This window comes from Haloferax sp. Atlit-10N (assembly GCF_003586325.1).
Taxonomy (GTDB): domain Archaea; phylum Halobacteriota; class Halobacteria; order Halobacteriales; family Haloferacaceae; genus Haloferax; species Haloferax prahovense.
The window spans coordinates 1-57,671 of sequence record NZ_PSYX01000010.1; the positions used below are offsets into that span (position 1 = coordinate 1).

A 57,671-nucleotide genomic window follows, 5' to 3' on the forward strand; every position below is an offset into this window, starting at 1 on the left:
GGTGGCCGAGTTCATCGAGGCCGGCCCGTTCATCGAGGCGTTCGTTGTGATCATCGCACTGCCGTTGGCACTCGCGTGGGCGACCGAACTCTGGGCAGATCGATCGGACCGTGGTGAAGCGTGGCAGGACACGATGGGCTGGTTGCCGGTACCGATGATGGGGGTGACGCTGTTCGTGGTTATTGCCTCACAGCTGCCACGCGTCCAGGATTCGATCGGGCAAATCGCGGCTGTCGTTCCGGTGTACGTAGCGTTCCTCGTCATCATGCCGCTGCTCGGTCGACTCGCTGCTGGACTGCTCGGAATGGACGTCGGCGAGAGTCGGGCGCTCGTGTTCACGTCTGTAACGCGAAATTCGCTGGTTATCCTTCCGCTGGCGCTGGCGTTGCCCTCGGGGTATGCACTCGCGCCGGCCGTCGTCGTGACGCAGACGCTCGTCGAACTGACCGGGATGGTCATCCTGACCCGAGTAGTTCCGGGATGGCTCTTGCCGGACGCCCCATCTCTGATTCCGTCGGGCACGTAACGGACAAACGAGGCGGGATGTACGCTATTGTGTTTCTCTCGTCGGTATCGATCGACGACGAACAATAGGTTCGTCGGTGGCAGTAAGGCTGTTCGAAGTCAACAAGAACTTCACGCAGGGCGAGCAGATTGTTCGACGCTGTCGATTGGTATGCGTGATTTCGCCGTCGCTGCCGCCATACTTGTCGGAGCGTTTTTCCGGTCCGCTGCGACACTCCCAGCAGTCATCTTAAAAATCGTGAGATGACGACGAGTGCTGGACTCGCGAAGTGGTTCAGCCGCCCTCGCCAGTGGTTAGATGGGGTCGTCCTGTGTCTCTGCCCATCCGAGGAGTGGATCGAGTCGCTCGCGGAGCTCCTCACCTTTCTCAGTGAGGTCGTACTCGACTCGGGGTGGGATCTCTGCATACTGTTCTCGGGCGAGGAAGCCCGCGTCGACGAGGTCGTCGAGACGATTCTACGGCTCGTACTACTGGAGCCACACTCACGGCTTGGAGAACGTAAAGTGCATCGTCAACGTCGACGGTGCAGGCTACTCGCGGGACCTCGAAATTTACACCCACGGATTCGACGCAATCGGTGAGGCGTTCGAAGAAGTCGAGGACGAGTACGAGATCCCAATCACAATTGTCGACGGGCTCCGCCCTCACAGCGACCACTGGCCGTTCGTCCAGCAGGGCGTTGCCGGTGTGCAAGGGCGGTCGTCAGCGACTGAGAGTTGTCGGGGGTGGGGCCATACCCACGGGGATACACTCGACAAACTCGACATCCGGGATCTTCGAGACCTTTCGATTCTGTGTGCAGCTGGCATCGGCAAACTTGCGGAGGCTGACCGCGACATCCCCCACGTCAACGACGAGGACATCAAACAGACATGCATCGACCAGCGGTTCGATGTCGGGATGAAAGCCACACAGATGTGGCCGTGAGGTGAAGAGCGAGACTGGCCGTGGAAGAACGAACTCTAATCGTGCGGGGATAGTGGTCAGACCTTCTATATAGTCGCAACGTGGGTCTCCCCACCGACTGAATCCAGAGAGTCACGCTGACCCGACCAATTCACTTCTCACCTCTACAACGTCAGTCGATACCCACTGAAGTCTGGTTCCTCGTCTCGTGGTCTTGTCACACCCATCCCCGCTGGCCAATACCCGATTACAGGGTGCGTTTAGAGGGGTGGTAATTCCGTTGTCTGACGTGAACTGTGAAAGGGGTTTAACAGACAACGGCACTGGGCTCACCTATGAGCGAGAAGACGGATCAGCAGCGACGAAGAGCGATGCAAGTACTCGGCAGCGCCGTCATCACCGGCCTCGCTGGCTGCAGTTCGACGGGAACCTCAAATTCGACGACACAGTCGACCGACACCTCGTCAGCGACGGCCACTTCGACGGAGACGCAGACGGACGCACAAACCGAAACCGCCACCGACGAACCGACGAGCGTCGGGCCGCCCGAGTCTGTCGAGTTCGCCCGGAACCCCGAAGAAGTACACCCGACACTGGTTGAGGAGACGTCAGTCCCCTCGGACGAAGTCCTAATTGGCTTCCGCCTCGAAGACTCGTCGCTTCCATTCACAACAGAGGTGTATCACGCACCCGACGATGCCGAGTTTCAGGCAACAAAGACCTACGACACACAAGAGCTCAGTGAGGTGGACCTCGTCCCTGAGCCAGCACAAGCGCTCGGGACCGTCGACACTGACCGTGAGGACATCCATTACGGGACGACGACCATCGGCGAACCACTCGCGGTGACCCTCGTCGCGCGCCACGATGGTGAGTCCTTTGACTGGAGCGCCTGGGATCGAAGCGGCCACCCCTATGATGGGCACAATGAGGAGAATCCTGCCCTTGAGGTCGATTGTTATTGCGGTGGCATGATCTACACGGCCCCCAGCGGTGGCACCTGGGCACGGGTAATTCAGGTGACGCCAACAGAACGTGTCGACCCCGGCACGTCAATCGTGGTTAACTGGACGTCGAGCCGAGCCTGAACTGCCGACGCGGGTTGTCTTGGTCTCCCCGGCACTGCCTAGTGACGCCAGCAGCTCCCGGTCTATTTCACCAAGTATTGACAGAGGATGTGTGCTGAACTGAGAGCGCGTGCGGTACAACGGGTTGTACTTGAGAAATCTAACGGCCTTACTCGCCGGCGCTCACCGGGCGACGACTACCGGAATGGGCGACTGGCGGTCTTCTCATCAACGTCGCGTCCGTCTACGTCCTTCAAGGCGGAGAGATGAGTCTGAACGAACGAGAGGCCTTCTATCATCTGCTGGGCGATGCCGGTGCGTCGGTGGCAGTTATCGTCTCGATGCTCGTCGTCAGATCCACCGACTTCTATCTCGTTGACCCTGCGACTGCCGTCGTCATCGCGGCCCTAATCGTCTGGTCGGCAGTCGTTCTGCTGCGGGAAAGCGGTGCGATCTTCTATCGAAGCCTTCGATGGTGTCGAGACCGTCAAGGACCTCTACGTCTGGGCGCTCTCCAGTCAGATTGCCGTCGCCTCCGTGTTCGTGACGGATTCGACGACCACACTCGGAGAGCAAGACGCTCTCGTGACGCGAATTCACGACCTGCTGGAGTCGGAGTTCGACATAACTCATGCGACAGTCGAAGTCATGAATCAGCCGCACGAACACACACTCTCCTGATCTACCTGTAGAAGGGAAAAGAGACGGAAATCCATCAGCTTCCCGCCAATTAAGAACCACCAATCTAGGCTATAGAGACTTCTCACGTTCTTACACATGGAGAAGACCAATAATGATACCACGCCGAACGTTCCTCCAAGTCGGTGCCGGAGGACTCGTCACAGGTTTCGTTGGCTGGACGACAACGGGAGACACCGCAGAACCGAGACGCACAGTATTTCAATCGCAGTCGAGAACGCCTGATCCAATTAGTGCGCCGACAGACCACGCGATTATCCGAATGACTGCTAGGAACGCGTTCGACCCGGAAATTGTGCACCTCACTACGGGTGGGAAGGTCACGTGGACGCTCGACAGCGGTGTCCACGACGTCGTCGCGTACCATCCCATACACGACACACCGCTTCGGATGCCCGTAGACGCCGAACCGTGGCGGAGTCCGGTCATGCACCACGACGGCGGGACATTCGAGCAGACATTCCCGGTAGAAGGGGTTTACGACTACTACTGCACGCCGCACGAAGCCGCCGGGATGGTAGGCCGTATTATTGTCGGCACGCCAACCGAGTCAGCACCCGCACTCTCCGGCCCGCAAGCGAGTCTGCCCCAACGCGCGAGAGAGCGCTGTGAGGAATTCAACCGACAAACTCGAGGCACATTCCATCTCGGCAGACGGTCCGACGGTGACCACTCCAGAGGCGAGGGCCACGATGATAGAGATCGAAATACAGAGAGAGACAATGGCCACCACGGCGGCAGTCGACGCGGTGGCAGCGAACACCACGGTCGGAGATAGTGACGCCTCGCAGGTGGAGGATCACCTGTAGAAGTAGAAGTGAAAAACGAACAGCAATCTATTCACCGAGACGAGAACAGGAATTGATCGATACTATCGTTTGATACGGGCGAGCTATATTCTCGCCAGTCCGAGTGCGTTCACCGTTATCTAGAGGCACACTCCAATAACGCCGGCGAGGACGACGACGGTGCCCGTCATCCCCGATCTCTCGTGTGGAATTCACACGTACTCGTAGGTTCCGGGGATCTCAAAGGTGTGTTCGTAAGTGTCTCCTGAAGCGATCAGTCCACCACTGATGTCGTTTCGCGCAGCCTGTTCCGACTCGAAGCCACCACTGGCGAAGTACGCCGCATCGGACGAAATCCGGCCGTCGTAAGCGGTCACTGTGTGTCCGACTTCGGTGTCGTTCGTCCATCTCACGGTGGTGCCAGCGCTGATCGTGGACCGCTTCGGATCGAATTCGAAGTCGTCGTTCATCGAGACGCGTTTCACACCGTCCGATCCACCGGTGGCCGAACAGCCCGCAGAAGCCGTCGCTGCGAGCGCAGCCCCACAGAGTCGAAGTACTTGACGTCGGTTCATAGAGGTTATGTGAGTAATGGCCGAGGGGATTTAGAGTGCGACGAAGAGGTCGGTGGCGTACATCACGACAAGGCCGACGAGGAACGTCACGAGGTTCAGTGCCGACGCTGCCCGTCCGTTGCGGTTCATCATTCCCCACAGCTCCCTGATGACCTGCAGAATTGCGCCGACGCCGATAGCCAGGAAGAACTCCCCGAGCGTCGGTGAGAACGCAAGGCTCCCGAGCCAGCCGCCGAGGATTACCGGTGCGCCGGCGAGGAAGCCAAGCGCGAGGAAGTGCAGGACGCTCAATTAGTCAACACCAGCACATCTCAGCCTAACCGCTGCTATCCGAACTATACACCCCACCGTTTCCGGAGAAACAAAGTCAGAATGCAGATGGCTCGCCATCAGGTTTGGTTCAAGCTCGAGACCGTCGTTGAGAAGGCACGAAGCACTCTCGCTCTCCAAGGTTGTACGCCGAGTACTTCATATCTCGAGAGACGAGACAATCACCTATGACACTCACAGAGACAGTCGGTTATCTCGCCGAAGAGTTAGATATTGAGCGCAGCGAACACGTCTGACAAGTCGGAAATACAGTCGCAATGCTGCGGGATTGAACAAAGTTGATTTCATCTTCCCAGTGGCCTGACCCAACTTCACAATTGCACACAATGACAGTTGACAAGACGAACATTCGAAGCCTGTGTACCGACGCTGTATTTGATCGGGGAGAGAACTATTTTGAGGAGGAGAGAATTCGGGACTGTACACGCGTCGGAGACTCGATAACTGCGACAGTACAAGGCTCGAGATTATACGACCTAACGCTCTCACTTTCCGAATCCAATTTCGACCCAAGTTGTAGCTGCCCGTACGACGGTCCTGGTGTATGCAAGCACGTCGTCGCAGTCTTACTCTCACTCACCGACGAGATGCCCCCCAACAGAGGAGAACAGATCGATGCCGTCCTCACAGATATCGACGAGGAGGACCTCCAGACCTTCGTTCGCGACGAGCTATCTCGTGACAGCGGAATGCTCGACCGATTTCTCGCTCGGTTTGGAGCTGGTCCGGGAAAGTCCCACACGGAGTATAAACAGGACGTCAATGACTTGTTCGAAGAACACACCGACCAGTACCCTGTTGTCGTGGAGGCGATCGACTTCAGTCAGTTCACGGGCGTTGGGGAACACTACCACGAGCGAGGTCGCTACCGACAGGCTGCGGCCGTTTATCGAGGCCTCGTTGCGGGCATTGACGACAATATTCATCTCGTTGACGCTGCATACGATTATTACGCACGAGTTTTTCGGGAGGGATTAGACGCCTACGTTGAGTGCGTTATCGCAGCCGACCCTGATTCACAGGAACGCGAGGAGTATGAAACATTCCTCAAAGAGCGAGCAGAGACAGGAGCGGCCCCGCATCAAGCACAATTCAAGCGAGCGCTGTCGTTGGTCCAACCAGCGGCAAGAGATGACGATGCCAATTAGCATGTGCAACGCTCAACACAGGGTAATTAAATTTCCCCGAAGAAATCGATACCAATGAGCGAGGATTCAGACTCGATTAGTTATTTGTCGGCGGAAGATATCCTTGCAATTCATGAACTGATCGTCGAGTCGAATGAAGATACTGAAGCTGGAGTCGCGTCGCCAGGAGACGTTGACTATACAGTCGCTTCGATTCAGGAGGGTCACTTTGGACGAGCACCGAAATCGATACACGAGAAAGCATTCCAGCTGCTTAGACTTCTCGCTGCAAATCATCCATTTGTCGACGGCAACAAACGGACAGCACTGATGTCTGTCCGTATATTCTATGCATTGAATGGCCTCGAATTCGACTACGATAGAACAATCAAAGAGATTCTGAAAGAACTCGCAACAGATGAAGCAACCGTCAAGAGCGACGCTGTACTCACCTACCTGCAGAACCACACAGAGCCACTCGCACCGGAATACGTTGCGACGATCAACCTCTGGTTATCGCGTATCGAAGAGAGTGAACAACTTCCGGGAGGGCTTGGACTTGGAAGTGTGGAGACCACAGATGACGAACCGAATGATTATCACGAGAGCACCCGTAGCGAGGAGTAAGAATGGCCGCAGAAAGTAACGACCCCACGATTCCAGATGAGATGTCGCCCGAAGAAGCACGGCGATATTTAATCCGCTTCCTCGGTCGGCAGGACCTCGACGAGCATGAGGAGATTTACGAAGAACTCGCGTACGAATAGCGCAGCTGTTCCTTCTCGGTACTATAATTGGTGTTCGTTGTTCCGCACAGAACCCGCACAGAAGGTGAACATCTGGCACCCCACTGTTTCCGGAGAAAACGTTCCGACTCTCAGCCGAGTAATCCAAGCGACTCAATCTCGTCGCTGACGACCTGAATCGCCTCACGCGCATAGTCGACTTTCTTCGCACCCGTAATGACGATCTTCCCCGACCCGAACATCAAGATGACCACTTTCGGCTCGTCGATCCGATAGACAAGACCGGGGAATTGCTCAGGCTCATATTCGACATTTTCCAAGCCCAGACCGATAGCGAGCGCGTTCAGGTTGAGATTCGTTCCAAGGTCTGCACTCGAGACGATGTTCTGTACCGTTGCCTCTTCGCGGTCATCAATCGGGATTCCAAGGCTTCCGAGTTCTTCGAATACTTGGTCTAATGCACGGTTGACCCCGTCGACGCTACTCGCACCAGTGCACACGATTTTGCCAGACCGGAAGATCAGATTCGCTGCTCTGGGGTCTTGGGTCCGATACACGAGTCCAGGGAAATTATCCGGGTTGAACTCCGCTCCGGCGACGTCGTTCGAGAGCGATTCCAAATCCAACTCCTGACCGACAGCGCTCGATGCAACCACGTTTTGAATCTCGAGAGAATCAAGGCGTGCTTCGTGGGACATTATACTTGTATTTTAAATACGGCTACTTAAGCGATTGTGCGAATCAAGAGTTTCTCCGAGGACAACCAAACGTGGGGGAATGAGCGAGCATACGGTGTCCGTTTCCCGAGTCGGTCTGTTGAAACCGACAGGAATTGACTGGAGTGCCGTGATACAGACAGTGGTTGTACGCAGCACGCCACTCCCGAGGGCGCACAAACCGAACACTGACCGTCTGGCTGTACGGAGCCACGCACACGGGTGAGGTTCGACACTATCCGGTGAGAACGAAACACTCGAAGTGAACTCCGTTATCGCAGTGGGCACACAAGAACTGTATAGCCTCTTTGGATAGTACGGTGTAGATGAAATCCAGACGACAGTTCCTCACAAATGCTGCCAGTCTTGGGGTCATCGGACTCGCAGGCTGTCTCGGTGGTGGTCTTGGTGATGGTTCTTGGAAGTCGCTCACCATCCGCAACGAGGACGAAGCAGAACACACAGTCGCGGTGAGAGCGTCAGGTGACTTCCAGCCACAGACAATCGAGAGAACCCTCGAAGCCGGTACCGATGTGACGGTTGATCGGTTTATCCCGCAACTCGACTACGACCACACCGCCACGATTACCGTCACAGTGGACGGCACGCAGGTCACCTCGGTCGAGCGACGTGTTGCGTTCGACATCGACGTGTTCACCGTCACTGTAACCGGCCCTGAAGCCGTCCGTGTTGAGCCGAAATCGGCGGCAATCACCGATACGACTAACACGCACCCACCAACGACCTCAACAACTACGACAACCGAGACGACGGACCAACTCACTGACCGGACAGCCGAGTCTCGGCTCTCACTCCATCCAGAAACCGAGTTTTCAAGCCGTATAACCGTCGGATTAGACGGTGAAGAGGTTTTCAACCAGACGTTCTCCGATTACGATGGAGACGATGGCCTCGACCTGACCAATCAATTCCAACCGACTCGCCAGACCGTCAATGTCGCAGTGAACGGAACGGTACAATGGGAGCGCCCTATCGGAACCACGGAGTCATTCGAACTCACTATCCTCGAAAACGGCACTGTCAACGTCCGCTCACACACTATTCGATAACGAACTACCACCACTCTCTAGAGTCCCAATCTACAGTGCTACATTCGGGCTCTGAGTTCAGCAAACAACAACCCTTGTTTGAGAACGTAGTTGCGCGAAGCAGACCAATCAAGAGATCTCCCATTCGTTAGCACGGCAGGAAGCAAACTCTCACTCTCCATTCTTGTCATCAGAAAGGATTTATCAGCCGAATCAATCAGAACAGACAATGCGACGAGTTGCCCTCCTCTTGTTAACTGTTTCTATGATTATACTCGGTGGCTGTGTCGGCAGCGGTGACGGCCTCACCGAGGAGCCGTCAGAAACAGTAACAACTGAAACGCCAGTTGACCAACCGGTTTCGGAGACCTCTGCTAACACCACCTCTCAGCTAACAACTACTCCGACTCCTTCGTACGTAGGCGGTGGGCAAGTGAAACTACGAGTGAAGGTAGTTGAAACAATTCCTGAAAACACGACCGTGAGGCAATACAACACGTCGTCGCCACCGCCGCAGACGATTAAGCAGGCCCTCGATTCTGCACTCGCTTCTGATGACGGGTTTGACGCCGTTTCGCTCTCAGAGTCACAGGAATCTGAGGTGAAGAAGGAACTCGATTCAATTTCTACCGATAGCGAATCTTCTGCTATCGGATACTATGTCCAGTATCAGAACGAGACGTTTCGGCTCATGCTCATCCAACTTGAGTAAGGGTTCTGCCGAACCGCAACACCCCGATATGGGTGCCAGCAGACCGGTTTCTCGAATCTTCGAATAGCCCGTGACCGACTCGCGCGCTCTATTCAGCACGACTGCAACAAACTATCAGCAACAGGAGGTTTCAACAGAGTTCCGAAGTGGTTAGTTCGGAGAGTACGGATCTGTGGCAGTATCGAGCCGATAGACATCGTCTATAGCATCGAAATCGTCGTCAAACGCGTAGAGATATCCCAAGCCTCTGGTCTGCATATACGCAACAATACACGCGTCGACGAACGAGAGTTGACGGTGGCGTCTGAAGAGTGCCTTTGCGGTCGCGAATGCATCGGAGTTCACAGACTCAATGTGGAATCGTGCGTTCTCCTCAAGTCGATCTAAGAAGTCTACTGCGGCGTCATGTCCGGCGTGTATCGTCAATCCATTGAGTGTCTCCGCTAGAACGTAATCAAGAACGACTGCCTCTGGAAGCGACGCATCATCGATGCCCTGGAGAATGGGTCGTGCCTCAGTGTGCATCCCGTCTCGACGGTACGCAGCAGCAAACAAGACGCTCGTATCGATTAGCGCTCGTGGCATCTACTCTGTCTCAACGCCCCACGCGTCATGGTCCGTGGTGGCGTCTGTTTCTTCTTCGCCACCATACCCATCGAAATCCGCAAACGTTCCACTCCGTTGTTGGACGACACGGACTCGGATACTTCCGTCTTCTTCGAGATGCCAGCGGAGTTGATCCCCATCGTCGATCCCCAGTTCTCGACGAATTCGAGCTGGGATATTCGCTTGGTTTCCAGACACCTTGCTTTCAGCGTCTACCGGTTCACTGCTCATGAATGACTACTAGCACTGCTTGTTGAAAATCCTAGTGTGTCGCCACACTATGTGACTGAAGACGGACCTGAGTACGGCAGACGACGCGATTTCAGGAAACCTCTGATCCAACGTCGTTCTTAACCAACAAACGTCGGCATATCTCAATGACGTTGGTTAATCACAGTTCTTTTCTCGGTATGCTCAATGAGTGTTTGACTCGTTCGACTAATCCGTTTGAGACGCTCACGAATCACGTCTGCTTCATCACGCTCCCAGGTGGCAAGGTAAAACGCCGAACCGTCCATGTCGAGACCGAACTTCCTCCCAACAACGTATGCTACCGCTTCTGCTTCGACCTCCCGCTTCGACCGTTCGGTGTCGTCGTCAACGCCGGCGTGGAGAAGTGCATGAGCGTACTCGTGGACTAACGTCGATACCATAGCTGCATCACTCTCTCGACGGAGGACCTCGACAATTGGGAAGCCACCGTCTGGTGATTCACGACACACACCCTTCGCATCACCGTAGCTCCATTCTCCAGTCGAGACGAGTTCAACCTCGACACCGACATCCTCAGCAGCGTCCAACACTGCCGGAAGAAGTTTGCCTGCGTTGCCCTCTGCACTAGTATCGAGACTCGGGAGGTCTTCACCTTCTGTCTGCGAGATGTCGAAGACTGGAGCTGGTCGGAAGCCAACCAAGCCCTTCGACCACTCTTTGGGTGGCGTCTCGTCGTAGCCACAGTTGGTGTTGGAGTGGTAGCTGGGAGAGTTTTCACATTCAGGACATTGCCTAGCGATGATTGGAACCCAAATCCAAATCGCACTCTCGCCTTCCTTGACGTGTCGATCGAATTCGTTCTGCCACGTCCGATACCCTGCAACTCTCGTTGCCTCAGGACACTGCCGTTTGATCAAGAGCGTGTTACGGTACGAATAGTCGTGGAACTGACGCTGGACGTCTAACCATGCTTGGAACTCATCGCTTGTCTGAGCGTCGTCGACGGCTTCTACGAGGTCGTCAACCCACACAGTAATCGTGCTGTGCATCTCGTCACGTCGGGTGTCAGAGTCGTCGAACGACACCGCTGCGTAGTCACTCGTCGCCATAGATTTTCTCGTGAGCACTCCAGTTTTGGAATCCCCCGCACCCCTCTGGGGGGTGAAAAAATTCACTCGGGACTCACCGAGTCAGTAGGTCCGTCATCTTCTTAACCAACAAGTACGGCGGTGGCTGCGTTCTGTTGGTTAAGAACGTAGAGCCTGTTCTGTCGGGCGTTTCTTCGTTTAGTAGTGAACGTCCGCCGGGACAATCCACATCTGCTCGTCGGACTCGAGGACACGATCAAGCTGGTCGCGATGGCGAATCGCACTGCCGCACTCATCGTACAAGAAGAGCGACGGCCCCCGGTACGCCCCGAGGTTGTAGCAAGCGTGTCGAATCAACTCCTGGTCACGCATGATTGCCTCAGTATCAAAGTCTTGAATCCCTTCCCGGACTCGCTCAAGATTCCGTTCGAACTCTTGTTTCGTCGCCTCCCAGCCACGTTCAAGCAACTCTTGACCACTGTCAGAATCGATTGGTTCCGCGGTGGGTAGTTCTCCCCAGCGTGCTTTCCCAGCGACGCTCGTCGAATCGTCGTCGAACGTCACGTAGTAGTCGAAAACGGCCCCGTATTCGGGCGAAGTTCCCACGAGTCGGTCGAAGGCACTTCGGCCCACTGCGAGTGCTTCGTCTGTCGTCGATGCCTCTACAAGCGCGTAGATTATCTGATGCATTCGTTGGTACCTCGCTGGCGCTCTGAGTCGCTCTCGAATCATCTCACGACTCAACTGCGCCGGCACCCATCACCGGCGCATACAAAACTAACAGATGGGACATGCCTATCGAGTAGACACGGTATGAGAAACGCTGAAACAAGTTCTCAATCCAATTCTTGGGTTGATTCACGGGTGTCGTTGGTACACTTCCTGAATCGAATTTGAATGAGCCCTGATTGTTGGAACAGAGACCTCCGCTGCTTGCGCAACTTCGACTTGCGTGAGTCGGAACGCTTCGTCTAGACACGCACGGTACAGGCACGCACCGGCAAATCCCGACGGCTTGAGGCCCGTCGTGACACCCAGAGACTCCGACGCCTCAGCCAAGTCCAGCGCCCTCTGTCGAACCGAGTCAGGGACAGCAAGTTTGGATGCGATTCGGGGTATGAAGTCACGGGGACGAACAGGCTGTGTTGGCAGTCCAAGTTCTGTATTCAACGTTTTGTACGCGTTCACGACCCTCTGGTTCTCCACACGCGCCAAATCAGCAACCTCCTGGAGTGTTCGCAGGAGTCCGTTACATCGACAAACACCGTAGATACTCGCTGCTGCAATCGACTCGACTGACCGCCCCCGAAGGAGGTCTTTGTTCTGGGCACTGCGGAAGAGTCGACACGCTTGGTCACGAATCGAATCGGAGAATCCGAGAGCGCCTGCAATCCGACGTACTTCGCCCAATCCCAGTGCAAGGTTTCGCTCTGCTTTCGACTGGAATCGTCCACGGGACTGTTCACGGCGCATTCGAGCAACCTGCTGCCGTTTCTTCCCGGAGAGTGTTCGTCCACCAGCGTCTCGCTTGTAACCGATTTCTGATGAGAGGCCACGGTCGTGCCGAGTCGGTGTGAGTGGGGCACCAGTTCTTCGTTGACTCTCCTCGTCTCTTGTAGTGCGTCGCCACTCTGGGCCGTGATCGATCTGATACTCGTCGATGACGAGTCCACACTCCTCGCAAAGAGTTTCGAGCGTGTTCGTTCTCACGTAGCCGCCGCAATCTGGGCAGGCGTTGTTCGTGTTAGCCGGTACATCTTCGTCGAAGCCGCTCTCGTAGATATCTCTCGTTGCCATTGGTCATCTGCAAGGCACTCATTGTGCGCCCCGCACCCCTCGGGGGCAAAAAAAGCTCTCTCGGAAAGTGCTCACAGAGATATAAACAGGAAGCCCCCGTTGAACCGTGGGAGGAACGTGACCGGAGCGTTGTATCGACTGCCGACAGAAGCCCCTTGTCAGGGAGGGAGATGGCGATCGTAGATATTTCGGCGGTGACCGACAGCCTCAACGATGAGTACGTCTTGGTCTCGGTTCCACGTGATGATCGCACGATAGTCGCCGGCCCGCAACTTGTAGTAGGGGTAACCGGTGAGTTTCTCAACACGGTGTGAGGTCCAGTCTTTCGCTTCGTCGAGTTTCTTGACGAGTCGCTCTTGAGCTTTGGTGTCAAGTCCTTCGAGAAGTTCGATTGCTTTCGGTGTCCACTCGATTTCAGTCATCGAGACCGAGTCGTTCCTTCACGTCGTCGTGCGACACCGTTTCCCCACGTTCACGCTGTTCACGACTCTCTGCAAGGTGCTTGAGAGCTTCTTCGGACAGCTGCGCTGGCGGATTAACGGCGTCGCGCAGTGCATCGCGGATGAACTCGGACTTGTTTGCATAGCCACGCTGTTGCCAGACCTCGTCGATCTGGGTCAGCAGCGCCCGTGGCACTCGGACGTTGATCTTCTCCATCTCGCCATTAGACCCGGAGTCGCTGTCAGTGCTCATATCCTGTGATACATGCGTATCACAATAGATGCTTCGCTCCAATTGTTGCTTGATGAATCAACTGCAACAGGTTGATTCTGTATCCGGTCAGTTGGGAAGTTCACGTCGGCCACTGTCAACGCACGCCCAGCATGGGAAGTATTCATCAAGAACGTCACAGTCGCAGTCTTCAGGTTTTGAGTCGTCGTCAACCTCGGATTCCAGTTGTTCGTTACTGACTACACCGCCGTCTGCGATCATCTGCATTTGCTCGACGGCGTCGAGGATCGGACGCCGAATAGCGACGGCGACCCGGTGTTTGCATGGTCCAGTGTACTTCTTGTCCGCGGGGCACTCACACGCTGTCGGTACGCCGTTGACGACTCGTACGTTGTATTCGTGGTTCTCGGGGTCGGCATGGCTCGCGTTGCGAACAAGCACATCGCCGTCGAATAGTGAGAATTCGAATGCCTCGTACTGGGCTCGTTTCAGGACACGCTTCGTTGGGTCGAGTCTTGCTAGTAGGAGTTCAGACATGGTGTTTTTCGAAACGCCCAGAAGAGAGCGCCTCGCCCATCGAGGCGCTAAGAAAGTGGGGTTGTCAGTTGCTCTCCCGAGTTAGCGTTCGCCCAGTTTGCTGAAATGGCTATAAATCGACAGGAAGTGTGTTCTGGATATAGAAGTTGAGTCCCCACCGTTTTTCAATTACAAGTCAAACGATTCTGACGGCTCACCACTATTGTTGCACTCTTTGCTACCGGGGGAATATTGGAACGATGGGACACCATTGTCTGCAATTTCAATTACTAGGAAATGACACCCAGTAAGATCGAGCTCTGATGGGTCAAACGTTTTGTATTCTGACTCACGGTCCAATCGGACAGAAACGGTAAGTGGTCCTTTTGCTTGGGTTACTGACGTTGAATCTACGACTTGCCCGTAGACTCTGTCACCGTCTTTCGCCTCCACACTGATATCGTTCCAATAAATGGGACTACTTCCCTGTAGTACAATGAGGTGAACAGTATGTTGATCCGCGTCTTCATTATGTATTTTAATAGAACCGAGATTGAACGGTTCGCTATTCTGGACCGAAGAACAGCCTGCGAGAGCTGAAGCGAAACCCAGTGCTGCAACGAGAGTATGACGGCGAGAAACGAGTTTTGACATGCTAAACAATCTACCTTTTCTTCATAGCTCGTTTGGGAAGAATGCTATTAAGGCCTGCCGGTGGATTGAATGCGCTCTAGTCAGCACGGCTACGAGAAACCCATCAGCTACTGGGGGATTCAACAGAGCCAGTAGTACGAGTCAATTAGGTTGTGGCTGCGCGCACAGCGTCGGCGGCGACGACGTTGCCGGCGCGAGCACGGAGCGGTGGGCGGGGAGGAGGGGCCGGGATAGTGGACTCACAAAAAGAAAACAGCCGCTTGCGACGCCTACTCAGCCCACCACGCCTCGCGCTCTGGGAACGAGAGTTCCGACCATCCCGTCGCAGCAACTGAAACACGCCCACCGTACCAACTCTTCGCGACGTTCCGCATCGTCACACGCTCGCCTTCTCTCACAACTGGCTGGCCCGATTTCGTCCAGACAGTGAATTTTGTTCTCCCAGTCTCATCCTCGATGAGTCCCACCTGCTGAATCGCGCTATTCGACGACTCCCACAACTGCGTCACCGTTCCAGAGATAGACACCTCTCGACGATTGACCTCGCTGACCGCCGCAATCGGAATCACACGTCCTGGCGCCTGCTGCAATTCCTCGAACACACCCACGACCGCGCTCATCATCGACTTCCCGTCTGCGACCTTCTCGGCCAACCGCCGACTAATTGCCGCTCTCGACCATCCTTGGAGTTTCGTCTGCATTCGTGCCGCTTTTCTGTTCACCTCGCCCAGTTCTTCTCTTGAGATTTGCTCACGCGCGTCTGGCTCTTCGGGGTCGGCCCACCGATTGACACAGCCAGCGCGCTTCTTGAACTCCCGCGTTGCCTCGATACTCATCTGTTCCACTATTGTCGCCGTCCGCTGTTCACGATTCGACGTCTGCCTCCGGTCCCACCGAGTTTTCGTCTGTTCGATCTCCCACTCACGCGCTTGCATCCGCTCTTCTTCGGCGAGGGTCAGTCCCCGGCCAACCGCTTCCGGATTGTTCAGGTCGACTTTGGCTTGAATCTCGAGTTCAACCGTTGGGTGGAGGGCAGGCGTCTCATCGACCACGTCGTCGACGACTGCTCGGGGGTGTTCGGAGTGCGAAACTTCATTACCGATTTGCTTCTTAGTACTCATTGTTGTTCCAAGGCGCCTACTCAGCGTCTTTTTCCGACACCACGACTCTCCAGCCGTGGCTCTCTCACAACAGACCAACTCATTCTGCGCACGCCTTTCGCGCCTTCACGAGCGCCCGCAGGGCGCGGAAGGCGTGCGCTCGACGATGGGACAACATCCAGCACCGCGCGCCGTTGTGCCCGGAGCGAGCGGCCAGCACACAAGCCGGTTTCGCGTCCGACGGCCGAGCCTGTGAGGGCGTCGTGACGACAGCGCGCTTGGTGCTGGCGCACCGGGAAGGTGCGAGTGAAGCGAGACGCGACTATCAGGAGCGGCTCGTCGCGAACAGCGAGCAACGCGAGTCGTGAGCACGGAGGGCACAGGGCGGCGAGCGGGGCGTGCCGTTCGTACTACACCGGACTACCGACGTGCATCGTTGACTCCACAACAGACTACGGGCGGGATTGAAAGGGGCCGGACGCTCGGCGTGCCCCGACGACGCAAGCACCGCAGGGACGAGACGCGCAGCGAGTCGCGGTCGTCGAGCGACCGGGGGCTTTCGTGGTAACCGGAATTGACGCTAACAACTGCTTGTCTCTCCAGAAGACGTTTGACCCAGCATTATCCACTACTCATATGGACCAGTTGACGCGTCGACAACTTCTCCGACAGACTGCAGTTGGGGGAAGTGTACTGGCTCTAGCTGGGTGTACTGCTTCGGATGTTCCGAACACCCCTGGTGGGGAGTCGATGCCGAATCCGGTCACAAACGACGCGTATACCGCGAGTTACGCCCCAACCGGTCGTTGGCTGATGGAGGGACACGATGCCGGCCGAACTGGAACCACAGACTCACCAGTCCCACATGGTGATGTCGACGTCGCGTGGCTTCGCCGTCCGGGGAACGACCCACGTGGCGCAACGGCTCCGATCGTCGGCCCAGGACGCGTCTACATCGCCTATGCCGAATCATCGGATGACGCCGAGAATTCGGAGGTGTACGTTGCGGGGTGGGATGCTGAATCCGGCGAGCAGCAACTGGACGTCTACCTTGGAACGGGCCACGCCGTCGGTCTCGCACTCGCGGATGAGACACTAGTCGTCGTCACGCGTGGACCCAACTACGAACAAGCGACCCTGACAGCTCTTGCACGTGGCGATGGGACGACTCGATGGACAGACACCCTTCCAGACGTGACTGGGTCGCCAGCAGTCGTAGACGAAACATGTTACCTGGCGACGCGAGATGAGGACAACGCGGTGTACGCCTACGCGATGGATGGGACCCAACAGTGGCGAACACCTATCGACGGAGAGTGCTACACAGCGACCTGTGCAGATTACGACGGCGTCTACGTTGGGTTAACGGACGGACGTGTTTCGGCTCTTGACGCGGCCACTGGTGAACCACGCTGGAGCGAACAGATCGCCACGGAAGACAAGTGTTGTCCGGATATTCAGGGGACACCGACGGTTGCTGACGGCCGTCTGTACGTCCCGGGAATCACCGAAGAACTCGTTGCAGCCGATGCCGACGATGGAACCGTTCTATGGCGAACAACCGTCGTTGACGAAGACTACGGGAACGCGGTTCCCTCGCCAGCAGTCACATCGGACACAGCATACGTGAATACGTATCACGGTGGACTCGTAGCGATCGATATCTCTGATGGATCGATTCGTTGGCGGTCGACAGAGTATGCCGACAATCGCTCGCCTATTGTTGGTGACGGTGATGTGGTCGTTCCGTGGGGCGATACTATTGTTGTCTACAATACGAGTGACAACCAGGTGTGGTCGATCGATATCACGGTCACGGACAGCGAGATGTCGGGCGAAATCATAGATACAGAAGTTGCACTGGCACACGGAATGTGCTACGTTGGAACCGCCGATGGGCGGATCTACGCGATTGGTGCCAGCGGGTAAGATACGCAACTCTGTCTAATCAACATTGAGCCGATGCTTCACCATTGATATCCTCGTTATCCTGCGAAGGCGCATCCTCGTCGGTCATCGGTCGCGCAGTCGATCGCGAGCGGCCGCGAACCGAACGGGATCTGTATCGCCAGCCGCAGCCATCTCGTTAGCCGACTGGAGTTGCGAGTCGATAAGCCGATTCTGTTGGCGTGACCACTCACTATCGTCGTGCGTCCGAACGTACTCGGCCCACTGTTTGATCATCGCACGCCGTTGCTCGGTATTCCGCCGATGATCGTCTTCAAATGTTTTTGAGTTCAGCATAGTAGTCCTCCACTCCAAGCTCGTTGACATACGTTTCGAGCTGCTCCGTGTTAAATCGTTCCTCGAAAGTCAGGTACAGGTGAAGTGCATCCTCGAAATCCTTTCCGCTGAGGCTGTCTGCGGCTTGCGCAAGCCGGAGTTTGTACGCGATTTGGAGTTCAAGCGGACTGATCTCGATCTGCCCTTCATCGAATGTCACCGTGAGGGGGTTCGCAAGGGCCTCACGCTCAACATCGTTTGAGACGAACCACGTCTCGAAGTTCGGGTACATCTCTCCTTCCTCAGCGATTCGGATCCGGCTGCCCTCGCTCAACATCGAATACATCTCATCAAGCGGCATCGCCATCCCCCAGTATCCTCGATCTTTGAGTTCCGTAACTAACTGTTCAGTCTCCGCTTCGGACAATGAATCCAGAATGACATCGATGTCTTCGGTTGATCGAGAACGCCCAGTGAGGATCGCGACGTACCCGCTAACGATGACGTAGGTAACATCGCAGGCGTCGAGGATCTGCGTGAACTCGAGTACATCTTTGTCGAGCTCTGAAAGCTCTCGTGAAACCGTGAGTGTGCCGTCACTGAGTTCCATCAGTTCTCTCCATGGAACCCCGATAAACTAAGCGCTGCGTCATCTGTGTCGGGACGCCCAGAACGAGCCTCGGGCGACCCCTCTCCGAGAGCGGATCGGTCCCCCAGACGACGTCGCCGTGTTCCCGGTCCTCGAACGCAGTCACTGTACATCTTCCATCTGGTCGGTCCGGAAATCCTCGAGACGCTCCTCGCCGTATTGTTCGGCTGCACTCTCATGGTGTCGGTGGAGCCGATAGGTCGACTGGAGCCGTTCCTTGTCGTCCGTGATCGCCCAGTACGGGCGCTTGTGCCGCACGAGACCGCGTTCCTTCAATCGTGAGAGGATCGCACTGACAGCGTCCGTCTCCAGCCCGAGTCGTTCGGCAATCGTCGCCGCCTTCCACGCCCGGTCGTCATTCTTGTCGAGGAACAGGACGATTCGCTCGGTGTCATTCCGTTCCTCGAATTCGTCGGCGTCAGCGTTTTCGAACTCATCTATATCGATAGTACCGCTCGACATAGACCAGTGTTGGGTTTGTTGGGACATAGTTGTTTGGTGTGTTTGTACGTTGGATGAGGGACTACCGTGTCCAGAAATGGGGAGAGGGTCACGCGGTTCGTGTCACTGTCTGGGTGTTCAACAGAAGACAGTGACACGAGACCGTCTTAACCAACAGAATCGAGATGGTGTTGCCTCTCGTTGGTTAAGATTGCCGATTGTAGAGTTGCCGCACCGGCTTCACACTGAACACGTCGCGCGCTTCAACAGGAACGCTGTGACTACGGTCGGTCGCGACCGAATCCGTCCGCGAAAGTCGGTCGATTAACTCGTTGCGTACAGACTCCCGGCTAATTGTCGTCTCATGCCACCCCAGACGTTCGTCGTAGTGTCGCTTGCGGAACGTCTCTGCAACGTCATCAGTTGCGATGAACTGCGTCCGTCTTGTTCCCCAAACATTCGATGAGACGTACTCTGCACCGACGTCCTCGTGAGTAAGTTCGACGAGGACGCACTCGACGAACGCGACAATCGAAGTGTGGTGGCGGTCGTTTGGGACAGTCAGTCGGAGGTTTGACCACGGGGAGTGGGACTGTTTCGAATCGTTCAGTGGTCTCTCGTTGCTACCTGCGTGTTGCTGTTGTTCAGAATGCATACGTTGTCTGCAGGGCACACCAATTGCCCCGTCACCCCTGACGGGGCTACAAAACGATGACGGCTATCAGATGTTACTCGGAGTTTCCGCTGAACAAGCGTCTCGTTCGGCTGGGTAGCGACGTATTGTCTGAGTTGTCTTCGCTGCCACTACTTTGGTGACCCTGTCCACGACCATCCTCGTCACTACGTGCCGAAGGCTCGGCACTGAGGTCCTCGACTTGCCTTTCGAGTGCTGCGATACGCTCGTTCTTCTGTTCAATCGTCACCTCAAGCTCGCTCACACGGGTAGACAACAATTGGTTCTTCTCGAGGAGATAGGCATTCTGACGGTCCGGTTCGTCAGTGCCCACGTCGGCGGTCTCAGGCTCTGTTTCTAGCTTCGACTGCGTCGATTCGTTTCTTGGACTGGGGTCGTAGTACTCCGACGTCGCCTGAATCGCTCGCTCAATGGTTTTCTCGCCGTACGTCGATCCGTCGGCGTAGTGCACCTCGTCCCATTTCGCTCGAAGGAGTCCCGATTGTCGGAACAGCGTGTCCATCTGTGTTGTGTCCCCGCCAGTCCAGAAGGCCAGCAGACAACACAGCGCCATGTCTGCTTCTGAGTTGCTGTCGTAGCCAGCGGTGTTCCCGTTCCACAGGCGTTCGAACTTCGAGCCGTTCGAGGCGTTCTTTGCTTTCTTCAGTAACTCGTCGTCTTCGAGGTCAACTGTGGGTGTGGTCGCGGTGCTAGTATCGTCCCTGACGCTCGTATGTTCGTCACGGTCGGGTTCTTTGTTCTCTGAGTAGAGTTGGACATATTCACGATGAATCGCTTCGAGCGCGTCCTGTCGGCGTTTGACGTGTCCAGGCGTGTCGTCGACGCGGTCACCGGTGACGGTGAAGAAGCGAGCGGTGTCGTACAATTCGATATGTCCACGTCGGTTCCGGCCTTCGAGGAGTTCTCCTTTGATGAGCACGTGGTAGCCCGTTCCTGAGGGTGAAATTTCTGTGTAGGAATCGAGTCGCTCGATGATGTCCTGTGCGTCGTCGTCGACGTCACCGGTCTCTGGGTTTCGGCAATCGTCCAGGTCGACGCCGACGATTGGGTCTTCTTCGGTGAACACGAAGCCGATTCCATCTGCGTTCCTGTTGGTCACGAAGTCGAGTGCTGTTTCGAAATCTGACCATGTGTCTGGGTCTGTCGACGATGCGAATGAGCCCTCGCCAGGGACCACTGGAATCTTCGTTTGCTTCCCGTCTCGTTTCTCGCTTCGCCAGCATACCCACTGGTCTCGTTCGACGAGTTCTGGTGGGAGTTCTTCCTGTGTCATGAATTTGGTAGTTTCTTTCGTCATTGGTTCACTTCCTTGGTGGCCGCGCCCCTTTTGGCGCCAGAAAAATCTCTCTGCGTTCGCTTCGCTCACTTGCACCGGCATACCCCCCATCTATACTAGTTGCTTTTTGCGATGCGAGATTGCTAAAACCGCGGGTAGAAGCGCTATATCGCAATCCTATCGCATATATCGCATTCTTCGAGATGGGCGTCTCTGATATCGCATAGCGATATTGGGGGGAACACCGCCACGTCTTGCGGTTTTGCTGATTTTCCTGTATCGAACGCTGTGTTTGTCGTAACGCCCGCACTGAATGCAGTGCAAGCGGAATAGAAGCGCTGTACCGTGCGATTTCGCTATTCACCAATTTCCTCCGAATCGCGGAGTGAAATCCCCAAATAGTAGACTGTCGACTCACCATCTGGGTGCCTCGTCTCCCGTTCAAATTCTATCTGATTGCTGAGACGACGGCCAAACCAATTCTTCGAATCGACGGTTGCGTTCCGTTTCTCAGCCCACGTTTTGTACTGCTCATACACGTCTGCTGACTTGACTGCATTCCCTTCATCGACCACTAAACACTCCTTCGCAAACTGTTCGGCGACGAGGTTGGGATCATCTCTCCAACCCGCATCAAGATCGGGAACAGTCGCATCACCAGTCTCCTCGGATTCGGTTGGCTGTTGGTCGTTAGCAGAGACAACCGACGTATCGAGAAGGGTCTCAAGTGGCTTTGTAGAGGTGTTCTCATAGATGACCGGTTCGTCATTGTCACGGAGAATGACGATTGCATAACTGTCTGTGCCGTACGTCGGGTTCGTCAACTCCGCTGCAGGGATGAACGGCTTCTTGATTGTCACCCAATCAGCCTCGAGTGCGTCCTTCGATTCGTAGACGTGAATCTCGCCACGCTCATACACGAGATACTCCTCCACCGGGTGGTCGTAGCTGTAGGTTGCAGGCACACGGTTCTTGCTGACTTCGTCCCACGAAGCAAGACGGAGATGTTCTGTGCCACTGCCATCGCAGAGAACGATTGAACCACCTTCTCGGGTCCACACAGAACGTCTTGTATCATCCTCTCCGCTTGGAGGCCGGACTGCCGTTACACCACCCTCTTCGGTCGCACCTCCGTTGAACGTCAACGGCGAGTCGTGCGTATAGAACCGCGTCTCACCGTTCGCGAGCTGGCGAACTGGAGGCGAGAGGACTCGGTCGAGCCGCTCGGCCCAGTAGGTCTCTGTCTCACCTGGTCGAACCACAAAGAGCGGAACTGCGTTCTCTTCTTGAGCCTTCTGGAGGTTCGTAAGTACCTTCGCTGGGTTCTTTGGGGTTGTCGTCTCGGCTTCGATTGCGAGCGGAGCTTCGAGGTCTGGATGGGTCGCTCTCGCGTCCGGTTTCTCACTGCCGTCTTGGGTGAGAATCGAGACGGTGAAGCCCAACGGCGACAGCGCCTGTTCAATTTCGAGGAGTGCATCGTCGTGGCCCTGTCCACCAGCAGATCGCACATCACCCGTATTGGGTGCGGCTACGGATTCACCCGCCTCTGTAAGTCGGACGATGAGTTCGTCAGCGTCGATATCGACCGTGGTGTCGAGCAAGCGTGAGCGCTTGCGAATCTCGGTGAGTTCCTCGTAAGCGGGTGGCTCTGCCTCGACTCGCTCGTACAACTCTCGGAGTGTCCCGTCGACCGTCTCGACACTCACCCATTCGTTATCGTCGGAGACGCCATGGCGGAGTTGCACACTCCGGACGGTCTTCGCGATAGCGACGTCCAGATCATCAGTGTGGACATCAAGCAACTCGCCTAATTCATCGGGCGTCCTCGCCGTTGGATCGCTTGTGTCTCGCGGAACGCCGAACTCTTGCTGCGTCCGTTCATGTACGCGAGAGAGCGCATCTTGTAATCGCTGTTCCTCATGTGCTGAAAGCGGCGACTCACTCTCGGGATGTCCCGCTGGAATCGGGAGTGGTTCGATGTTGAACGGATACGGACCCGTCTTGCCGAACGTCGGGCTCGGCAGCTGGGCAATCCACTCACCTCGTGGGAGCGACCCAATCCGATTGGCGAATTCTTCGGGGGATAACTCCTCGAAGGCCATCGCATTCGCCAACTCGCGATCGACCTTGATCTTCCCGACGAGCAAGGTCCCGATGTTGTTGAGCAAGTTGAGATAGAGGCGTCGGCCCCCCTCGGCTTGCATCTGTTCGGGGAACTGCATCGCCAGTCCAACCGAGAGCCGGAAGCTACGGCCTTTCTCAAGGAGATTGTTGAGGACCGGAGAGGCGGCCACAGACGCTGCCTCGTCGATCATGAGGTTGATTACGTAGTCGTCGGGGCGTTGGGTCAGGTCGTCCTCGTGGGTCCGCAGCGCGTCTTCTAACATCGTGAGGATGAGTCCGGTCAGGATTTTCGCCGACTCGTCGCTTAGCCCCCCAAGGTCGAACAGAATGACCTGGTTACTATCGAGGATATCTCTGAAGTCGAATTGCTGAGCGGTATTATCAAAAATTCGCCGAAGGTTGGGATTCAACGTGACGTACCCAAGACGATTGGTCAGCCCATCAAGGACGTTCGAGAATGTGGTCTGATCCATCGAGACCCTCCGACGGAGTTCACGCCGAGCGGCAACGTCGGTCGTCTTTGGGAGGGCGTCCTCGTTCGGATGTGGTGGGCCGGCCGCTCTGAGTTGGTCTGAGACATGTTCGAGTTGTTCGTGACCGAAGTAGTCTGTGTGTTCTCGGTACGTGCCATTCTCACGGCCGTATTCCTCGTCGAACAGTGCAGTGATGAGTGACTGGATGAGGATTGGAGTGGTGGTTGCGCTGCGAACGACGTCTTTCCCCACGACGAGTTCGAGGATTTGCTGGTACTGGTCAGCCTTGCGCTTGACCGCGTCTATCCGTCGTACGCCACGCGAGAGCGCCGGTCGGAGGTCGAAAAACGAAAACCCAGGCAAGATCTCGGGGACTGGGAAATACAGCACGTTCTCCTCGAGATCGTCCATCCCGAAGCGCCGCCCATGGGCTCGCATGTAGTTTGCTGCCAACCCGTCGCCCTTGTGGTCGAGGACGATAACCGGGCCATCGGTGTTAGAATACGCCGAAAGGATGTCGTTGAGCAGGGCTTTTGATTTCCCGCCACCAGTGGTTGCGGCTCGAAGATAGTGTGTGACCAGCGAAGAGGGTGGGATACACACCGGGGTGTCTTCGGGCGTGCCGTTTTCGTCGACGGGGTACCCAATCGTCATCCCCTCGCGCAACCTCGCCATGTGGTCGTGGTGTGGCAAAGGCAGCGAACTCTGACTCTCCTGTTCAGAGCGCGTTCGTCGTGCGCCTTCGATGCTCAGCTCGTTACCAGACGGGATGGTGATGAACTGCGCGAGTTCGTGGCCATTACAAATGAAATGTGGTGTGGTTTGCCCTCGACTCGTCTCGAGGTCTCGATTGAGCAGTCGATCGAACGTGTTGCGTGCGTGTTTCCGTTTCGTGGTTTCACGACGGCCGTTGTCTCGGAGGCGTTCACGCTCCACCTCGTAGAACTCCCCACCAATCGAGTCGAAGACCGTTTTCAGGTCATCAAGTTGGGCATCGACCACCGATTCATCTGTGTCGGTCGGCGGAACGGCGACAGCCCGGAGATTGACGGTGAACGTTCGACGTGGGTTCTTGTCACCGAGTTCTTCGAGACGTTGAGTTGTGGCGTCGCTCAAGTGCTCTTTTTTCTCAGCAAGCGTTCGCGTGTCGGTGAAGACGGTGCTGATGGCTTTGTCTATCCGGGTATCCGTCTGATTCTGGAGATTGAGCTTCCGATTCTCGGCTTTGGGTGACCAATCAGGCTTGCGCTGAAAGAGAACCTGGAAGACAATTGGGGCTTCGACGTCGGCGAGTTCGTCGACGAGTGAAACGAGCGGGAGTGGCAGAGTATCGTCTGCGAGTGGTGACTCGGGTTCGTCCCGAGTGAGCAGCATCATCCAGTCATCCTTCCGCATGCTCGACCCTTGCCACCGCACGCCTCGTGGCGAAATATCGTCACGAGTCAGCTCATCCGAGACGAGTTTCGACTCAACATCGAAAGACTCCCGCGAGAGGTCGAACGATGACGGGTAAATCCGTGTAAGCCGTTCTTCGAGTGTGTCGAGATGAGTGTCAGCACCGTAGTAGAACTCAACTGGCTCATCGGTCCCCTCACTCAAAACGAGGAACTCAAACGTCGGTAGCGGAGTCGAATGCAGCGGGTTCAGCCGCTGTAAGAACGAGGGCTGCTCGGCTGTGAGCTTGTGCAGACTCTCAAGTGCGGGGGGAATCCTGTTGGTCTGGAGTGACTCAGAGGTTTGGGTGACTCGAATGTACTCACGGGTCATTCGAGGACGCCTCTCCGAGTGGAGTCTACGGCAGCGTGACTGTCTGGGTGGTACGGCTGGCTGACTGGATTAGTTGTCGTCATTGTCGCGAATACGGAAGATCTCAAGCAGGCGGTCCTGCGCGGCGATACACTTGTCTCGAAACACCCGGTCGTGGGGCAGTCGTGCGATGATGTAGGCGGTACTCACGGTCGGTGTGAGTGCTGTGAGGAGTGGTGTCGTGAGCGTCGGTAGTGAGGCTGGGGGACCGACGGCAACAGCTGTGAGTGCGAGGACGAATCCATAGCGAGCTGGGAACTCCCACAACTCACGTCGGGGTTCCCAGACCATCCGCACGAGGTCTAGCCGGAGTGCGTCTTTGATCTGGTAGGCGATGCCCAACGACCCAACGAACCAGAGGATTCGCGCCCCGAATCGTCGACCCGTTGGTGCGTCGCCGACCGCGACAAGGATGAGTACAACTGCACCGTATAAGCCGACTGCAGTGTAGACGGCGAGGGCGTACCACTTCGGCGGATTCCACTCGCCAGCCCAGCCCGTGGGGTCGTTGCGCTCACGCTCAGCAATGTGGGCGAAGTAGACTATTCCGAAAAGACCGGTGAACGCCCACGCGAGTGTGGATATGGACGTGTAGCGTACTGCAGTGATCGTTGTAATCGACTGGTCGAACCACTGCATACCCGTGTCTGTGGAAACGAACAGCGTACCGACGACTGCAGCAATCGGGGGGATGAGGAGAAGTATCCCGACGAGAAGGAGTGCGAGAACCCCGAGGCGACGGGCGAAGAGGAAACGTGCTGTTGGGTCGCTGAGGTAGTCGCGGATAGTGTTAGGCAGGTCTCGGGCTTTGCCGCGAAGTGAGGTGGGTGGCTGTGGCTGCTCTGCTGCACGCTTCTTTCGGACGGCCTCCTTCCAATCATCACGCTCTTCGCAGTCACGGCAGAGGACCACGTGATTCTCGACGGTGAAGACGTTACCATCCAATAGAAGGACGTTAAAATCTCCAATGTCGTTGCCATCGACAACCTTCCCACAGGCTTCACAGTGAGAACTCTCTCTCCCCAGAGCCTGCTGAAATGATTCGAGCATTTCGTAGTCTGGCGGGGGATTATCGTCCGGCATAGCTACATCCCGCGACCGTTGTTTTGAGTGCCGTCAGGCATCTCGATGAGTTGTGCCTCTTCCTCTAGGGCGGTTACCTTGACCGGGAAGGTTCCCTCATCCTCAACCGAAACAAGTGCGTGGCTATATCCGCGGTCTCGGTCGCCGGGCTTTGCGTTACGGATGAACTCTGCCTCACGAGACGTCAACCCGAGTTTCGCGCGATTCTCTTCGGACAGGCCGGGAAGCCGGTAGAGAATCTTCATCGAACAGTTGTTGGCAATGGTCTCCGCTCGGGGGTGAACAAAGAAGTCCTTGAGTTCCTGGGTGATGAGGTGGATGCTCAAGTCATAGTGACGAGAGTGTCGCGTAGCACGGTCGAGCCACTGCAGACTCCCCTCGTGTTCCATGAGATAATGTGCCTCGTCGACGGCGAGGATGACGCGCTTGTCCGTCTCCTTAGCTCGCTGGTAGACGTTGTCGAAGAGCAACTGCATCATCAACGCAATTTCACGGTCCGCCTCACCTTGCTGGAGGTCAAGATAGACGACCTTCTCACCGGAAATGTTGACCTCGGTCTCCCCAGCGAGGTTTGAGAACTCGCCATTACCCATGAATGGGCGCATCGCCATTCGAAGGTCGGCGGCGCGTTCCTGCCATTTCTCGACTTCCAATTTGGTTGGGTCAGCTGCGTCTGTATCGACCGAATCGAGGAACGCTGCTGCGTCCTCTGCAATCTCGGCGAGAATCGAAATCACATCGCGAATCGTCGGACTCGTATTGCCGTGTGTGGAAGGGTCGGACGTGATTCCGTTGCGGCGATAGGCTTCTCGGACAGTAGTCCCGAGGACGGCGCGTTCTTTCTTGTCAAGGCCGTTGCCGACGTGAGCGAAGAACGTATCGAAGAAGCCCATGACACTGCTGAAACGCTGACTGAACGGGTCGATGTCGGGGACGTCACGCAGGACGTGTGCTGGTGTCTTCCTGATTTCGAGCGGGTTCAATCCTCGTGACCCACCAACCACGATGTGTTCGCCATCGAGGGCATCGGAGAGACTGCGGAAGCCCTCCAGTGGGTCGATCATGATGAGAATCGTGTCGGGATCCTTTGCGAGTTGACGTAGGTTCAGGAGCTTCGTCCCGAACGATTTTCCAGATCCAATCTTCGCTGCGGTGAGGATATTGTAGCCGTTCTGCCGGTCGAAGCGATCCATAACGACCGGGGCGTCAGTCGTGGCGTGGTAGCCGACGAGCACACCGCTTTCTTCGATGAGGGTACTCGCAGAGAAGGGGAATAACGCACCAGCAGCTTTGCCTAACATCGGCGTCGTCTGTTGGAGCGTGTCCTTTGCAATCGGACTGTTGCTCACAAGGCCCTCGTCTTGAGTGTAATCAACGGACTTCGTGACCAGACGCTTCTTCATCAACTCCGACTGAAGTCGGGTGGTCGTCTCTTTGACTTCCTTGTTCGTATCCCCACGGATAGTGAGGTAGACCGCGACCTCGAAAACCCGCTGTGAGCCATCGGTGAGTTGGGCAAGGACCTCTTTGTGCTCTTGGAGTCGACGTTGGGTCGCCCCCAGTGAGACTCCACCACGCTGTTCTTTCTCTCGCCTTGTTGCATCGAGATCCGTGATTGCACGCTCGAATTGCTTGATTGCCTGCTCCGACTCACGAGGACTGGCGTGAATGGAGATGTCGATATCGGCACTCGGGTGCGTCGTGAGCATATCGAGTAGCCCGGGCGTTGCTGCTGCTGGGAAGTCTGCGAAGAACAGTGTCTTCGCCCAGCGGTCACCCGTCTGTGTGATGTCGGATTCGAGTTTGATGCTGGAGGGTGCAACGTTTTGGGCGTGCACTCGAATCTGGTCATCCTCAGTATCGTTGGCTTCGAGACTGGTGAACCGCTCGATGAGGGTTTTGAGCATCTTCAGAACCTCCCCGAATCATCGCCGGTCACGACGGGAATCGAACGAACCCGCTCATTTCGTTGGCCCTCACTCGGTCCGTAGTGGGTGCGTTCGCCACTCCAGTACTCTTCGAGCAGTGCCGAGAGTTCGTCGGCTGAAACACGTTCAGCGTCACAGCCTTCGAGGTCACGGATACCGCTCTCGAGCGCCCGGAGGCGTCGTCCCAGTTCTTCTTTCTGTCGCTCGCGGATTTCCTCGTGTGTGAGCTGAGTGCTTTCGGCTCCAAACACCCGAATGAAGCCACCAATTACGGGGACTTCACACAGTTTCGCCAGTGCACCACGATCAGCCAGTTGTACTTCACGGATGCTGACGGGGATTAAGATGTGATACTCCCGGACACAGGTTCCACGGCTCTCGAACTCCGCCGGGAACCGCTCGCGATAGACACGAATTATGTCTCCAAGAGCTGGGTTGTCGACGACGTCCGAATCGTCTAGCCGTTCACGATAGCCAGCAGTGATTCGATCAGGTTCAACGGGTCGGGCAGTCGAGTGAATCTGGAAATCAAAATCTAGTGCGTTCAGCACACTTCCGAAGGAGTTGGCCATCGCCTCCCACTCTCTATCAGTAGCGAGTGAGAGATTGGCTGGACTCACGCGAAGTGCGGCGACGAGATGACCATCGGTACGCTCAACCAGATTCGAGACTGGCAGAAATCGCTTGACTTGCGTAAGCGAGTCGGTCTGTTTGGCGGGTGTTTCAGCGACTGCGGTTTTAGTGTGCTCTGCTCGTGAAAACATAATCATATCCGCCAACCACTGCTGTGGCGACTTGTGAGACGGCGTCACGAAAATGAACCCAGCGGTCAACAGCAGGATTCCAATCGTCGCGAGGAGACCGCCGATGTTCAGCCATTGGGGAGTTGCAAGCAGAATGAATCCACAGACAACCCCAGCCGGGAGGAATAGCTTCAGGTCGTTGAGACTGTAGTCGATTTCGATGCCGAAGATCTCGTCACTCGTCCCGAACTCGTCGAGGATTCGTCGTGGCGTGTCGCGGTGGCTCATTCGTTCTGCCCCCGCGTGTTGAAGACCGTTTCTCGGCTCTCAGTAGTCTGTTGGGCGTATGAGTACGGACCACCGTAGCGTTCACTCTCTACGGCTTCACGTACATCATAGAATTGTTCGTCCTCCGCACCCTGAAGAAGAATTGTCTTGTCTGGGTATGCTTTGTCGAACCGTTCGTAACCTTTGTCTAGAGTCCAATCACGATTCGAACTCGTCCCACCCACACCTTTGAAATCGCCGTCAGAGAGGAAGTACCCCGCTCGGTACTCCTGCTCACTATCCAACTCGGATCGTGTTGCAACCTTATTGAGAGATACATTCGAAGGTATCCGCGAGTCGCTGAAGAAGCCCCCCGAAGTACCAGATGAACTCGAGGCACTCGAAGCACCCAGACTCACCGTCTCAGAACCACTCCGAGTAAGCCCACCTGAAGGGCTGCCCAGCGCACCAACTGCACTGGATGCAGTCGAACCAGCCGCTCCAGTCGAACTCGCGTTGTCGCTGGAGAACGGCGAGCCCACTATTGGATCTACACGCGGGCTAGAGGCGGCTGAACTCGCAGCACTCGTTGCTGCACTACTTGCTTTCCCCACCTTACTCGACGCACTCGCCAGGGTTGTCGCCGACACAGCGCCGAGAACGCCGGCGGCCATCGACGAAAGCGGACGCATCGAACGCATGCCGACGAACAACATAATCGGCGACAGGAGTGCAATCACCCACAGACAGAGCGTCAACAGCGCATAGACACCGAGGCCAGGGACAATCGACGCTGGGCCGGGCATGGCACTCCGAGCGGCGTTGATAATGGGATATCCAAAGCCCAGCACGAGTGCTGTCGGGAACGGCAAGAACGCGACGGTGACGAACAGGTCACGCCCAATCTGGCCAACCCTCGAGACGATGCTCAGTGGGCCGAAATCGACCAATGAAAGGGCGATGAAAATCGGGAGTGCCGGGGCGAAAATGAATACTGACACCCACGAGAGGCCGAACACGAGCGCGATCAGGAGGAACAACACACCCGACGACAGCCACACGAGGATGATTCCAAGGCCTGCGGCGGCGCTATTCCCACCAATCGAGCCGAGGTCGGCTACCAGGTCAGCACCATCGGGGGCAACCGCGAGGATCATGCCCTGCGAGAGATGCAAGACGACGGCTGCCCAGATCCACGAGGCGAGGATGAAGAACAACCCAAACCACCCCTTTTGTTGAAGTGTTTTGCTCCGGTGGGCTGCAGCCGAGCCACCAGGGAGGATCGTCGTCAGTCGCAAGAGAACCATCCCAAAGCCCCACAGGGCAAGACCGATAGGCAGCCCTTTTGTGAACCACATATCGTAGGCTGTCCCCATCGGGGCGTTCGTGGGTCGGTCGACGAGTTCCATCTCACCGTCTTGGAGAGGGACCGGGCGAGAGACGAGGAACTCGACGGACCACTCGGCGACGTCGCGAGCGAATTCGAGGAAGGCCTGTGCGATGGCTCGAATCGCATCGATGAAGCCGTTACACACCTGTCCACTGACAGGGTCGATGCCGCTACAGTAGCCTGCGTCTTCGGTATCATCGCTGTTCTCGTCACCCGTGGTCGGTTCGGGAGTGGTTCCGAGCTGCGCATGACTCGCTGGGGTGTCAGCGACGGCGAGGATGGGAACCACTCCAGCGCTCACGACGAGCGTCAATACAACCAGCACTGCGAGACGTGCGTTGTGTGCCATAGAAGAGAGACTCCGTGTGAAGTCCTCTCAGAAGAAGGGAACGAGACTGATACACTCAGCCGTCGACGTCCCCGTAAAGCCGATGAACATCTCGATGACGACCGCAAACAGCGGCGTTGTCACCGCGCTCATACCAGCCCGGTTACGCCAATTTTTGAACGTTTGAACCGACTGCGGGTCCTTCGGGAAGGCCGCAGCAGTATGGAGAATGTACGAGAGGATTGCGGCCCCGATCATGAGCGTACCCACGACCAGTGGGGCTGCTTGATTGATCGTCTCGGCAAGTGGGGTCCCACAGATACCACTACCGACGCCCTCCTGGGCAGCGGCAGTCGTACTCATGGTGACGGCGATTAACCCAGCGGTGACGAGTGCGCGGCGACTGTATTTTAGCATATTTGACACGGGCGACGTTACGGTCAGTGAATACATGTCCGATATTTTAAAATCGTGCGTTTCAGTCAATCTAAAAGCTATTTTCCTAGACATTATGTCAGATTCTACCTAGGCGATGGGAATTATACTATTAGTATTTTTTGGCTAATTTTCAAACGATTGATGGGTGTGATGACCCAATACTTTTGTAGTAGTTATTGACAGTCTTAGAACGCTATATGACACGTCCAAATGCGGATATTCCGGAGGGAGTTCACGGGAGTATGAAGGAGCTCGGCAAGATGTACGGGATCTCGACTGAAGAGGCCTATATTTTAGCTGCGAAAGTGCTGTTGAATCTTGAGTCAGGGATTGAGTACAATCCGGATGGCGAGCTCGTCGATACGTTCCTCGAGAAGCACGCTAAGAGATAAGACGAGAGACGAGTGGTGAATCGTTGGACTCACGAAGAGTTCCGAGGTGGCGTCCCAGCAAGCTTCCACCCTCCAATTGGACATCGACATTTCCATTCACGCCAGCCCTCGCGAGTCGGGGCAGCAGTTTATTGGACAAATCATCGTTTGAACCACCAGTAGGACCTTACAAGCCTGTGTCATACAGAGGCGTATGAATCGTCGTACCCTCCTCGGTGGGCTGGGCGGGTTGCTCGCCACGGCGGGGTGTATCGGTCAACTCACACCTGGGTCTGCTGCGATTGAAAGCAAGGAGTTGACCGCATACGACCCCGATGACACCTTCTACGACGAAGCACCTGGAGTGCGTGACCCCCCGAAAATCGCCTTTGTGGAAGCCGAGACACAAGTCCGTGTCACTGGGAAACTGTTCGTCGGCTCAAGTGCCTGTAATAAGGCTGTGCTCAAAGAAGCCAGCTACAACCGCAATACCGACACGCTCCGTCTAACTGTCGGTAGTGGCGAGAAAGAGACTTCTGGGAACTTCTGTACCGGAGACGAGAGCAGTGACGCCTATCGCGCCATCACCACCTTCAGAAACCAATTGCCCCAGACAGTCGTCGCTACCGAGGAAGACGGTGGCACCAAAACCACCGCACATCCCAACGGTCAATAATGAGTGCAGTGGCTGGCACGAGTCAGGTCAGCAAAAAGGCAGACAACACAAGCTTCCGGTAGCGGAATTATTCTGAGCAGGTCAGTATTCCTCGACTTCTATGCCGTACCGCTCGAAGTCGTCCACGTTCCGAGTAACGACGGGTTCCCCCTCAACGGCAGCTGTCGCCGCAATGACCGCGTCCCCTTTCTTGCGCTTGTACGTCGACGGGTCCAGTGCTCCGATCATACGGCCGGTTCTCTCAGCGATTCGCGAATCCATGTCGACGCGGGGGACTCCACCCAGAATCCGACGAATCTTTGTTTCTTCCTCCGGACCAGTGTGGGCCTCAATTCCGATATACAACTCCAGTAGGACCATCGTCGGGAGTTTCAGAACGGCCCCATTGCTCTCCAACTCGTCCAGCTTCTCGTGTGCTTCCGGGAGGTTGTCGATCAAATCGAGAATAAATGCTGTGTCAAGAATCATTTGAACCGCTCTGCAACCTCCTCGACCTCCTCTGCGTCCTCCTCGTCGGCATCTTCGATTGTCTTCCGCATCTCGTCGACCTGGTCGCTGTCGAGAATCCCACCGAGTTCGTGCAGCGACGGCGCTCCTATGAGCCGGTCGATAGCCTCTGACATCGTTTCATCTTCTCGTTTGTGCGCTTTCACCCGCTCATAGACGTCGTCGTCAAGTCGGACCGATTTCGTCCCCATGTGTATACGGACGTATACAGGCGGTATCAGTCTTACCCGTCTCAGAAAGACCGACGACCGCTCAAACCCGACTCAATTCACTGGAGCGTGACAAAAAACGCGTACTGAATAGAGAGGGTACATTTCGCACAGTCGTACCTCGATTTTCTCAATTGCTGTGGAATATGCCTGAGACATACAACGTTCACCACACGTTCAGAGACTGCGATGCTTGTTGACTGACTACCGTCACTTCGTAACCCGAAATACACAAGCACGACCTCTGAGTGCTGAACTACCAATGGAGACCGAGCAGATACAAACGTCTCGCCCGTATGGAGAAACTCGGCTCGTCACCGCATTCCAATGGGCTGTCACAGCTGCACTCTTGTACTTCACCGCCGGGAGTGGCCTTGTTCTCCTCGTGAGTGCTGTGACCAGTTGGTCACCAACCGAACTCGTCCTCAGGAGTCCGCAACTCCTCCAGTTGCTATTCGTGTTCGTAGTCTCGATCGGCCTCGTCAGTGGTGCCTACTGGCCGGTATTCAATGGACAAACGAAGGCGCGTGAGGTGGCGTTGTACGCCCCTCGACGAAAGAGTGCCATGATGTTGTCTGGCGGTCTCGCGCTATACTGGTTCCCCTCACTCTGGAAGGTCATTACAGTCACAGACTTATTGCAGAATATGTTCGTGGCTGGCTCTGCAATCCTCATCTGTATCTATATGCATGCGTACGATGTGGGCGGCAGCGATAGTTGGTTTTCGGAATAATACTCTTCGCCTACCCGTTGTTCAATCTGTACGGTGCCTGACCCATATAGTAAAAAGGAGTGCGATGGATCTGGGGTAGTTGGTGTGTACTAGTTTTACTGGCAATAGTGGTGTGTCTGACAGAATATTCGAAGAGTGGCGAGAGTATCTAGCGAGGAGACTGTTGAAAGCCAGAGACGACACAGTATCCGTATCGATAGACGTTGTCAGGTGTGAAAGCCTACTTCTTGGCCTAGGAGTTCCCTGCTAAATTGTCGAGGAGATTCAAGACGCAACGGAACTCAATTCCAGAGAACTATGGGAACCCGAACTGATTCTGGCGGGGACAGTAAGACCTCGCAGAGGCTATCGGCCTGTTCAGCCTATAGAAACACACCAGTATACCAGTTGGGGCCATCTACACCAACAAACCATGACCGAAAATACACTCACCGTCCGCGTCGAATCGAGCGACGAGTTCTTCGACCGTGCACTCGAAGCCGCAGCGAAAGTCGACGCTGGTGAACTGACTGATGGCCACACTGGCGTCTCACTTCAGGACGAGACTACACTTGCACGTGTTCTGAGCGAAAAGAATCTCGATCTCATCCGGGCTATTGCCCGCGAAGAGCCACAGAGTCTCCGCGAACTCGCGCGTCTCGTCGATCGTGATATTAAGAACGTCTCGAAAGCGATCAACGACCTCGCTCAACTCGGACTTGTCGAGTTTAAGCAGGATGGCCAATCAAAGCGGCCGGTTGTCTGGTACAGCAAAATCCACGTTGAGTACGACCTTGGCGTTGGAAGTAGTTGAGGCTGTTTTCAGCGCCAGGGCACACCGAATTTCCATTGTAAGTCATAGAACTTGCTACTATGAGGGATTACTCGATGAACACCAGTTTTCCGTTTCGACATCCACCCTACTAGACTTCTGGACGGGGCGCGTTCTCGTACTTGACCATCTTCTCGGGCTTATCGGAGATGGTCTCGTAGATCTGCTGGAGCGTCTCCTCAGCGGCGAGCAGATTGTGTTCCTCAAGGAATGTTCGACCGTCCTCAGTCAGGCCGTAGAACTTCCAGGGATAGCCCTGTCGGCGCTGGTCGTCGTCAAGTGCAACTTCTTTGACGATGCCGGCGTCGATCAACTTCTGGATGTGCTTGTAGACGGTGGCATCGCTGACGCTGGGGTTGAGCTCCTCGAGTTCGTACATCGAAGGCAGCTGCTTGGGATGCTGCAGGATGTTATTGACGAGCGCGAACCGCGTCTGCTGGGTGACGAAATGGATGAGTTCACGGGACCTCTCCCCGCCAGCAGTTCCCAGATCGGTACTCATACATCACAGTTCACACTCTGACGCAAAGTAGTTTACCCTTGAGTAAATCACTCTGAGGTAAACCAAAATGGATCTGAATGAGTAAATTACTTCATAAACCGTATTACTCGTCCGAGAGAGGAACCATATATGCCCGATGAGGAGTCGCCCGTCCCTGAAGAGGTCCTCACGAGTGCGAAGGAGCAACTCGATGAGGAAGAGATCTCACTGGCGGACAACGAAGAAATCCTCCACGCACTGAGCGAGTTGACACCTGTCTACGAGAACGACCGTTCGTACTTCGTACTCGGGAACTACGACCGGGAACCAATTCGTCGGCTGAACCTCGTAGTTGACCGTCTCAACCGACGCACTGACGCGTACGCCTTCCGGATGGTCGATATTCGGGGCGAGTGGGATAATAGCATCCAGAAGTTCTGCCTGATTGCCGATATCGTAACGTATCTTGTTGGTGTCGCTGAGAAGGACCCGAGCGACTTCCTTGTCGAACAGGGACTACTCGTTGGTACGACTGAATACTTCTCGAAGAGCCACGTCCTCAAGCGGGAGTATGAAGACGAGGAGCATCCGTTCGGATGGATGCAGGACGGCGTCTTCGAACTGTTCGAACAGGAAGGTCGACTGTACCGATGGTGGACCGAAGAGGACCTTGTTGACGTGACCAAGGAACTCCCGTGACGAGGAACGGAATCACCATTCTCGACCGAATTACTCGGAGCAGGGCGACCCAAACTGTCCGAGAAGCAGTTGCAAAGCGAGATGACTTGCGGCTGTTTGGTTTAGATGACATAGCCAATAACGTGTAACTCACAGCTCTTGGAAGTCTGAAGTGCAAGTATCCGAATGGTTCACCAATTATTCTCGGTGGCACTCGAATCGACCAAACAACTTTGCTGTGGCACCGTGTGGACACTACTGGAGACAGACTGTGTCACATGCGTCTCCACAATCTCCCCATGACGAGTGATTCGACGACGCTTGGTCGATGTCCTGATTGCGGTGAAGAGATTGAGGCATACCAGTCGATAATTGAGTTCGAAGATGGCAATGGGTCAACTGGCGTTTTCGCTGAGTGCTATTCCTGCGACGAGGTCGTCCGACCAGAGTGACGAACTGGCGCTACTTGTTCACGAGGAAGTCTAGGCTTGCGTCCGGATGTTGGTCGATTCCTCGCAGCATGTGTAACGTAGCGCGAAACTTGTTGATATACCAGTTTCGAGTAGCGTTACAACCAGAGGAAAACGGGAAGTCGGCATCAGCAGTTTAACCAACAAAATTTTTGATTAGCCCTTGTGTTGGTTAACACGAGGCAGCTGCCGATGTCCTACGAACCACCGACGCCGCCGACGAGCCTCTCCACAGAAGTCGTCGACGCCCTGAATAACTTATCGCCGAACAGTCTTCGAGACGTTGCCCGCTATGCCGAAGAACTGGCCGAGCACAAGGAGCGCGAGGCTCGTCTTGAGGAAGAGCCACCGAAGAGTGAACTCGAAGAACGGACGAACGACCTTCCAGACGATGTCCCCACGAAGGCGACAATCACCATCAAAGAAATCAACGACAACCGCTACTACTACTGGCAGTGGAGAGAGGGAGACAAAATCAAGTCTAAGTATAAAGGACCAGTCAATTCCGGTGAATAGGAAGGGCAACTTCCATGAGATCGAGGGCCACCACACCCCGTGTGCGAAGTGAATTTTCTCAAAACCCGTGGACCCCGTGTGAGAGATGAATCGAATGACAGGTTGAGAGGGGCGACACCCCGTGTGCAAGATGAATAATAGAAAACCTCAACTGCTCATTAAGCGCTCTCGCGCATGAATATCGCATATTTACACTTTGCACACGGGGTGTGGGTTACCAGACTAAACAAATCAGAACTTACACTCGTGACCGGGGGTGTGTAGTCGCGGGGAGAACGGAGACTACGCGAGATCTTCCAGCCGACTATCGCGGAGCACGGATTTCAGCACAATACCAGTGTCCTGAACCAGCCGATGCTCCAAGTAGCTCCCTTCTCCCCGTCCGCCGCCCGTCCGGGTCGATTCCACGACGCCGAGGAATGCCTGCTCCTTCAGCAGTTCATAGATGCGGTGTTCGCTCAGAACTTTCGCATCGACCGTCTCAGCAGTGTTCTGGTAGCGCTTGTAGATACGACTTGTCGAGAATCCGTCTTCGTTCGAGCTCTCCTCGGTCAACAGTGCAAGTGAGTAGAGAATAAATTTGACCTGGGTCGTCGATCCGCGAAGTAATTCCTCGAATCGGTCGACTTCTGCCCATTCTTGGGCATCACGAACGTGCTCAGCGATGACCTGGTCAGCGTTCTCTCGTTCAGCGAGTTCGCCCGCGTGTCGGAGAATCTCGATTGCCTTTCTGGCGTCGCCATGTTCCTGTGCGGCGAGTGCCGCAGTTAGCGGAATGACGTCATCAGAGAGCACGTCGTCGTGGAACGCGTCGCGGCGGTGCTTCATTATCCCACGGAGTTGATTCGCGTCGTAAGGTTGGAAGACGAACTCTTCTTCACGAAGACTTGACTTGACACGCTCGTTCAACTGGTCCCGATACTCGATTTTGTTACTCACCGCAATAACACCCAGGTGACAATCGGCTTTCCCAGATTCACGGGCTCGTGAGAGCTGCATCAGAATATCGTCGTCGTTGAGACGGTCGACCTCGTCGAGAATGATGATAACAGCATCGTAGGCGAGGTTCAGAATCTCCCAGAGGTAGTCGTAATATTCCCCACTACCAATCCCCGCGCGTGGGACATTGAAGTCAGTTTTTTCGGTCTTGTTGAGCTCCCGTGTCACTGTTCGGGCAACACGGGTCTGAGTATTGTGTTGTGCACAGTCGACGTAGACAGTCCCGACCGAAACCCCATTTGACTCTGCGGCTCGGCGGGCACGTTCAGTGACGTGGCGAGCAACCAACGACTTCCCCGTCCCTGTCTTGCCGTAGATCATGACGTTGTTCGGCGGGTCATCTTGAACGATAGGCCTGAGTTCAGCAGCGATGTCCTTGATTTCTTCATCACGGCCGACGATTCGAGCACTTTCCGGGACGTGTCCGACCTTCAGGAGTTCCTTGCGAGTGAAAATGTCGACCCGGTCGGGATCGTCTCCATCGATATTGAACAGCGGATCCTCAGCCGGGTCTTCGTACCGGTCGTTGAAATCAGAGAGTTGCGACGGGTCATCAGCCATCGATACAAGATACCGCGCAACCCGGATACTTAATAATTCGCCTACCTCGGCAAGAGTGTAAATCGTTCCACGACTGGGACCTACTGCCTAGTGCGTCCAATGTCAGTCGGGAAAAGAGAAGACGCTATCCAGAGTGTAAGACGTCTCTCCCATGTAAGCGGTTTGGTCGATGAGACACCCCTCACCAAGAGTGTATAGCGGACAGAAGCCAATGTTTGACCACCCCTCGTCCCGAGTGAATTCCCACTATTCTTCCGATGGTCTCGATAAAACACACCCCCCATCAAGAGTGTAACTCAAACAAGGTTGGGAGATCAAACATCGGGTGAAAACAAAAAGATGTCTGACGCACGGCAGACACCCCTCGTCCAGAGTGAAAACAGTCGCGGAGTTCGCTATCCGGTTGAACAGAAGTTCAAGGAGAAGCTTCCTGTTTTCCAGTCGTAGCGATCGATGTGAAACGCGGCTGTTGACCTGAATTACACACCAATTCCGAGGGTGTCGAGAGTTTGGGGTATCAAGAGAATTGTCATATAGAAGTCACGGTGGGGAAAACACCCACCCACCCCTCGTCCAGAGTGAAACAGAACAAGAAGAGTCGGGGATCTAGACGAGAATTGCACGACTGAATTGTCTGTAAACGACACGTACCACGGAAAGAGAGGCGGGAACACTCGAATATAGCTCCCGTCAAATCAACCAGTACTCCAATTCATCAGGAACCTTAGTATTATCTATAAGCTTTATATCTCATCAATCCGAACACCCCAGTAAGTGTATTCTACTCAATAATAGAGACGAATTAGTATTCGTCTGGACCTCGTGAAGAACTACTCATCTGTTTTCCTCGTATTCTGTTGTCTGTCTCTGTCTTAGCGACTCTATCCGTGGGTTCACCCGTCTTTCCTTCTCGTGAACCTCTGTTTCTTGTGGACAGTGGCCCTCCCTTCTACTCCATTTACACTCTGGACGAGGGGTGTGTGTTTGCACAAGTTTCTCTCCCGATCCAGGAATCCGAGTCAAACTACTCACGTCTTAACCAACAAGTTCTATCCGCTCGCGATTCTGTTGGTTAACAACTGAGTCAACCACAAAATGTCGCTTGGTCACCGTTAACGACTCGATCACGAAGTGGTGATTTGATTCAATCTACACAGGAGTTAGACGGGCCAACGAGTGCTGTAAATCGGTGCTAGACTCCCCTCGAATAATAGGCATTCAGTGAATCAGTGATTCATTGATCGACGTCTTGCTTTGCGAGTTCGCGAATCTTCTCTTTCGTTTCCTCTTGGTGTTCGCCAAACGCCACCTCGAAGATCCCACGATAGAAGTGTTTGTTCTTCTCCAGCGTGATACCCTCACGCTTCAGCTGCTTTTTCAGGCGAGTAAATGTAATCTCGATATCCTCGCTCTGCTCCGGTTCTACGTATATCGTGGCTGAGTCCCAGTCCTCACGGATATTCAGCGGCTCGTCGTCTGTCTCTCCCGTTTCACTTGCGGACGATTCGGTGGTACTCGCGGTCGAGCCCTGCTGCTGATTCGACTGGTTTCCCGTGACCTCCCCTGTATCTCGAGTTTCTGCTTCTGTTTCTGACGACGTCGCTGCAGCCTCCTCTTCGGCGCTAGCGCCCTCGTCGTCCCCTTCGTCTGATGGGTTCTCGAATCGCTCATCCATTCCTCGGGGCATACTTATGCCTCCACTTGGGCCTTGTCGAACGCCCGTTCCATCGTCTTTGCAACTTCTAGGAAGAGGTCACGCTCTACTTGCTGATCGTTCGGGTCTTCCCATTCGAAAATATCTCGTCCGTTGTCCCACGCGCGCTGAATCGCCACTCGCATCGGGAGCTTGAAAATCGGTGCCATCGACGCGAAAGACTCGTCGAAGGCGTTGAGGAATTTTTTCGACTGACCGTCGTCCCGGTACATGTTCGCCAGGAGTCCGACGATTGCAATCTCAATCTGCTGGTTGCTCTCGATGGACTCCAGTTGGTCCCACAGGTCGTCGAGTGCGTCTCGTGATGTTGCTTGAGTCTGTGCAGCCAGGAAGACGTTCTGCGCTGCGATGAACGCCGCGTCGGTCAGGACGGAGAGGTCTGGTGGGCAGTCGATTACGATGAAATCGTAGTTGTAGCCGTCGTCAACCATCGCTTCGAGGGCGAGCTTCAACGAGAGACGGGCATTCGCGTCGTCCATCCAATCTCGGGCAAGCCCCATGTCCTTGTGACTGGGAATCAGGTCGAAGTTCAGATGGTCGTACTCGTCGGCCTCGATCACGATCTCCGACAGACTAGTATCGTGCGTGCGCGGGTTGTCGACGAGGACGTCGAGAAGGTTCGCGTCATCGGTGACCAGTGTGTTGGGGAGTTCGTTCTTCGGACTCGAAGGGTCATTCTCGTCGCCCGGCCCCAGACCAAGTCCTTTCGTCATGTCGGCCTGTGGGTCCATATCGATCGCCAGAACATCGTGGCCGCGAGTAGCCAACGCCGCTGCGCTGTTGATTGTTGCAGTTGTCTTTCCAGTTCCGCCTTTCTGGTTCCCGAAGGCAATCGTGGGGATGCCAGTGGATGGTGTGACGCCCCATCCACGGGGTGTCTCGCTCATGGTTCGATCATTGAATCACTGACTCATAAATCCATTCCAGACATTCAGTTGTATCCGTCTTAACCTGATTCTGATGTAATCGGGCAGTAGATGGGCTGAAGTGCCCAAATTCGATTCAGCATAATTGAATCATTGATTCTTTGATTCACAGATTCATTGAATCACAATCTCTTGCTCTCACTGATTTCTTGATTCAGTAAATTCGTGCTCCTATTAGCGGGTCCTTGATTTCCCGATTCAGTGCTTCAAATATTCACTGATTCACTGATTCACTGATTCACTGATTCACTGATTCACTGATTCACTGATTCACTGATTCATGGACTCATGGATTCACGGGTTCGTTGATTCTTGTATTTGCGATTGTCAGTGACTCTCTGAATCATGTAATCCTGAACTCTTGGTTTCCAAAATTAACAACTTCATAGACTCTTTGATTCATTGATTCTTTGATTCAGGTACTACGAGCGAAGGCAACTGAGGAGGTATGAGAGACAGCGGTTGATGTTACGTTCTGTCTCCTGATTTCGTGTACTAGCCTCAGCTCCGAAAATTGAGTCAGAGTAGGATAGCGAGTTCGTCTGGATAACCTCGCTTAGGTGGAAAAGTGAGGGTGTGAGTTTTGACGAACAATCCGAGGCTATTCTACAGGCAAAGGGGGTATCTTTCAGGCCGGTGATCTTGCTTCGACTGTGGGTAATTCTCGGAAGCACCAGCAGTTGTTGGTGAATCATGGGTTGAATTAGAGGTGTCATAGAACTCTGCTCATACTGTGGTGATCGTACTTCCTGGTCTCCTCGTTTGTAGTTGGTAATAGCGACGACAAGGCGAAGGCCAAGTACGAAGCAAGATGGTTGGGCAAGACCACGGCGTTTGACAAGAACCCAGCTTCGACCCGTCTACGGTCCTGCTGGAAGCGGAAGTCAAGATGGAGCAGGGATGGGCTTCGACGCGATTTCAACCCGTCTACGGTCCGGCTGGAAGTGTCCGTCGTCGATGTGTGGTCGACGTCGATTTCGAGGCTTCAACCCGTCTACGGTCCGGCTGGAAGGACGTTCGTGTACATGGGCATTCGCAATCGGATGCTTCAACCCGTCTACGGTCCGGCTGGAAGTGATGATGGGGAAAGAAGATTCATCCCGGGAAATCCTGCTTCAACCCGTCTACGGTCCGGCTGGAAGTGTTCGTTCTTCGAAGACGGCCGCTGCCGAGTGTCGCTTCAACCCGTCTACGGTCCGGCTGGAAGCGGAGTCACGAATGTCCAATTTAACCAGCGACACCGGCTTCAACCCGTCTACGGTCCGGCTGGAAGCCCTTGCGGAGCGCGACGTACGGGAACGGAATCCCGCTTCAACCCGTCTACGGTCCGGCTGGAAGGCGAAATCACTAACCGAATCTGTCGAGTTCAGCTCGCTTCAACCCGTCTACGGTCCGGCTGGAAGAGTGAGACCGTTCACTCGAATGTCCCGCGTGACTGTGAGCTTCAACCCGTCTACGGTCCGGCTGGAAGAATCGCGCAGGAAGCTCCGAACTTGTTCCGACGCTTCAACCCGTCTACGGTCCGGCTGGAAGGGCTCACACTTGGTGGCTATCTTCTTCTTATCGGGGCTTCAACCCGTCTACGGTCCGGCTGGAAGGAGTTTATTCAGGAGATGCTGCGCCGCACCGACTAACGCTTCAACCCGTCTACGGTCCGGCTGGAAGTACGCTCAACGCCTATGCAGAGGCACAGCAAAAGCAGCTTCAACCCGTCTACGGTCCGGCTGGAAGTTTTGGCGTCGGACATGATTAGTTAGGGTTCGTCAGCGCTTCAACCCGTCTACGGTCCGGCTGGAAGAAGGGGACCAACTTCGAGATACAGCGCCCGGCGATTGCTTCAACCCGTCTACGGTCCGGCTGGAAGCGTCTTTGGGTTAGCTCTACTCGTGCTACTCGCGGTGCTTCAACCCGTCTACGGTCCGGCTGGAAGTCTGGGACGGCCGCCGATGCAACACTCACCGCTGGCTTCAACCCGTCTACGGTCCGGCTGGAAGAGTTCTTGGAGCATCTGAATCAGCTCCTCGTCGGTGCTTCAACCCGTCTACGGTCCGGCTGGAAGAAGCGTATCAGTTGAAGTCGACCCATGCGCTCCCGTCGCTTCAACCCGTCTACGGTCCGGCTGGAAGGCCGTTGGCTTCGACGGTGAATTTCCGAGGTAGTTCGCTTCAACCCGTCTACGGTCCGGCTGGAAGAACACGGTAAACGTTGTCAGATAATAGTCCTTGTCCTGCTTCAACCCGTCTACGGTCCGGCTGGAAGAACGACGGCAAGTGGGTCGCCGGCGACCTCTACGAGCTTCAACCCGTCTACGGTCCGGCTGGAAGACCGGGTCGCTCGACGTGAGCGCACCAGACGCCTTGCTTCAACCCGTCTACGGTCCGGCTGGAAGGCATGGTCGTCCGGACGCCGCGGACGACCATCGACTTCATGGACGCTTCAACCCGTCTACGGTCCGGCTGGAAGTCCGGGCGGGACGTTCGTCGAACTCGGATTCAACATGCTTCAACCCGTCTACGGTCCGGCTGGAAGCGGTCATCTGCCGTGGGAGTTGTGTTCCCATGCCCGCTTCAACCCGTCTACGGTCCGGCTGGAAGGTTGACTTCGGCGCGCAGGGGTCGCTCGGGACGGACGCTTCAACCCGTCTACGGTCCGGATGGAAGATGCCGCCGTAAGTATCATGGCCGCACCTCCACGAGCGCTTCAACCCGTCTACGGTCCGGCTGGAAGCACGTCATCGCCCCCGTCTCAACTGTTAGGAGCATCTCGCTTCAACCCGTCTACGGTCCGGCTGGAAGACAACCTGTCCGTCGATCTGGTCGTCATCAGCCCAGCTTCAACCCGTCTACGGTCCGGCTGGAAGTGGGTCAGTCTGCATCGAGTCGTGATGGCAGTGACCGCTTCAACCCGTCTACGGTCCGGCTGGAAGTTGCTGCCGTTGGCCCTTGATAAACCGCATTTCGCTGCTTCAACCCGTCTACGGTCCGGCTGGAAGCCAGGCTACGGCAGGCAACATGAGATGACAACCTGCTTCAACCCGTCTACGGTCCGGCTGGAAGTTCGTCGTCGATCCGTTCGATTTCGTCGGTGAGGTCGCTTCAACCCGTCTACGGTCCGGCTGGAAGGAAACTCCCCATAGTGGGGTTAGCCGCCGTCCTGTGCTTCAACCCGTCTACGGTCCGGCTGGAAGAAGAATACCGTGACCTTCAAGAGACTGACAACCGCTTCAACCCGTCTACGGTCCGGCTGGAAGATAGAATGAATCCACTTAGCAGTCGTTACGTAGCATCGCTTCAACCCGTCTACGGTCCGGCTGGAAGCGCGTCCCGTTTTTATCGGTGGGGGATCAGTCGATGAGCTTCAACCCGTCTACGGTCCGGCTGGAAGTACGCTCAACGCCTATGCAGAGGCACAGCAAAAGCAGCTTCAACCCGTCTACGGTCCGGCTGGAAGACAGCGGGGCGTTTGGTAGGTCTGTAGCGGCGCGTGCTTCAACCCGTCTACGGTCCGGCTGGAAGGAGACAACAAGTCACCGTTTGGGTGCGCGGAGAACACAGCTTCAACCCGTCTACGGTCCGGCTGGAAGGCTTTGTTTGCCCCTGTGCGAACGCCCGTCGGAACAGGCTTCAACCCGTCTACGGTCCGGCTGGAAGAACGCTCGGTTGACCTGAAAGGCGACAACAGCGATCTGCTTCAACCCGTCTACGGTCCGGCTGGAAGAACAAGCATGTTGTCGAACTCCTGCACCGAGAGGTCGCTTCAACCCGTCTACGGTCCGGCTGGAAGAAGTTCCCGGTGTCGTCGAGACCGCCGCCCTCGGGGATGCTTCAACCCGTCTACGGTCCGGCTGGAAGCCCAACCCTCAATGTCTTTTCACACCCCAAGAGAGGCTTCAACCCGTCTACGGTCCGGCTGGAAGGGAAGGTTTCGCACTGCTCTTTCTGGAGCCACCAGCCGCCCAGCTTCAACCCGTCTACGGTCCGGCTGGAAGGTGACCGACCAGCAGCGTGGTGTCTCCGGCACCCTGCTTCAACCCGTCTACGGTCCGGCTGGAAGTCTCGGACTCTCGGAAGTGGGCGTGGCTGACCGAGGAGCTTCAACCCGTCTACGGTCCGGCTGGAAGCTCTTGGAGGACGCGGCGGACGTCGTCAACCGTGCAGCTTCAACCCGTCTACGGTCCGGCTGGAAGCCGGAGACGAAGTCGTGTTCTTCCGTGCCATAGTGGCTTCAACCCGTCTACGGTCCGGCTGGAAGGCGGTGCTCGCCGATGGCGCTCGCGACCGAGTGGCAGCTTCAACCCGTCTACGGTCCGGCTGGAAGGCGGCGTTCGAAGCGCCCGGTCACGCGTCCGTGACGGCTTCAACCCGTCTACGGTCCGGCTGGAAGATTAGCGACTGCAACGGCACGGTTGTGAGCCCCTGGCTTCAACCCGTCTACGGTCCGGCTGGAAGATCGGAATCCCCGACATCGAGTTATCCCACGAGTCGCTTCAACCCGTCTACGGTCCGGCTGGAAGAATGGCTGCGCCAGAAATCACGTGCATCACCGGCAGCTTCAACCCGTCTACGGTCCGGCTGGAAGGGTCCTACACCTACGAGGACAGCCGCTACAACTGGCTTCAACCCGTCTACGGTCCGGCTGGAAGTATGCCCGATCTATGGGCGTGAGCGGCTCTTCTTTGGGGATTCACTCAAGTGTTTCTGTCGACCCCCAATTCTGGGTCAACCCCCGGGGGGTCGACAGAAGTGGTTAGGTGAAGCGGCTTCCGGGGTCTTCGGTGTCGCCGTACGTGGTGAGATCGACGGCCCCGACGCGTTCGGCTTCGAAAACGATGATCGAATCGTCGGGTTCGAGGAGATCTTCGATGTCGTTTTTGATCTCGACGAGAAGCCCGGGCGTGATGTCACCGTAGAAGACCGAGTATTGAACGTGTTCGAGGCGGCGGCGGAGCATTTTCTTGTAGCGCTCAGTCCGTCCCGCGGGAACGTCGTAGACGATGAGGACGAACATTACCACCAGCGCTCCGTTGCGTGGTATGGTTCTCCGGTGAGGATGTGTTTTTTGAGGCTATAGACGTCCGTCTGGACGAGTGTCTTGTAGCTCACGTTCCGGTTGAGGCGCGGGTGATTGACGGTTCGGTCAAGCGTGCGTTCGTATTCTTCGAGAACGGTTTGTCGGCCGTGCTCCGTGAGGAGGCAGCCATCGAGTTTGTCTTCGAAATCGTCGAAGGAGAGCTGTTGTCGGTTGACGAGTCGGAACATCACGCGGTCGGCCAGGATGGGTTTAAAAATATCCGCGATGTCGAGGGAGAGCGTGTATCGGCGTTCGCCCGGTTCGTGCATATAGCCGACGCTCGGATCGAGTGCGGTTTTCCGAATCGCAGAAACGCAGGTCGTGTACGTCATCGCGTTGAGGAAGGAGAGCAACGCGTTCGCTTCGTTGGACGGAGGGTTGTATTCTCGTTTCGTGAGGTCGAAGGGATCACGGAGGATCTCGTCGAAGCCGCGATAGTAGCGTTTACGCGCGGTGGCTTCGACCCCCCGGAGTTCTTCGATGTCCGCAGTCGTTTCCGCGCGTTCTTTGAGTGCTTGGAGCTCTTCGAGTAGGTCCGTGAATTCGTGGTCTCGCTGGTTGTAGTAGCGGATGTTGACGCGCATGTTGTGAATGCTCGCAGCGATAATTCGCTGTGCGATCTGTAGGCGACGCTCCGTGTCATCGTATGCGCGAACTTGCTCGACAACGGTGTTCCCGGAGACGTGGGTACGTTTCGGGAGATACGAACCACGATAGTAATCCTTCCAGCCGAAGACGTGGACTGGAATGCCGTGCTCGTTGAGGAGACCGAGCGCGCGTGTGTTGAACGTGATTTGCCCGTGTAAGTAGAGCGCATCGATGCTCTCGACCTGGAGGTGTCTCGTTCGTCCGTCGAGTGTGTCGATTCGGAGCGTGCTTTCGTTACGTCGGAGGTCGCCGTCGGCGAAGACGTGGTGATTAGGTTTGACCATGAGTGTTCACATCCAGCAGATGTCCTGGTACAGACACGAGTCGCAGACTGGTTTTTTCTCGAGTTCGGGCGGCTCGTCCGCTTCGACGACTTCGATGATCCCGCGCAGCACGGCTTCGATACGTTCTCGATTCTCGTCGTCGAGTTTGACACGCTCACGCTTTCGCTCTTGGGGGTAGGCGAGAACACCGTCTTTCTCGATATCGAGAACTGTTTCGAGGTACCAGAGGTAGTAGAGGAGTTGGAGTTTCGGTGGTTCTTCGAGTTTCGACGAGACTTTCACCTCCATGATGTCGCCGGAATCGTCGAGTACGTCGATCGCGATTCGGCCATTCACTTGGAAGGATTGGCGCTTATCCCGATAGCTAGTTTCGTCTACGCGTGTTCCCCGGCGAATGTTTACTGACTCGCGGTCAATATCGATACCCCGGGACATGAACCAAAGCTCGCGCTTACAGACTTCGAAGTACTGGACCATGAGACCAGTAATTCTGATCGGTGGGTCTCGCCAGGGGTCGCGTTCGGCGTCAACGATATCCGAGAGACTCGTCACAGCCATAACCTAGTTGACACGACACACGACTTAATATCTACTATGAAATATTACTTACGGGGACTTGGTACTGCACGGAGGCTAGACATTTATGTGTCATCCAGGACAACATAGAGATATGCGACAACAGGACGACGTATGGAGTCAAATCAGCGAGCGTGATAGACAACTGCCTCTTCTGACACTACAAGAGGCAACCGCTCTACAAAGTCATTGCTCCCCCCGGAGGTGCTTGAAGAATCTCCTCCAATTGGAACGGAAGCACCTCATCAGTTTTCACTGGACTAACCAGAGTGGAAGTAAGATCATTGTTATTCAGCCAATCAAAAGCGATCGAGGGGATTCAGAGGTGTCAATATGAATAGCGAAATTGATAGGTGGCATTGGTACATACAGTTGAACGTCTCGTGGACCCGCTATTCCAGTAGGTCCACCGATGGCCAATTCGACCATCGGATAGATGGGTTGAAGCGGGGACCTTGGTACTGCGAGACCCGACGCTTCCAGCAGGCCCACCGTTCGGTGGGTATCTTTCTTTTGTTCGTCCATACTTTCATATCACGAGACACGAAATTGTTGGCTGTCATGTCCGGGAATGCTTTCGGACGGTTTGGCAGGGGAGGTGAGGAGTGCGGCTTTTAGTTCGACTCCGAGCTGACGCTGACGCAGCATACGATAACCAGTATCACCGGGGGCTCGCAGGTCGCGTGTGGCGTGCACTCGACGGCGAACAGTTCGACGAACTCCACGACCAGAGCGAGCCGACTGGGCTCTCGATGAGCAATCCCTTTCCGGTCGGGCCGATTGAAGAGGGAGACCGGAGGAACGTCCTTATCGCCTCTGCGCGTGACGATGTCCTGCACGCGGTCGCGTCCAGTCTCATCGAGGACCGTGAGTTCAATATCAAGCAGATGCCGTTCACTGTCGAGGAAGTCACGGGTATCGAGCCGGACGTCGGAGAGCCAGGAACGGAGGGAATGCTCACGACCGACACCGGGCTCGTGGTTCGGATTCCTCACTGGAAGTTCGACGAGTACGGCATCGACGCACCGAGCGACGCACCGGAGTTCTGGAGGGCGAAGCACACGCTCGAGCCACTGAAGGAGCAACTCGAGAACAACCTGGACCGGAAACACGGACTATATTGTAACGACTACCTTCCAGGGCCGAGCGACGTTGGGGGCGACCTCTTCACGAGTTACGAACACATCAAGACGTACGCACTCCCTGTGACTGTCACAGAGGGCGTGACGGAAACCCATATCCTCTCGAAGTTCCGTTTCGGGTATCGCGTTCGAGATGACGACCACCGACGTCATCTCAATCTCGCACTGGACTGCGGACTCGCCGAGCGGAATAGTCTGGGGTTCGGCTTCGTGAATATCCGCGAGGACAAGCGCGTCCCGCCGGGGGGCCGTCGTGTCTGAGTCGTTTACTGAACGATTCGACCGCTACTGGGATGAGCGTCCGGTCACGTCACTTCGTCGCGTCCAGACGCTCTACGGTGCGATCGCCGAAGCACGGAGCGGCGGAGGCTCGGTCGTCCCAGAAGAGTTCCAACTTTACGTCACACCCGGGGAACTCGACGGGTTCACCACGGCGGAAGGCGGAAGCGACGGCCCAAAACTCGTCACGGTCTACGTCGATCTGACGGACGAACCGACGCTCGACGGCGTGGAAGCGACGACGTTCCGTCAGGATGACGTGCCGAAACTCGGATTCTCCCGCTACCCGTGGGGTCGCGGTATCGACCACAGTATCACGCGACGTGGTGCGAAAGGCGGGTCGCCCGTCTCGACAGCGACGACGTACTGTGTGGATTGCCTCCGTCGATGGACGAACGCCGACGACAGAGAGCCTGCAGTCGGTCGGGTCGTGGACGAGCATCCAGACGGATGGATCATCGAGGGGCTACAGTCCATTGGCCAGCGTGATGGTCTCAAAGACGACCTCGAAGGGCTTCTCAAACAGTCGTTCGACGGCGGGGCACGAGTTACAGCGACCGTCGCCATCAAGCTCGATACAGATGGGCTTGAACACGCGCCCTCGGGCGACCCAGACGACGGCTACTACTATCCCGGACAACTCCACGTACTCAACGCGGGAATGCGAGCACGGAAAGAAGAAAAACTCGCGCGAAAAAACCTCGAGAAATCAGACCCACCGTCGCGCGGTGAGGCCGCATGCCTCGTCACGGGTGAAACCGAGACGGTCTTCGGGACGGCTGAGGACCCGCTCGCCTTCTTCACGGTGCAGCACGCGGAGAAGTTCAACGGTCTCAAGAAGCCCGAAGCGTGGCGTGCACACTCGATTTCCGCGGAAGCCGCATTACTGATCCAATCCGGGAGTTCGATGGTCGAGGGATGTCGAACGACACGTCGCGGGCGAAGCATCTACACGATCCCGTACTTCACGCGGATGGACGGGACGCGAGCCCAGTACCTCGACTTCGCGCTCGGCGAAACAGCCATCGAGACGCAAGCAGACCTCGTCGAAGTCCAGAAAGCGATCGAAGCACGGGACGAGGGTGCCGTGGCCGACCTCCGGTTCTACGTCGTCGTCGTCCGGAATGATAGCGGCGACATCAACGTCCTCACCGAGACACCTGACCTCTCAATCCAGCCCGCACGTGAACTCGCGGAAGCCCACATGCAGGTCCTCGAAGGCTCGACATTCGACAAATCCGCCGGATTCAACCAACCTCCAGAGTGGGTTCCCATCTCGGACGGGATCACCACCGAACCAGTCCTCTACTCGATCGTCGATGGACTGTACGCGTACGGTACGCTCTCGACGCCGGGCGGCGACGCGCCACCGGCGGACGACCCAGCAGACTGGCTGACGTTCACGCTCCTCTCCGGCGATGGGGAAGCGATCCCCGTCGAGCGACTCCTCGATGAATACGTCGAACGTATCGTGGCAGAGCAACGTGATGACGACGAGAACCGCCTGCCCGAGTCACATCTCAAGACGCAGTTCGCACAACTCGAAGCCCTTGCCCGTGTCGACCGACTCACAACGAATACCACCAACGACGCACTGACCGCCCTTACACGCATGCCAACAGCAACGACCGATACCGACGTAGCCACGGATGAGTTCCTCGACGAGGACGGAAACCTCGTCGCTTTCTGGAACTTCCGCAAGTACCGTCTCGACCGATTCATTGAGGAGCGCCCGGCGTTCGAAGAGCCCGACCGACTCGGCGCCTTCCTCGCGGGGGTTCTCGTCGGCCAAGTCGGGGACTATCAGGCCCAAACCCGAGAGATGAATCAGACCGTCCTCCAGCAGTATCCCGCAGAACAGATGACTGGCGGCCGGATCAACCAGTTCGTCCCCAAACTCGTCGACAAGATGAACGCGTACGCGAGCGACACCTCGTATGGGTCGTCGCTCTTCCCCGAACTGGAAGAGCGCCTCACGGACCTCCTGGGAGCACAATGGGAGATCCGAACGTCCGACCTCCGATTCCACTACGCAATCGGCCAGCTGTACGGGAAGCGAGCCAGGAACCGAGCGCACGACCTCCGAGAGGACGTCGCACGACAATCTGGAATTGAGCTCGAGAACAACCAGTAACCACTCACCATGACCGAAATCACAGACACCGTCGCGAACCGCTCCGAGATCGTCTTCATCACCGACGCCCAGGACTGCAATCCGAACGGGAACCCGCTCGGCGAGAACCGACCCCGACAAGACCCCGTCACTGGCCAGGGCGTCATCACAGATGTCCGTCTGAAGCGCTACCTCCGCGACCAACTTGAGGCCGACGGACACGGAGTCTTCGTGAAGAAGACTGCAGAAGGAACAAGCGGGAGTCGTGCTGCGCTCGCACTTGACGTACTCGGAGATATCACGACCGAGGAAGAACTTGAGGAGATCGACGACATCGCCGAGCAGTTCCTCGCAAACGCGCTTGACGTTCGCTACTTCGGTGCGACGCTCAGTTTCAACAAGGACGCAGAAAACGCCGTTCACGAAGCTCTCTATGAGCAGTTCGAGGGAGGAAACTACACGGGCCCCGTCCAGTTCAGCCCCGCTCGGTCACTGAACGCTGTCGAACTCAACGAGGAGTCGAACACACTCACGAGCGTCATCTCAACGAACGAAGGGAAGGACGTCGGTGGGTACGGACTCGACGACCACCGCATCAAGTACGGGATCTTTCCGTTCCACGCGATTATCGACGAACACGGCGCGGAGAACACGGGCCTCACCGATTCGGACGTCGAACGTCTCGATACGCTCTGCTGGCGTGCGCTGAAGAATCAGACGGTGAGTCGTTCGAAGGTCGGGCAGTCCCCACGGCTCTATCTCCGTGTCGAATACGCGAAAGAGGGCTTCCAAGACGGCGACCTCCACAACGCGATCACGCTCGACCGAGAGAGCGCGGGGAACAGTGAACCGATGCCTGACGAAGAGCTCCGAAACGTCAACGACGTTTGTCTCGATGTGACGACGCTCCTCAACCGGCTGGGGACGCTCTCTGACGCCGGTCAGGTCGAGTCTGTCGCCGTGATCGGGAGCGAGTACCTCTCGGTGAGTGTCGACGGCGATGTTATCGGAACCGCTGCCGACCTCGGGAGCGAACTCAACGCGCGTGGTGTTCCGACCCGCGAGGTCGACGTGTACGAGGAGTTCCAGGAAACACTCCCGAGTGAGTGATGGCACGCCGAGATACGAACGGGGCGTACCGGGGTCCCACGGTGACCGCGGACGACCCACCGACAGTAGACGACGGCATCCCATCGAAGTGCCTGACGTTCGAGCTCACGGGGGACTGGGGTCACTTCCGGAGAATCGACCGGACGGTGACGAAACAGACCTATCGAGTGCCGCCACGAACGACGCTCGCCGGTCTGCTCGCCGCCGTCGTTGGTGTTGGCCGTGACGGCTACTACGATATCTTCGCCGACGACACGTCGGCTATCGCGGTCGAGTTGCTCTCCCCACCGCGAACGGTTTCGCTGCCGTCACTCGGCCTCGGGACGAATCCGAACGAGACGTTTTCGAGCAGTGGCGGTACGGGGAACAAGACCGTCAAAGTCCAGTACCCGGACAGCACGGCCGCACGACAGCTACACAGCTACCACTATCTCGTCGAGCCCGCGTATCGGGTGTCCGTCGCCGTCGAAGACCCGGTCTTCTACGGAACGCTCCGCGACAGACTCGAAGAAGGAGTCGCGTACTATCCACCGACCCTCGGACTCTCTGAACTTCACGCCGCAATCGGATACGAAGCGAAACAGACCGGTGAACACGCTGTTGAACGCGTAGCGTCACCGGACCGCTGTACAGTCGACTCACTCGTTCCGAACGGCGTCGACGCAGTCATTCCCGACACCGAACAATCCTATGCGGTTGAACGCGTCCCTGGAACGATGACCGCCGACGAGACATCCCGGAAGACGACTTCCTACGTCGATTACGCGTTCCGGGAGGACACCGGTCAGTTGACCGTCGACGCGTCGAAGGTTGAGGTTTCGAAGGTTGACGGTCGAACGCTGGCGTTCATCTAGATGTACGACGACATCATCGCTCGACCCGGTGAGAACGGAGCTGAGGACGAACTGCTGACGGTGCACAGTGAGGATGTCGCCGAGCTCGCGCCCGCCCTCTGCGGTGACGACTTGCGTCGCCTCGCATCCATTATCGGCCGTCTCCACGACTTCGGGAAAGCGACGACGTACTTCCAGCACCACGTCCGCGGGAAACCAGTCAAAGATGTCCGGAGTACGTATCACGCCCGGCTTGGCGCGTTCGCCGCCTTTCACGTTCTCAACGAATGCGGATACGATGACCGCGACTGCCTCGCCGGCCTGCTTAGTATCCTCCGCCACCACGGTCGACTCCCCGACGCAGCCGAGCAGCTAGTCAAAACGACCAAAGCAGAACGTGCCGAGGAAGGCAGCGCGTATTTGGCTGGCCAACTATCGGATATCGAAGACGGCGAAGATCGGACGGCAGTCGCTCACGAGTTACTCCAGAACGCCTCCGGTGGCACTGTCTCCTGGACGTCATTCAGGGATGCGATGCGTGAGGGCGACATATACGACAGAGTCCTTGATCTGGTCGGAGAGGCGAAAGGGGACATTAAGGCGTTAGTGCTGCTGGTTGAGCCGTCTCCGGATTCCCTCCCCGACGCGCTCTACGACCGGACGGTACGGCTCTGGAGTGTCCTCACGTTCGCAGATAAAACGTGTTCCGCTGGACTCGAAGACGACCGCCGGCTCCGTCCAGAAGCTCTCGAACTCGACGATCTGGAGGACGCTATCGAAGCGAAACGACGCGGCCTCTCACCCCCTCCTAAATTCGCAGAGCACGACACCGACCTCGGCGGTGACGCGTCCGACGAAGCGACGCTCAATCAGCTTCGTGAGGGCATTCGACGCCACGTCAAGGAGAACGCACGGGCGTTCGCAGACCGAGACGACCACGTTGCGACACTCACACTCCCCACTGGCCTCGGGAAGACCTTCACCGGAATCACCGCCGCGTACACGATCCGTGACGAGACACGACACGAAGAACTGGGCAAGCAGCACGCGCCCCGTGTTGTCTACGCTCTCCCCTACACGTCGATCATCGAGCAGACACGGGACGTTTTCGAGAACGCGCTCAACGCCGACCCGTTCGGACGAGCGTTCACGGTCCATCACTATCTCAGCGACACCGTCACCTACCCATCCATCGCCGAACTCGAATCGATCCCAGACCAAGCGACCGATGACAGCGCGTACTTCAATGCGTCTCGCTTCGCGGAAAGTTGGCGCAGCGGAACCGTGCTCACGACGTTCGTCCAGCTGTTCGAGAGCCTCACCGGTCCGACAAATGCACGCGGCCTCAAACTCCCAGCGCTCCATGACGCCGTCATCATCCTCGATGAACCCCAAACCCTTCCGAAGGAGTGGTGGCCCGCGATCAGATACCTCGTCGATCTGCTCATTACCGAGTACAACGCCCGCGTCGTCTCGATGACCGCGACGCAGCCGAGCCTCTTCGACAATGCACCCTTCGACGTCTCGTCGCTGCTCTCAGCATCTGGACAGTCAGCACCCCCGATCGAGCGAGCGGCGTTCGATGCTGTTTCCCGTACAACGTACGAGATCGACGAGTCGGTTTCCGTCGACGAACACACTGGGGACGTAGACTACTGCAGTCACACCACCGCTGGAACCCGACTCGTCGAAGCCATCACTGGAAATGACACTAACACATCAGCGCTCGCTGTTTGCAACACGATCGAAAGCGCATCCACGCTCACAACCGCGACAACGGCCGCAGCAACCGCGGCTGGAGCGCGAACGAAGCACATCGGCGCAGTTTATCAATCTACTCTCAACGAACTCTCCGCATCGCAACGGGCCACAGAATCAGTTAGCATCGAAGTACTCGACCAGGAACCAGATACGTCGGATCTCGCAGTAGCAGTGCTCGAGAAACTCGGCTTCGAAGCGATAGCCAAGTCGACAGAGGGAGTCACAGATTGGACGTGGCAGTATAGTGGTCCGTCCGACAGACTCCTCGTTGGCGAGTTTTCCTCGCGGTACCGTCCACGGGACAGACGTGTTCTAGTGACTGTTGCCACCGTCATCGCACGCTCGACCCAGCCATTCGCCTTCGTATCGACACAAGCAGTCGAAGCTGGTGTCGACATCAGCTTCAGCGCGGTCTTCCGTGACCTCGCACCACTCGACAGTCTCGTGCAGGCCGCCGGCCGATGTAACCGCTCGTTCGAATGGGGGCTCACTAGCGGTGATGTCACCATCTGGTCACTCGGACCGACTGAAGACAGCGCAGAACCCCCCGCGAACTACATTTATCCGCAAGCAGAACTCACCAAGGTCCGCCGAATTCTGGACGAACTCTGTGAGATGCGGGGTTCACGGACAGTCCCCGATACTGCCGTCGAGACAGACGCTATTCCCGCGTACTTCGACTGGGTCGCAGCCGAGAACGAAGCTGATGTCGAAGACCGAGAACTCACGCACGCCCTCGAGACTTGCCAAGGAGAGGTTCTCGCACGCCGAAGTCTCATCGATAGCGGATACGAAACCCGCGACGTCATCGTCGCACACACCCCGGTCGAGCGCAGAGCAACCAAGCGCCTCACAGAACTCCTCAGTGAGAATTCTCACGAACAAGCAGCGGGGTTCGAACTACTGAACCACCTCAGTGGTCTCCGTGTCTCCGTCCCTCTCAAGAGCCTCGAAGGAGTGACCACGATCACCCGAATCGACGGCCGACCACTCAACGACCCCGAAGGGGTCAACGTCCTCACCACCACCCGAACCGGAAACGGTCAATTCTACGATCTCGCCGACGGCGGCCTCAGAATCACCGACCTCATCAGCGACCGCTTCTCCATCTAATCACTTCTGTCGACCCCCCGGGGGTAGACCCAGAATTAGGGGTCGACAGAAACACTTGAGTGAATTCCCCGAAAAGAACCGTTCACGCCCGCATATCGGGCATCCTTCCAGCAGGACCGTAGACGGGTTGAAGGATTCGCGTCTCCACCGAGCAGCAGAAGCAAGACGGGCTTCCAGCAGGACCGTAGACGGGTTGAAGGGGGGTTAGTCGGCGCGGTCGTCCTCCGCTTGCACCGTCTTCCAGCAGGACCGTAGACGGGTTGAAGGCAACGGATAGCGACCGGCGGTCGCGTACCCCCGGATGCTTCCAGCAGGACCGTAGACGGGTTGAAGGACAATCGACGACGAACTGCCGGTCGCAAACCAGCCTTCCAGCAGGACCGTAGACGGGTTGAAGGATCCGCCAGTTCGCGAACGACCTCGAAATCCTCGCCTTCCAGCAGGACCGTAGACGGGTTGAAGGGTCCAGAAGTCGCAATCAACACGACGAGTGCCCTTCCTTCCAGCAGGACCGTAGACGGGTTGAAGGCGCCGTAATCCGCCAATGCTCCCGACTGAATGGATTCTTCCAGCAGGACCGTAGACGGGTTGAAGGCACTCGTAGGCTTCGCCGACCGACTCGGAGAGCGGGCTTCCAGCAGGACCGTAGACGGGTTGAAGGACGAGGTCTGCACCAGAGCAGACGGCTGGGAGACTGCCTTCCAGCAGGACCGTAGACGGGTTGAAGGAGATGTCCGCGATGCGGTGACGAGACGGCGACGAACTTCCAGCAGGACCGTAGACGGGTTGAAGGTCTGCGCGCCAATTCGATCACACGGCGACAGGGTAGCTTCCAGCAGGACCGTAGACGGGTTGAAGGTTTTCCCAACGCCGGTTTGTCCGTTCTGGGCCGTGCTTCCAGCAGGACCGTAGACGGGTTGAAGGAGTCCAAGGACGACGAACAAGATCGTTAGTTCAGGCCTTCCAGCAGGACCGTAGACGGGTTGAAGGAGTGGCCGACGCGCGTTCTCTGAGTCCTCGTGTTCGCTTCCAGCAGGACCGTAGACGGGTTGAAGGGCGGTATCAGGTCATCGACAACGTGACTGGTGTGCTGCTTCCAGCAGGACCGTAGACGGGTTGAAGGCTCCCGCTCCGCATCGTGGACAGTTACCGTCGGTCTTCCAGCAGGACCGTAGACGGGTTGAAGGGGCGCTCGTCCTAAATGGAGATCCGCTGTGGCTCCCTTCCAGCAGGACCGTAGACGGGTTGAAGGGTCGCCGTGGGGTCGTTCCGCGTCGAGAAGTGTGGTCTTCCAGCAGGACCGTAGACGGGTTGAAGGTATCGATCGTCTCCCCGACCGC

The 57,671-nt window shown here is 56.3% G+C and carries 49 protein-coding genes, 4 pseudogenes and 2 CRISPR repeat arrays (1 of these 55 running past the window's edge); of the genes and pseudogenes, 23 read left to right on the top strand and 30 right to left on the bottom strand.

Features of this window, described 5'->3' with window-relative positions; genetic code table 11:
• Window positions 1–526, top strand: a pseudogene (locus C5B91_RS19300) (arsenic resistance protein); the annotation flags it as partial.
• A 293-nt stretch (window positions 527–819) separates the two neighbouring features.
• Here C5B91_RS19300 and C5B91_RS19310 read toward each other — a convergent pair.
• Window positions 820–966, bottom strand: a pseudogene (locus tag C5B91_RS19310) (winged helix-turn-helix transcriptional regulator); the annotation flags it as partial.
• Between C5B91_RS19310 and C5B91_RS19315 the strand changes: the two are divergent.
• The 5 genes and pseudogenes from C5B91_RS19315 to C5B91_RS22710 all read left to right on the top strand — a co-directional run.
• Window positions 896–1,453 carry a M28 family metallopeptidase gene (locus C5B91_RS19315; protein ID WP_115820168.1) on the top strand — a complete coding sequence of 186 codons (558 nt, stop codon included), beginning with the start codon at window positions 896–898 and terminating at the stop codon, window positions 1,451–1,453. The pseudogene C5B91_RS19310 and the gene C5B91_RS19315 overlap by 71 nt on opposite strands.
• 314 nt (window positions 1,454–1,767) lie before the next feature.
• Complete coding sequence (locus C5B91_RS19320; protein WP_115820167.1) at window positions 1,768–2,520, top strand: hypothetical protein; 753 nt, start codon at window positions 1,768–1,770, stop codon at window positions 2,518–2,520.
• A gap of 245 nt (window positions 2,521–2,765) precedes the next feature.
• A pseudogene (locus tag C5B91_RS23105) lies at window positions 2,766–2,891 on the top strand (cation transporter); the annotation flags it as partial.
• 55 nt (window positions 2,892–2,946) lie between these two features.
• The gene (locus C5B91_RS22705; protein ID WP_233514297.1) at window positions 2,947–3,180 is read left to right on the top strand and encodes a hypothetical protein; all 234 of its coding nucleotides are present in this window, start codon (window positions 2,947–2,949) and stop codon (window positions 3,178–3,180) included.
• 280 nt (window positions 3,181–3,460) lie between these two features.
• Window positions 3,461–3,721: pseudogene (locus tag C5B91_RS22710) on the top strand (plastocyanin/azurin family copper-binding protein); the annotation flags it as partial.
• A gap of 477 nt (window positions 3,722–4,198) precedes the next feature.
• Here the strand turns inward: C5B91_RS22710 and C5B91_RS19335 are convergent.
• The gene (locus C5B91_RS19335) at window positions 4,199–4,561 is read right to left on the bottom strand and encodes a plastocyanin/azurin family copper-binding protein (RefSeq protein ID WP_115820164.1); all 363 of its coding nucleotides are present in this window, start codon (window positions 4,559–4,561) and stop codon (window positions 4,199–4,201) included.
• A gap of 30 nt (window positions 4,562–4,591) precedes the next feature.
• Window positions 4,592–4,852, bottom strand: a complete 261-nt coding sequence (locus C5B91_RS19340; RefSeq protein WP_233514296.1) for a hypothetical protein — start codon at window positions 4,850–4,852, stop codon at window positions 4,592–4,594.
• A 365-nt stretch (window positions 4,853–5,217) separates the two neighbouring features.
• On the opposite strand from C5B91_RS19340, the gene C5B91_RS19345 reads away from it, so the two are divergent.
• From C5B91_RS19345 to C5B91_RS22535, 3 genes are read left to right on the top strand one after another with little or no spacing between them, the layout of a single operon-like run.
• Window positions 5,218–6,039 carry an SWIM zinc finger domain-containing protein gene (locus tag C5B91_RS19345; protein WP_115820163.1) on the top strand — a complete coding sequence of 274 codons (822 nt, stop codon included), beginning with the start codon at window positions 5,218–5,220 and terminating at the stop codon, window positions 6,037–6,039.
• Window positions 6,040–6,093: 54 nt separating this feature from the next.
• Window positions 6,094–6,645, top strand: coding sequence for a type II toxin-antitoxin system death-on-curing family toxin (locus tag C5B91_RS19350; protein WP_115820162.1), 552 nt, complete (start codon window positions 6,094–6,096; stop codon window positions 6,643–6,645).
• Window positions 6,646–6,647: 2 nt separating this feature from the next.
• Window positions 6,648–6,785, top strand: a complete 138-nt coding sequence (locus tag C5B91_RS22535) for a hypothetical protein (RefSeq protein ID WP_162832769.1) — start codon at window positions 6,648–6,650, stop codon at window positions 6,783–6,785.
• Window positions 6,786–6,895: 110 nt separating this feature from the next.
• Here C5B91_RS22535 and C5B91_RS19355 read toward each other — a convergent pair whose 3' ends face one another.
• Complete coding sequence (locus C5B91_RS19355) at window positions 6,896–7,462, bottom strand: TATA-box-binding protein (RefSeq protein WP_115820161.1); 567 nt, start codon at window positions 7,460–7,462, stop codon at window positions 6,896–6,898.
• A 344-nt stretch (window positions 7,463–7,806) separates the two neighbouring features.
• On the opposite strand from C5B91_RS19355, the gene C5B91_RS22715 reads away from it, so the two are divergent.
• Window positions 7,807–8,550 carry a hypothetical protein gene (locus C5B91_RS22715; protein WP_233514295.1) on the top strand — a complete coding sequence of 248 codons (744 nt, stop codon included), beginning with the start codon at window positions 7,807–7,809 and terminating at the stop codon, window positions 8,548–8,550.
• A 208-nt stretch (window positions 8,551–8,758) separates the two neighbouring features.
• Window positions 8,759–9,241 carry a hypothetical protein gene (locus tag C5B91_RS21990; RefSeq protein WP_147298795.1) on the top strand — a complete coding sequence of 161 codons (483 nt, stop codon included), beginning with the start codon at window positions 8,759–8,761 and terminating at the stop codon, window positions 9,239–9,241.
• A gap of 150 nt (window positions 9,242–9,391) precedes the next feature.
• Here the strand turns inward: C5B91_RS21990 and C5B91_RS19370 are convergent, their stop codons facing one another.
• From C5B91_RS19370 to C5B91_RS19410, 9 genes are all read right to left on the bottom strand, one after another.
• Complete coding sequence (locus tag C5B91_RS19370) at window positions 9,392–9,826, bottom strand: type II toxin-antitoxin system VapC family toxin (protein WP_115820159.1); 435 nt, start codon at window positions 9,824–9,826, stop codon at window positions 9,392–9,394.
• Window positions 9,827–10,078, bottom strand: coding sequence for an AbrB/MazE/SpoVT family DNA-binding domain-containing protein (locus C5B91_RS19375; protein ID WP_008094667.1), 252 nt, complete (start codon window positions 10,076–10,078; stop codon window positions 9,827–9,829).
• Between the two features lie 143 nt (window positions 10,079–10,221).
• Complete coding sequence (locus tag C5B91_RS19380; protein WP_115820158.1) at window positions 10,222–11,169, bottom strand: ArdC-like ssDNA-binding domain-containing protein; 948 nt, start codon at window positions 11,167–11,169, stop codon at window positions 10,222–10,224.
• Between the two features lie 177 nt (window positions 11,170–11,346).
• Window positions 11,347–11,838 (bottom strand): hypothetical protein, encoded by a 492-nt coding sequence (locus C5B91_RS19385; protein ID WP_115820157.1) that lies wholly within the window; start codon window positions 11,836–11,838, stop codon window positions 11,347–11,349.
• A gap of 168 nt (window positions 11,839–12,006) precedes the next feature.
• Complete coding sequence (locus C5B91_RS19390) at window positions 12,007–12,945, bottom strand: transcription initiation factor IIB family protein (protein ID WP_115820156.1); 939 nt, start codon at window positions 12,943–12,945, stop codon at window positions 12,007–12,009.
• Window positions 12,946–13,103: 158 nt separating this feature from the next.
• On the bottom strand, window positions 13,104–13,367 hold the full coding sequence (locus C5B91_RS19395) for a type II toxin-antitoxin system RelE/ParE family toxin (RefSeq protein WP_115820155.1): 264 nt from the start codon (window positions 13,365–13,367) through the stop codon (window positions 13,104–13,106).
• The gene (locus C5B91_RS19400) at window positions 13,360–13,638 is read right to left on the bottom strand and encodes a ribbon-helix-helix domain-containing protein (RefSeq protein ID WP_115820154.1); all 279 of its coding nucleotides are present in this window, start codon (window positions 13,636–13,638) and stop codon (window positions 13,360–13,362) included. The genes C5B91_RS19395 and C5B91_RS19400 overlap by 8 nt, the downstream gene beginning before the upstream one ends.
• 87 nt (window positions 13,639–13,725) lie before the next feature.
• Window positions 13,726–14,154 carry an SWIM zinc finger family protein gene (locus C5B91_RS19405; RefSeq protein ID WP_115820153.1) on the bottom strand — a complete coding sequence of 143 codons (429 nt, stop codon included), beginning with the start codon at window positions 14,152–14,154 and terminating at the stop codon, window positions 13,726–13,728.
• A 902-nt stretch (window positions 14,155–15,056) separates the two neighbouring features.
• On the bottom strand, window positions 15,057–15,908 hold the full coding sequence (locus C5B91_RS19410) for a DNA-binding protein (RefSeq protein WP_115820152.1): 852 nt from the start codon (window positions 15,906–15,908) through the stop codon (window positions 15,057–15,059).
• Between the two features lie 792 nt (window positions 15,909–16,700).
• Between C5B91_RS19410 and C5B91_RS19415 the strand changes: the two genes are divergently transcribed.
• The gene (locus C5B91_RS19415; RefSeq protein WP_158544189.1) at window positions 16,701–17,816 is read left to right on the top strand and encodes a PQQ-binding-like beta-propeller repeat protein; all 1,116 of its coding nucleotides are present in this window, start codon (window positions 16,701–16,703) and stop codon (window positions 17,814–17,816) included.
• A 292-nt stretch (window positions 17,817–18,108) separates the two neighbouring features.
• Here the strand turns inward: C5B91_RS19415 and C5B91_RS19420 are convergent, their stop codons facing one another.
• The 8 genes from C5B91_RS19420 to C5B91_RS19465 all read right to left on the bottom strand — a co-directional run bounded on the left by C5B91_RS19420 (window position 18,109) and on the right by C5B91_RS19465 (window position 31,333).
• Entirely contained in the window at window positions 18,109–18,720 is a 612-nt protein-coding gene (locus C5B91_RS19420) for a hypothetical protein (RefSeq protein WP_115820150.1), read from the bottom strand.
• A gap of 141 nt (window positions 18,721–18,861) precedes the next feature.
• The gene (locus C5B91_RS19430) at window positions 18,862–19,221 is read right to left on the bottom strand and encodes a helix-turn-helix domain-containing protein (RefSeq protein ID WP_115820149.1); all 360 of its coding nucleotides are present in this window, start codon (window positions 19,219–19,221) and stop codon (window positions 18,862–18,864) included.
• Window positions 19,222–19,928: 707 nt separating this feature from the next.
• Entirely contained in the window at window positions 19,929–21,191 is a 1,263-nt protein-coding gene (locus C5B91_RS19440) for a hypothetical protein (RefSeq protein WP_199519548.1), read from the bottom strand.
• Window positions 21,192–21,526: 335 nt separating this feature from the next.
• On the bottom strand, window positions 21,527–25,534 hold the full coding sequence (locus C5B91_RS19445; RefSeq protein ID WP_115820146.1) for a primase-like DNA-binding domain-containing protein: 4,008 nt from the start codon (window positions 25,532–25,534) through the stop codon (window positions 21,527–21,529).
• Between the two features lie 69 nt (window positions 25,535–25,603).
• Window positions 25,604–26,656 (bottom strand): hypothetical protein, encoded by a 1,053-nt coding sequence (locus C5B91_RS19450; RefSeq protein WP_115820145.1) that lies wholly within the window; start codon window positions 26,654–26,656, stop codon window positions 25,604–25,606.
• 2 nt (window positions 26,657–26,658) lie between these two features.
• On the bottom strand, window positions 26,659–28,563 hold the full coding sequence (locus C5B91_RS19455; protein WP_115820144.1) for a VirB4 family type IV secretion system protein: 1,905 nt from the start codon (window positions 28,561–28,563) through the stop codon (window positions 26,659–26,661).
• Window positions 28,564–28,565: 2 nt separating this feature from the next.
• Window positions 28,566–29,615 (bottom strand): hypothetical protein, encoded by a 1,050-nt coding sequence (locus C5B91_RS19460; RefSeq protein WP_115820143.1) that lies wholly within the window; start codon window positions 29,613–29,615, stop codon window positions 28,566–28,568.
• A complete protein-coding gene (locus C5B91_RS19465) occupies window positions 29,612–31,333 on the bottom strand; it encodes a hypothetical protein (protein ID WP_115820142.1) in 1,722 nt (573 codons plus the stop codon). Before C5B91_RS19465 ends, C5B91_RS19460 begins: the two co-directional genes overlap by 4 nt.
• A gap of 659 nt (window positions 31,334–31,992) precedes the next feature.
• Here C5B91_RS19465 and C5B91_RS22145 point away from each other — a divergent pair.
• Window positions 31,993–32,142, top strand: coding sequence for a hypothetical protein (locus tag C5B91_RS22145; RefSeq protein ID WP_158544188.1), 150 nt, complete (start codon window positions 31,993–31,995; stop codon window positions 32,140–32,142).
• A 193-nt stretch (window positions 32,143–32,335) separates the two neighbouring features.
• Window positions 32,336–32,797: a hypothetical protein gene (locus C5B91_RS19475; protein WP_115820141.1), complete on the top strand. Its 462-nt coding sequence runs from the start codon at window positions 32,336–32,338 to the stop codon at window positions 32,795–32,797.
• A gap of 81 nt (window positions 32,798–32,878) precedes the next feature.
• Here C5B91_RS19475 and C5B91_RS19480 read toward each other — a convergent pair whose 3' ends face one another.
• Together C5B91_RS19480 and C5B91_RS19485 are read right to left on the bottom strand one after the other, a co-directional pair.
• Window positions 32,879–33,265 (bottom strand): PIN domain-containing protein, encoded by a 387-nt coding sequence (locus C5B91_RS19480; protein ID WP_115820140.1) that lies wholly within the window; start codon window positions 33,263–33,265, stop codon window positions 32,879–32,881.
• Window positions 33,262–33,495: an antitoxin VapB family protein gene (locus C5B91_RS19485; RefSeq protein ID WP_115820139.1), complete on the bottom strand. Its 234-nt coding sequence runs from the start codon at window positions 33,493–33,495 to the stop codon at window positions 33,262–33,264. Before C5B91_RS19485 ends, C5B91_RS19480 begins: the two co-directional genes overlap by 4 nt.
• Before the next feature lie 280 nt (window positions 33,496–33,775).
• On the opposite strand from C5B91_RS19485, the gene C5B91_RS19490 reads away from it, so the two are divergent.
• Complete coding sequence (locus C5B91_RS19490) at window positions 33,776–34,246, top strand: hypothetical protein (RefSeq protein WP_115820138.1); 471 nt, start codon at window positions 33,776–33,778, stop codon at window positions 34,244–34,246.
• 412 nt (window positions 34,247–34,658) lie between these two features.
• Window positions 34,659–35,039 carry a MarR family transcriptional regulator gene (locus C5B91_RS19495; protein ID WP_115820137.1) on the top strand — a complete coding sequence of 127 codons (381 nt, stop codon included), beginning with the start codon at window positions 34,659–34,661 and terminating at the stop codon, window positions 35,037–35,039.
• Window positions 35,040–35,148: 109 nt separating this feature from the next.
• Here the strand turns inward: C5B91_RS19495 and C5B91_RS19500 are convergent, their stop codons facing one another.
• Complete coding sequence (locus C5B91_RS19500) at window positions 35,149–35,559, bottom strand: MarR family transcriptional regulator (protein WP_115820136.1); 411 nt, start codon at window positions 35,557–35,559, stop codon at window positions 35,149–35,151.
• 129 nt (window positions 35,560–35,688) lie between these two features.
• Here C5B91_RS19500 and C5B91_RS19505 point away from each other — a divergent pair, with 129 nt between their 5' ends.
• Together C5B91_RS19505 and C5B91_RS19510 are read left to right on the top strand one after the other, a co-directional pair.
• Window positions 35,689–36,237, top strand: a complete 549-nt coding sequence (locus C5B91_RS19505) for a hypothetical protein (protein WP_115820209.1) — start codon at window positions 35,689–35,691, stop codon at window positions 36,235–36,237.
• A gap of 641 nt (window positions 36,238–36,878) precedes the next feature.
• Window positions 36,879–37,202, top strand: coding sequence for a hypothetical protein (locus tag C5B91_RS19510; RefSeq protein ID WP_115820208.1), 324 nt, complete (start codon window positions 36,879–36,881; stop codon window positions 37,200–37,202).
• Between the two features lie 282 nt (window positions 37,203–37,484).
• On the opposite strand, the gene C5B91_RS19515 is transcribed toward C5B91_RS19510, so the two are convergent.
• The 6 genes from C5B91_RS19515 to cas4 all read right to left on the bottom strand — a co-directional run bounded on the left by C5B91_RS19515 (window position 37,485) and on the right by cas4 (window position 47,962).
• Complete coding sequence (locus C5B91_RS19515) at window positions 37,485–38,762, bottom strand: orc1/cdc6 family replication initiation protein (protein WP_115820207.1); 1,278 nt, start codon at window positions 38,760–38,762, stop codon at window positions 37,485–37,487.
• Between the two features lie 1,234 nt (window positions 38,763–39,996).
• Window positions 39,997–40,437, bottom strand: coding sequence for a hypothetical protein (locus tag C5B91_RS19520; RefSeq protein ID WP_199519554.1), 441 nt, complete (start codon window positions 40,435–40,437; stop codon window positions 39,997–39,999).
• 14 nt (window positions 40,438–40,451) lie between these two features.
• Window positions 40,452–41,363, bottom strand: coding sequence for a ParA family protein (locus tag C5B91_RS19525; RefSeq protein WP_008322121.1), 912 nt, complete (start codon window positions 41,361–41,363; stop codon window positions 40,452–40,454).
• Between the two features lie 887 nt (window positions 41,364–42,250).
• Window positions 42,251–46,044: a CRISPR direct-repeat array (repeat unit 30 nt; unit sequence GCTTCAACCCGTCTACGGTCCGGCTGGAAG).
• Window positions 46,045–46,148: 104 nt separating this feature from the next.
• Window positions 46,149–46,409 carry a CRISPR-associated endonuclease Cas2 gene (gene cas2, locus C5B91_RS19530; RefSeq protein WP_042661967.1) on the bottom strand — a complete coding sequence of 87 codons (261 nt, stop codon included), beginning with the start codon at window positions 46,407–46,409 and terminating at the stop codon, window positions 46,149–46,151.
• Window positions 46,409–47,404 (bottom strand): type I-B CRISPR-associated endonuclease Cas1b, encoded by a 996-nt coding sequence (cas1b, locus tag C5B91_RS19535; RefSeq protein WP_115820205.1) that lies wholly within the window; start codon window positions 47,402–47,404, stop codon window positions 46,409–46,411. The genes cas2 and cas1b overlap by 1 nt, the downstream gene beginning before the upstream one ends.
• A 6-nt stretch (window positions 47,405–47,410) precedes the next feature.
• On the bottom strand, window positions 47,411–47,962 hold the full coding sequence (gene cas4 / locus C5B91_RS19540) for a CRISPR-associated protein Cas4 (RefSeq protein WP_233514300.1): 552 nt from the start codon (window positions 47,960–47,962) through the stop codon (window positions 47,411–47,413).
• A gap of 623 nt (window positions 47,963–48,585) precedes the next feature.
• Between cas4 and cas6 the strand changes: the two genes are divergently transcribed.
• The 5 genes from cas6 to C5B91_RS19565 are packed head-to-tail and all read left to right on the top strand — an operon-like array spanning window position 48,586 to window position 56,331.
• Window positions 48,586–49,383, top strand: coding sequence for a CRISPR-associated endoribonuclease Cas6 (cas6, locus tag C5B91_RS19545; protein ID WP_115820204.1), 798 nt, complete (start codon window positions 48,586–48,588; stop codon window positions 49,381–49,383).
• The gene (locus C5B91_RS19550) at window positions 49,376–51,535 is read left to right on the top strand and encodes a TM1802 family CRISPR-associated protein (protein WP_115820203.1); all 2,160 of its coding nucleotides are present in this window, start codon (window positions 49,376–49,378) and stop codon (window positions 51,533–51,535) included. The genes cas6 and C5B91_RS19550 overlap by 8 nt, the downstream gene beginning before the upstream one ends.
• Window positions 51,536–51,544: 9 nt before the next feature.
• Entirely contained in the window at window positions 51,545–52,624 is a 1,080-nt protein-coding gene (gene cas7b, locus C5B91_RS19555; protein WP_115820202.1) for a type I-B CRISPR-associated protein Cas7/Csh2, read from the top strand.
• Window positions 52,624–53,478: a type I-B CRISPR-associated protein Cas5b gene (gene cas5b / locus C5B91_RS19560; RefSeq protein ID WP_115820201.1), complete on the top strand. Its 855-nt coding sequence runs from the start codon at window positions 52,624–52,626 to the stop codon at window positions 53,476–53,478. The genes cas7b and cas5b overlap by 1 nt, the downstream gene beginning before the upstream one ends.
• Window positions 53,479–56,331, top strand: a complete 2,853-nt coding sequence (locus C5B91_RS19565) for a CRISPR-associated endonuclease Cas3'' (protein ID WP_115820200.1) — start codon at window positions 53,479–53,481, stop codon at window positions 56,329–56,331.
• A 104-nt stretch (window positions 56,332–56,435) separates the two neighbouring features.
• Window positions 56,436–57,671: direct repeats of the CRISPR family, unit length 30 nt; unit sequence CTTCCAGCAGGACCGTAGACGGGTTGAAGG; it runs 2,589 nt beyond the window's last position.

Excerpts from the sequence above, each read along its gene's own strand:
- C5B91_RS19395 (WP_115820155.1), bottom strand. The coding sequence starts at position 13,367 with ATGACTGAAATCGAGTGGACACCGAAAGCAATCGAACTTCTCGAAGGA.
- C5B91_RS19405 (WP_115820153.1), bottom strand. The coding sequence starts at position 14,154 with ATGTCTGAACTCCTACTAGCAAGACTCGACCCAACGAAGCGTGTCCTG.
- C5B91_RS19415 (WP_158544189.1), top strand. The coding sequence starts at position 16,701 with ATGGAGGGACACGATGCCGGCCGAACTGGAACCACAGACTCACCAGTC.
- cas4 (WP_233514300.1), bottom strand. The coding sequence starts at position 47,962 with ATGGCTGTGACGAGTCTCTCGGATATCGTTGACGCCGAACGCGACCCC.
- C5B91_RS19350 (WP_115820162.1), top strand. The coding sequence starts at position 6,094 with ATGAGCGAGGATTCAGACTCGATTAGTTATTTGTCGGCGGAAGATATC.
- cas1b (WP_115820205.1), bottom strand. The coding sequence starts at position 47,404 with ATGGTCAAACCTAATCACCACGTCTTCGCCGACGGCGACCTCCGACGT.
- C5B91_RS21990 (WP_147298795.1), top strand. The coding sequence starts at position 8,759 with ATGCGACGAGTTGCCCTCCTCTTGTTAACTGTTTCTATGATTATACTC.
- cas2 (WP_042661967.1), bottom strand. The coding sequence starts at position 46,409 with ATGTTCGTCCTCATCGTCTACGACGTTCCCGCGGGACGGACTGAGCGC.
- C5B91_RS19355 (WP_115820161.1), bottom strand. The coding sequence starts at position 7,462 with ATGTCCCACGAAGCACGCCTTGATTCTCTCGAGATTCAAAACGTGGTT.
- C5B91_RS19430 (WP_115820149.1), bottom strand. The coding sequence starts at position 19,221 with ATGTCGAGCGGTACTATCGATATAGATGAGTTCGAAAACGCTGACGCC.
- C5B91_RS19320 (WP_115820167.1), top strand. The coding sequence starts at position 1,768 with ATGAGCGAGAAGACGGATCAGCAGCGACGAAGAGCGATGCAAGTACTC.
- C5B91_RS19445 (WP_115820146.1), bottom strand. The coding sequence starts at position 25,534 with ATGACCCGTGAGTACATTCGAGTCACCCAAACCTCTGAGTCACTCCAG.
- C5B91_RS19500 (WP_115820136.1), bottom strand. The coding sequence starts at position 35,559 with ATGAGTACCGATCTGGGAACTGCTGGCGGGGAGAGGTCCCGTGAACTC.
- C5B91_RS19375 (WP_008094667.1), bottom strand. The coding sequence starts at position 10,078 with ATGAGCAGTGAACCGGTAGACGCTGAAAGCAAGGTGTCTGGAAACCAA.
- C5B91_RS19515 (WP_115820207.1), bottom strand. The coding sequence starts at position 38,762 with ATGGCTGATGACCCGTCGCAACTCTCTGATTTCAACGACCGGTACGAA.
- C5B91_RS19525 (WP_008322121.1), bottom strand. The coding sequence starts at position 41,363 with ATGAGCGAGACACCCCGTGGATGGGGCGTCACACCATCCACTGGCATC.
- cas5b (WP_115820201.1), top strand. The coding sequence starts at position 52,624 with ATGGCACGCCGAGATACGAACGGGGCGTACCGGGGTCCCACGGTGACC.
- C5B91_RS19510 (WP_115820208.1), top strand. The coding sequence starts at position 36,879 with ATGTCCTACGAACCACCGACGCCGCCGACGAGCCTCTCCACAGAAGTC.
- cas7b (WP_115820202.1), top strand. The coding sequence starts at position 51,545 with ATGACCGAAATCACAGACACCGTCGCGAACCGCTCCGAGATCGTCTTC.
- C5B91_RS19390 (WP_115820156.1), bottom strand. The coding sequence starts at position 12,945 with ATGGCAACGAGAGATATCTACGAGAGCGGCTTCGACGAAGATGTACCG.
- C5B91_RS19485 (WP_115820139.1), bottom strand. The coding sequence starts at position 33,495 with ATGGGGACGAAATCGGTCCGACTTGACGACGACGTCTATGAGCGGGTG.
- C5B91_RS19460 (WP_115820143.1), bottom strand. The coding sequence starts at position 29,615 with ATGAGCCACCGCGACACGCCACGACGAATCCTCGACGAGTTCGGGACG.
- C5B91_RS19380 (WP_115820158.1), bottom strand. The coding sequence starts at position 11,169 with ATGGCGACGAGTGACTACGCAGCGGTGTCGTTCGACGACTCTGACACC.
- C5B91_RS19335 (WP_115820164.1), bottom strand. The coding sequence starts at position 4,561 with ATGAACCGACGTCAAGTACTTCGACTCTGTGGGGCTGCGCTCGCAGCG.
- C5B91_RS19345 (WP_115820163.1), top strand. The coding sequence starts at position 5,218 with ATGACAGTTGACAAGACGAACATTCGAAGCCTGTGTACCGACGCTGTA.
- C5B91_RS19370 (WP_115820159.1), bottom strand. The coding sequence starts at position 9,826 with ATGCCACGAGCGCTAATCGATACGAGCGTCTTGTTTGCTGCTGCGTAC.
- C5B91_RS19505 (WP_115820209.1), top strand. The coding sequence starts at position 35,689 with ATGCCCGATGAGGAGTCGCCCGTCCCTGAAGAGGTCCTCACGAGTGCG.
- C5B91_RS22145 (WP_158544188.1), top strand. The coding sequence starts at position 31,993 with ATGAAGGAGCTCGGCAAGATGTACGGGATCTCGACTGAAGAGGCCTAT.
- C5B91_RS19495 (WP_115820137.1), top strand. The coding sequence starts at position 34,659 with ATGACCGAAAATACACTCACCGTCCGCGTCGAATCGAGCGACGAGTTC.
- C5B91_RS19520 (WP_199519554.1), bottom strand. The coding sequence starts at position 40,437 with ATGGATGAGCGATTCGAGAACCCATCAGACGAAGGGGACGACGAGGGC.
- C5B91_RS19400 (WP_115820154.1), bottom strand. The coding sequence starts at position 13,638 with ATGAGCACTGACAGCGACTCCGGGTCTAATGGCGAGATGGAGAAGATC.
- C5B91_RS22535 (WP_162832769.1), top strand. The coding sequence starts at position 6,648 with ATGGCCGCAGAAAGTAACGACCCCACGATTCCAGATGAGATGTCGCCC.
- C5B91_RS19420 (WP_115820150.1), bottom strand. The coding sequence starts at position 18,720 with ATGGAACTCAGTGACGGCACACTCACGGTTTCACGAGAGCTTTCAGAG.
- C5B91_RS19565 (WP_115820200.1), top strand. The coding sequence starts at position 53,479 with ATGTACGACGACATCATCGCTCGACCCGGTGAGAACGGAGCTGAGGAC.
- C5B91_RS19440 (WP_199519548.1), bottom strand. The coding sequence starts at position 21,191 with ATGACGAAAGAAACTACCAAATTCATGACACAGGAAGAACTCCCACCA.
- C5B91_RS19480 (WP_115820140.1), bottom strand. The coding sequence starts at position 33,265 with ATGATTCTTGACACAGCATTTATTCTCGATTTGATCGACAACCTCCCG.
- C5B91_RS19450 (WP_115820145.1), bottom strand. The coding sequence starts at position 26,656 with ATGCCGGACGATAATCCCCCGCCAGACTACGAAATGCTCGAATCATTT.
- C5B91_RS22715 (WP_233514295.1), top strand. The coding sequence starts at position 7,807 with ATGAAATCCAGACGACAGTTCCTCACAAATGCTGCCAGTCTTGGGGTC.
- C5B91_RS19465 (WP_115820142.1), bottom strand. The coding sequence starts at position 31,333 with ATGGCACACAACGCACGTCTCGCAGTGCTGGTTGTATTGACGCTCGTC.
- C5B91_RS19475 (WP_115820141.1), top strand. The coding sequence starts at position 32,336 with ATGAATCGTCGTACCCTCCTCGGTGGGCTGGGCGGGTTGCTCGCCACG.
- C5B91_RS19385 (WP_115820157.1), bottom strand. The coding sequence starts at position 11,838 with ATGCATCAGATAATCTACGCGCTTGTAGAGGCATCGACGACAGACGAA.
- C5B91_RS19455 (WP_115820144.1), bottom strand. The coding sequence starts at position 28,563 with ATGCTCAAAACCCTCATCGAGCGGTTCACCAGTCTCGAAGCCAACGAT.
- C5B91_RS19490 (WP_115820138.1), top strand. The coding sequence starts at position 33,776 with ATGGAGACCGAGCAGATACAAACGTCTCGCCCGTATGGAGAAACTCGG.
- C5B91_RS19410 (WP_115820152.1), bottom strand. The coding sequence starts at position 15,908 with ATGAGTACTAAGAAGCAAATCGGTAATGAAGTTTCGCACTCCGAACAC.